General features: G+C 71.5%; 49 protein-coding genes and 5 tRNA genes (2 of these 54 running past the window's edge). 39 read left to right on the top strand and 15 right to left on the bottom strand.

The genetic code is table 11. The features are described from left to right. The 5 genes from ACGFML_RS05135 to ACGFML_RS05155 all read right to left on the bottom strand — a co-directional run. On the bottom strand, positions 1-3,000 hold the 5' portion of the coding sequence (locus ACGFML_RS05135) for a nitrate- and nitrite sensing domain-containing protein (RefSeq protein ID WP_393540089.1). Its footprint begins 123 nt before the window's first position; only the first 3,000 of its 3,123 coding nucleotides appear in the window; its start codon is at positions 2,998-3,000; its stop codon lies off the left edge, out of view. 322 nt (positions 3,001-3,322) lie between these two features. After that, positions 3,323-3,916 (bottom strand): ATP/GTP-binding protein, encoded by a 594-nt coding sequence (locus ACGFML_RS05140; protein ID WP_393540091.1) that lies wholly within the window; start codon positions 3,914-3,916, stop codon positions 3,323-3,325. Next, on the bottom strand, positions 3,897-4,307 hold the full coding sequence (locus ACGFML_RS05145) for a DUF742 domain-containing protein (protein WP_030087818.1): 411 nt from the start codon (positions 4,305-4,307) through the stop codon (positions 3,897-3,899). The genes ACGFML_RS05140 and ACGFML_RS05145 overlap by 20 nt, the downstream gene beginning before the upstream one ends. Positions 4,308-4,418: 111 nt before the next feature. After that, positions 4,419-4,832, bottom strand: a complete 414-nt coding sequence (locus ACGFML_RS05150) for a roadblock/LC7 domain-containing protein (RefSeq protein WP_039632486.1) — start codon at positions 4,830-4,832, stop codon at positions 4,419-4,421. Between the two features lie 9 nt (positions 4,833-4,841). Beyond that, complete coding sequence (locus tag ACGFML_RS05155) at positions 4,842-8,618, bottom strand: nitrate- and nitrite sensing domain-containing protein (protein WP_393540093.1); 3,777 nt, start codon at positions 8,616-8,618, stop codon at positions 4,842-4,844. A 611-nt stretch (positions 8,619-9,229) separates the two neighbouring features. On the opposite strand from ACGFML_RS05155, the gene ACGFML_RS05160 reads away from it, so the two are divergent. The 9 genes from ACGFML_RS05160 to ACGFML_RS05200 all read left to right on the top strand — a co-directional run bounded on the left by ACGFML_RS05160 (position 9,230) and on the right by ACGFML_RS05200 (position 13,201). Then, a complete protein-coding gene (locus ACGFML_RS05160) occupies positions 9,230-9,433 on the top strand; it encodes a hypothetical protein (RefSeq protein WP_393540440.1) in 204 nt (67 codons plus the stop codon). Positions 9,434-9,515: 82 nt separating this feature from the next. Further along, positions 9,516-10,277 carry a fumarylacetoacetate hydrolase family protein gene (locus tag ACGFML_RS05165; RefSeq protein ID WP_393540095.1) on the top strand — a complete coding sequence of 254 codons (762 nt, stop codon included), beginning with the start codon at positions 9,516-9,518 and terminating at the stop codon, positions 10,275-10,277. After that, complete coding sequence (gene gltX / locus ACGFML_RS05170) at positions 10,270-11,748, top strand: glutamate--tRNA ligase (protein ID WP_393540097.1); 1,479 nt, start codon at positions 10,270-10,272, stop codon at positions 11,746-11,748. The genes ACGFML_RS05165 and gltX overlap by 8 nt, the downstream gene beginning before the upstream one ends. 74 nt (positions 11,749-11,822) lie before the next feature. Beyond that, the gene (locus tag ACGFML_RS05175) at positions 11,823-12,548 is read left to right on the top strand and encodes an HAD family hydrolase (protein WP_393540099.1); all 726 of its coding nucleotides are present in this window, start codon (positions 11,823-11,825) and stop codon (positions 12,546-12,548) included. A gap of 87 nt (positions 12,549-12,635) precedes the next feature. Continuing rightward, a tRNA-Gln gene (locus tag ACGFML_RS05180) sits at positions 12,636-12,707 on the top strand. 57 nt (positions 12,708-12,764) lie between these two features. Continuing rightward, positions 12,765-12,837: transfer RNA gene (locus ACGFML_RS05185), tRNA-Glu, on the top strand. An 89-nt stretch (positions 12,838-12,926) separates the two neighbouring features. Beyond that, positions 12,927-12,999, top strand: a tRNA-Glu gene (locus ACGFML_RS05190). A gap of 16 nt (positions 13,000-13,015) precedes the next feature. Beyond that, positions 13,016-13,087: transfer RNA gene (locus ACGFML_RS05195), tRNA-Gln, on the top strand. Between the two features lie 41 nt (positions 13,088-13,128). Continuing rightward, a tRNA-Glu gene (locus ACGFML_RS05200) sits at positions 13,129-13,201 on the top strand. Positions 13,202-13,245: 44 nt separating this feature from the next. Here the strand turns inward: ACGFML_RS05200 and ACGFML_RS05205 are convergent. Continuing rightward, a complete protein-coding gene (locus tag ACGFML_RS05205; protein ID WP_393540101.1) occupies positions 13,246-13,893 on the bottom strand; it encodes a MerR family transcriptional regulator in 648 nt (215 codons plus the stop codon). A 101-nt stretch (positions 13,894-13,994) separates the two neighbouring features. Here ACGFML_RS05205 and ACGFML_RS05210 point away from each other — a divergent pair, with 101 nt between their 5' ends. Next, the gene (locus ACGFML_RS05210) at positions 13,995-14,477 is read left to right on the top strand and encodes a DUF4188 domain-containing protein (protein ID WP_393540427.1); all 483 of its coding nucleotides are present in this window, start codon (positions 13,995-13,997) and stop codon (positions 14,475-14,477) included. Positions 14,478-14,541: 64 nt separating this feature from the next. Here the strand turns inward: ACGFML_RS05210 and ndgR are convergent, their stop codons facing one another. Continuing rightward, positions 14,542-15,258 carry an IclR family transcriptional regulator NdgR gene (gene ndgR / locus ACGFML_RS05215; RefSeq protein ID WP_030982239.1) on the bottom strand — a complete coding sequence of 239 codons (717 nt, stop codon included), beginning with the start codon at positions 15,256-15,258 and terminating at the stop codon, positions 14,542-14,544. A gap of 175 nt (positions 15,259-15,433) precedes the next feature. Here ndgR and leuC point away from each other — a divergent pair, with 175 nt between their 5' ends. The 5 genes from leuC to ACGFML_RS05240 all read left to right on the top strand — a co-directional run bounded on the left by leuC (position 15,434) and on the right by ACGFML_RS05240 (position 18,939). Continuing rightward, complete coding sequence (gene leuC, locus ACGFML_RS05220) at positions 15,434-16,876, top strand: 3-isopropylmalate dehydratase large subunit (protein WP_393540103.1); 1,443 nt, start codon at positions 15,434-15,436, stop codon at positions 16,874-16,876. 3 nt (positions 16,877-16,879) lie between these two features. Further along, positions 16,880-17,473: a 3-isopropylmalate dehydratase small subunit gene (gene leuD / locus ACGFML_RS05225; RefSeq protein WP_393540105.1), complete on the top strand. Its 594-nt coding sequence runs from the start codon at positions 16,880-16,882 to the stop codon at positions 17,471-17,473. A 135-nt stretch (positions 17,474-17,608) separates the two neighbouring features. After that, positions 17,609-17,854, top strand: coding sequence for a hypothetical protein (locus tag ACGFML_RS05230; RefSeq protein ID WP_393540107.1), 246 nt, complete (start codon positions 17,609-17,611; stop codon positions 17,852-17,854). Between the two features lie 125 nt (positions 17,855-17,979). Beyond that, positions 17,980-18,642 (top strand): HU family DNA-binding protein, encoded by a 663-nt coding sequence (locus ACGFML_RS05235; RefSeq protein WP_393540109.1) that lies wholly within the window; start codon positions 17,980-17,982, stop codon positions 18,640-18,642. Between the two features lie 93 nt (positions 18,643-18,735). Continuing rightward, on the top strand, positions 18,736-18,939 hold the full coding sequence (locus ACGFML_RS05240) for a hypothetical protein (protein WP_393540111.1): 204 nt from the start codon (positions 18,736-18,738) through the stop codon (positions 18,937-18,939). On the opposite strand, the gene cofC is transcribed toward ACGFML_RS05240, so the two are convergent. Further along, positions 18,920-19,627, bottom strand: a complete 708-nt coding sequence (cofC, locus tag ACGFML_RS05245) for a 2-phospho-L-lactate guanylyltransferase (protein ID WP_393540114.1) — start codon at positions 19,625-19,627, stop codon at positions 18,920-18,922. The genes ACGFML_RS05240 and cofC overlap by 20 nt on opposite strands. A gap of 140 nt (positions 19,628-19,767) precedes the next feature. Between cofC and ACGFML_RS05250 the strand changes: the two genes are divergently transcribed. From ACGFML_RS05250 to ACGFML_RS05260, 3 genes are all read left to right on the top strand, one after another. Next, positions 19,768-20,616, top strand: a complete 849-nt coding sequence (locus tag ACGFML_RS05250) for a lysophospholipid acyltransferase family protein (RefSeq protein ID WP_393540116.1) — start codon at positions 19,768-19,770, stop codon at positions 20,614-20,616. Continuing rightward, positions 20,613-21,614, top strand: coding sequence for an NAD(P)H-dependent glycerol-3-phosphate dehydrogenase (locus ACGFML_RS05255; protein WP_393540118.1), 1,002 nt, complete (start codon positions 20,613-20,615; stop codon positions 21,612-21,614). Before ACGFML_RS05250 ends, ACGFML_RS05255 begins: the two co-directional genes overlap by 4 nt. A 77-nt stretch (positions 21,615-21,691) precedes the next feature. Beyond that, entirely contained in the window at positions 21,692-22,828 is a 1,137-nt protein-coding gene (locus tag ACGFML_RS05260; protein WP_393540120.1) for a D-alanine--D-alanine ligase family protein, read from the top strand. 6 nt (positions 22,829-22,834) lie between these two features. Here ACGFML_RS05260 and ACGFML_RS05265 read toward each other — a convergent pair whose 3' ends face one another. Beyond that, positions 22,835-23,308: a DUF3515 domain-containing protein gene (locus ACGFML_RS05265; RefSeq protein ID WP_393540121.1), complete on the bottom strand. Its 474-nt coding sequence runs from the start codon at positions 23,306-23,308 to the stop codon at positions 22,835-22,837. Positions 23,309-23,332: 24 nt separating this feature from the next. Continuing rightward, entirely contained in the window at positions 23,333-23,566 is a 234-nt protein-coding gene (locus tag ACGFML_RS05270) for an Lrp/AsnC ligand binding domain-containing protein (RefSeq protein WP_393540123.1), read from the bottom strand. 158 nt (positions 23,567-23,724) lie between these two features. On the opposite strand from ACGFML_RS05270, the gene ACGFML_RS05275 reads away from it, so the two are divergent. Next, positions 23,725-24,693 (top strand): thiamine-phosphate kinase, encoded by a 969-nt coding sequence (locus ACGFML_RS05275; protein WP_393540124.1) that lies wholly within the window; start codon positions 23,725-23,727, stop codon positions 24,691-24,693. Positions 24,694-24,703: 10 nt separating this feature from the next. After that, positions 24,704-25,504, top strand: a complete 801-nt coding sequence (gene thiD / locus ACGFML_RS05280; protein ID WP_393540126.1) for a bifunctional hydroxymethylpyrimidine kinase/phosphomethylpyrimidine kinase — start codon at positions 24,704-24,706, stop codon at positions 25,502-25,504. Positions 25,505-25,683: 179 nt separating this feature from the next. Here the strand turns inward: thiD and rpmB are convergent, their stop codons facing one another. Beyond that, positions 25,684-25,869, bottom strand: coding sequence for a 50S ribosomal protein L28 (gene rpmB, locus ACGFML_RS05285; RefSeq protein ID WP_006602870.1), 186 nt, complete (start codon positions 25,867-25,869; stop codon positions 25,684-25,686). A 232-nt stretch (positions 25,870-26,101) separates the two neighbouring features. On the opposite strand from rpmB, the gene ACGFML_RS05290 reads away from it, so the two are divergent. From ACGFML_RS05290 to mutM, 9 genes are all read left to right on the top strand, one after another. Beyond that, a complete protein-coding gene (locus tag ACGFML_RS05290; RefSeq protein ID WP_393540129.1) occupies positions 26,102-27,757 on the top strand; it encodes a DAK2 domain-containing protein in 1,656 nt (551 codons plus the stop codon). 64 nt (positions 27,758-27,821) lie between these two features. Continuing rightward, positions 27,822-30,815 (top strand): helicase-related protein, encoded by a 2,994-nt coding sequence (locus ACGFML_RS05295; protein ID WP_393540131.1) that lies wholly within the window; start codon positions 27,822-27,824, stop codon positions 30,813-30,815. 173 nt (positions 30,816-30,988) lie between these two features. After that, positions 30,989-31,588: a 16S rRNA (guanine(966)-N(2))-methyltransferase RsmD gene (gene rsmD, locus ACGFML_RS05300; RefSeq protein WP_393540133.1), complete on the top strand. Its 600-nt coding sequence runs from the start codon at positions 30,989-30,991 to the stop codon at positions 31,586-31,588. Positions 31,589-31,614: 26 nt separating this feature from the next. Next, positions 31,615-32,097, top strand: a complete 483-nt coding sequence (gene coaD, locus ACGFML_RS05305) for a pantetheine-phosphate adenylyltransferase (protein ID WP_393540429.1) — start codon at positions 31,615-31,617, stop codon at positions 32,095-32,097. 126 nt (positions 32,098-32,223) lie between these two features. Further along, on the top strand, positions 32,224-33,396 hold the full coding sequence (locus tag ACGFML_RS05310) for a cell division initiation protein (protein ID WP_393540135.1): 1,173 nt from the start codon (positions 32,224-32,226) through the stop codon (positions 33,394-33,396). A gap of 181 nt (positions 33,397-33,577) precedes the next feature. Beyond that, positions 33,578-34,171: a YceD family protein gene (locus ACGFML_RS05315; protein ID WP_393540136.1), complete on the top strand. Its 594-nt coding sequence runs from the start codon at positions 33,578-33,580 to the stop codon at positions 34,169-34,171. Positions 34,172-34,173: 2 nt separating this feature from the next. Further along, positions 34,174-34,347: a 50S ribosomal protein L32 gene (gene rpmF / locus ACGFML_RS05320; protein ID WP_003951102.1), complete on the top strand. Its 174-nt coding sequence runs from the start codon at positions 34,174-34,176 to the stop codon at positions 34,345-34,347. Between the two features lie 7 nt (positions 34,348-34,354). Next, a complete protein-coding gene (rnc, locus tag ACGFML_RS05325; protein WP_393540138.1) occupies positions 34,355-35,224 on the top strand; it encodes a ribonuclease III in 870 nt (289 codons plus the stop codon). An 88-nt stretch (positions 35,225-35,312) separates the two neighbouring features. Further along, the gene (gene mutM / locus ACGFML_RS05330) at positions 35,313-36,275 is read left to right on the top strand and encodes a bifunctional DNA-formamidopyrimidine glycosylase/DNA-(apurinic or apyrimidinic site) lyase (RefSeq protein WP_393540140.1); all 963 of its coding nucleotides are present in this window, start codon (positions 35,313-35,315) and stop codon (positions 36,273-36,275) included. Positions 36,276-36,520: 245 nt separating this feature from the next. Here the strand turns inward: mutM and ACGFML_RS05335 are convergent, their stop codons facing one another. Then, the gene (locus ACGFML_RS05335) at positions 36,521-37,441 is read right to left on the bottom strand and encodes a CAP domain-containing protein (protein ID WP_393540142.1); all 921 of its coding nucleotides are present in this window, start codon (positions 37,439-37,441) and stop codon (positions 36,521-36,523) included. A gap of 132 nt (positions 37,442-37,573) precedes the next feature. Between ACGFML_RS05335 and ACGFML_RS05340 the strand changes: the two genes are divergently transcribed. The 4 genes from ACGFML_RS05340 to ACGFML_RS05355 all read left to right on the top strand — a co-directional run bounded on the left by ACGFML_RS05340 (position 37,574) and on the right by ACGFML_RS05355 (position 44,152). After that, complete coding sequence (locus ACGFML_RS05340; protein WP_393540144.1) at positions 37,574-37,855, top strand: acylphosphatase; 282 nt, start codon at positions 37,574-37,576, stop codon at positions 37,853-37,855. Between the two features lie 381 nt (positions 37,856-38,236). Beyond that, entirely contained in the window at positions 38,237-38,440 is a 204-nt protein-coding gene (locus tag ACGFML_RS05345) for a hypothetical protein (protein WP_030084672.1), read from the top strand. 320 nt (positions 38,441-38,760) lie between these two features. Continuing rightward, a complete protein-coding gene (locus ACGFML_RS05350; RefSeq protein ID WP_393540146.1) occupies positions 38,761-42,471 on the top strand; it encodes an AAA family ATPase in 3,711 nt (1,236 codons plus the stop codon). A gap of 265 nt (positions 42,472-42,736) precedes the next feature. Then, positions 42,737-44,152: a sugar porter family MFS transporter gene (locus ACGFML_RS05355; protein ID WP_393540148.1), complete on the top strand. Its 1,416-nt coding sequence runs from the start codon at positions 42,737-42,739 to the stop codon at positions 44,150-44,152. A gap of 176 nt (positions 44,153-44,328) precedes the next feature. Here the strand turns inward: ACGFML_RS05355 and ACGFML_RS05360 are convergent, their stop codons facing one another. Further along, positions 44,329-45,315, bottom strand: a complete 987-nt coding sequence (locus tag ACGFML_RS05360; RefSeq protein ID WP_393540431.1) for an LLM class flavin-dependent oxidoreductase — start codon at positions 45,313-45,315, stop codon at positions 44,329-44,331. A 113-nt stretch (positions 45,316-45,428) separates the two neighbouring features. After that, complete coding sequence (locus ACGFML_RS05365) at positions 45,429-46,910, bottom strand: purine-cytosine permease family protein (RefSeq protein ID WP_393540150.1); 1,482 nt, start codon at positions 46,908-46,910, stop codon at positions 45,429-45,431. Between the two features lie 570 nt (positions 46,911-47,480). Here ACGFML_RS05365 and ftsY point away from each other — a divergent pair. Then, on the top strand, positions 47,481-48,710 hold the full coding sequence (ftsY, locus tag ACGFML_RS05370; protein ID WP_393540152.1) for a signal recognition particle-docking protein FtsY: 1,230 nt from the start codon (positions 47,481-47,483) through the stop codon (positions 48,708-48,710). A 191-nt stretch (positions 48,711-48,901) separates the two neighbouring features. Here ftsY and ACGFML_RS05375 read toward each other — a convergent pair whose 3' ends face one another. Continuing rightward, positions 48,902-49,570: a bifunctional DNA primase/polymerase gene (locus tag ACGFML_RS05375; RefSeq protein WP_393540154.1), complete on the bottom strand. Its 669-nt coding sequence runs from the start codon at positions 49,568-49,570 to the stop codon at positions 48,902-48,904. Positions 49,571-50,059: 489 nt separating this feature from the next. Between ACGFML_RS05375 and ACGFML_RS05380 the strand changes: the two genes are divergently transcribed. The 5 genes from ACGFML_RS05380 to ffh all read left to right on the top strand — a co-directional run. Further along, on the top strand, positions 50,060-51,553 hold the full coding sequence (locus tag ACGFML_RS05380; RefSeq protein ID WP_393540156.1) for a hypothetical protein: 1,494 nt from the start codon (positions 50,060-50,062) through the stop codon (positions 51,551-51,553). Positions 51,554-51,851: 298 nt separating this feature from the next. Then, a complete protein-coding gene (locus tag ACGFML_RS05385; RefSeq protein ID WP_393540158.1) occupies positions 51,852-53,192 on the top strand; it encodes an ammonium transporter in 1,341 nt (446 codons plus the stop codon). Continuing rightward, the gene (locus ACGFML_RS05390; RefSeq protein ID WP_393540159.1) at positions 53,189-53,527 is read left to right on the top strand and encodes a P-II family nitrogen regulator; all 339 of its coding nucleotides are present in this window, start codon (positions 53,189-53,191) and stop codon (positions 53,525-53,527) included. The genes ACGFML_RS05385 and ACGFML_RS05390 overlap by 4 nt, the downstream gene beginning before the upstream one ends. 126 nt (positions 53,528-53,653) lie before the next feature. Continuing rightward, a complete protein-coding gene (locus ACGFML_RS05395; RefSeq protein ID WP_393540162.1) occupies positions 53,654-56,146 on the top strand; it encodes a [protein-PII] uridylyltransferase in 2,493 nt (830 codons plus the stop codon). 167 nt (positions 56,147-56,313) lie between these two features. After that, positions 56,314-57,671, top strand: the 5' portion of a protein-coding gene (gene ffh, locus ACGFML_RS05400; RefSeq protein ID WP_393540164.1) for a signal recognition particle protein. It continues 193 nt past the right edge of the window; the window shows 1,358 of its 1,551 coding nt (coding positions 1-1,358); the start codon lies at positions 56,314-56,316; the stop codon falls past the right edge of the window.

The following is a 57,671-nucleotide window of genomic DNA, read 5'->3' on the forward strand; positions in this document are numbered from 1 at the left end:
CTCCGGGGCGCGGGAGACCTGGGGGCCGCCCTGCGGGGTCTGCTCCGCGGCGCCTTCGACCAGGTTGGCCTTGGGCACCCGCCGGGGGAGGCCGGAGGAGGTGACCCCGCCGGCCTTCGGCTCGCGCAGCTGCTCCGCTCGTTCCCAGCGCTCGTCGTTGGAGCTGCGCCATGTGGAACCGTCCTGGCCGTTGACCGGTGAGCTCCGCTGCTGCGGGGGCGTCACCGGCTCCGGGGGCTGCTCCTGCCACTGCTGCTGAGGCTGCGGTGACTGCTGACCACGGCCTCCGCGGCGCGGAAGGCCGGCGTCGGTCAGCGGGGAGGAGTCGCTCACGGAGTGGCCCGGACGCTCGAATGTTACGCGCTCGGACGCATCCGCGGGAGCGGCAGTTGTATTCCGGTCGGATTCCGCTTCGGTCCCGAAGTAGCCATCGAACATGGGGCGTTCGGCCCGGTTGTCCGACTGGCCCGCATCTTCCAAGACGTACGGGTGCTGGCCCGTGGTCTGGGCGGAGCCCAGGTCGCCGAACGCCAGACTGCCGTGCGAGCGGTCGTCGTAGAGCGGCTGATCGGCTTCCGCATAGGTCGGGGCCGCGAAGCCCGGGAAGGGGTCCCCGGGACCGGCCGGCGCCTCGTCGCGGAAGAGCGGGCGGTCGTCCATCGGGAAGTCGCCACCGTGCTGGCCGCCCGTCTGGGCCTCCAGTGCCGCACGGCGCTCCTCGCGCAGCAGCGAGCGGCCCACCGGGTCCATTTCGGGGGAGTCCCCCTGGCCGAAGCCGGTGTCGTCGAAGCCCAGCTCGGCGGCGGTGCGCTGGTGGTCCTCGTACGGCGTGTGCGGCTGCTCCGGGACGATCCGGGAGACGGTGAAGTCGTCCTCGTAGTGGTCCTCGCCGCCACCGCCGTGGGTGATCGCCTCCGGCAGCATGACCAGCGAGGTGGTGCCGGCCTGCTCGCCCGAGGGGCGCAGCTGGACCCGGATCCCGTGCCGGTCGGCCAGCCGGCCGACCACGAAGAGGCCCATCCGCTGGGAGACCGCGGCATCCACGCTCGGGGGATTGGCGAGCTTGTGGTTGATGTCCGCGAAGTCCTCAGGGGTCAGCCCGATGCCCTTGTCGTGGATCTCGATCATGACCCGGCCGTCGGGCAGCCGGGTCGCGGCCACCCGCACCTTCGTCTGCGGCGAGGAGAACGTCGTGGCGTTCTCCAGCAGCTCGGACAGCAGGTGCACGAGGTCGGTCACGGCGGTGCCGTGGATCTCGCTCTCGGGGACACCGGTGAGTTCTATTCGCTCGTACGACTCGACCTCACTGGTCGCCGCGCGCAGCACGTCCACCAGTGGCACCGGCTGGTTCCAGCGGCGGCCGGGCTCCTCGCCGGCGAGGATCAGGAGGTTCTCGCCGTTACGGCGCATACGCGTGGCGAGGTGGTCGAGCCGGAAGAGACTCTCCAGCTGGTCCGGGTCCGCCTCGTTGTTCTCCAGGTCCGTGATCAGCGTCAGCTGACGCTCGATGAGGCCCTGGTTACGCGTCGAGAGGTTGGTGAAGATCGCGTTGACGTTGCCCCGCAGCAGCGCCTGCTCGGCCGCCAGCCGGACGGCCTCGCGGTGCACCTGGTCGAAGGCGCGGGCGACCTCGCCGATCTCGTCCGTGGTGGAGATCGGGATCGGCTGGACGCGGGTGTCGACCCGGCCCGGGTCCGTCCGCGAGAGCTGGTCGACCAGCATCGGCAGCCGCTGCTCGGCGACGCCGAAGGCGGCGGTCCGCAGCTGGCGCATGTTGCGGCTCATCCGGCGGGCCATCAGGCCGGCCACGACGAACGCGATGATCAGCGCCGCCAGCACGATCGCGGAGTCGACGAAGGTGGACTGCCGCGCGTCCTCGGAGATCTGCGCGGCCTCGTTGACCGCCTTGTCCGAGAGGTCCTTCTCGATGGACCGGTACATGTCGAACTTGCCGGTCGCCGCCGCGAACCAGGTCTCGGAGGTGACGGCCTTGGGGGCCAGCGTCTCCGGCGCCGCGCCCGAGGCGATCATGGCCGACATCTGGTCGATGGACGGCGGCGTACGGAACGGCCGGCCGACCGCCTGGGCCTGCGCCCGGGCGCGGTCCACCTGCTGCTTGGCCGACTTCTTCAGCGCGGCGGCGTCCTTCGTCAGCCGCGTCACGTCCTCGGGCGTGCCGCCGGAGGTGTACTCGCCGATGGCGATGCCCTCCAGGTAGCGGTACGACCCGAAGGCGGTCAGCTGGAGCTTGTGCTCCTTGCCGCCCTGCGGGGACGCCGGGTCGACCAGGAGGTGGGAGCCGATCGAGCGCTCGAGCGACACGGCGGCCTTCGCCAGTGCGACGGCGTAGACCGTGCGGCCGTAGGAGGTGATGTTGCCGGTGCCCAGGCCGAGTTCGTTGGCGAACTCCATCAGCGGGTGCTGGATCTGGACGTAGCCCTCTTCGGTCTGCACGCCGTGCAGCCGGGAGGTGTAGGCGACCTTGCGCAGCTGGTCGAGCTTGGGCTCCACCTTCTCGAACGAGGTGAAGCGGCGCTTGAGGCCGGGCTTGTCCGGCATGGCCTTGGCGGCCTGGCGGAAGGCGTCCGCGGCGTCATCGGTGGCGCTGCGGGCCTCTTCGACGGCCGGGTCGTCCTTCTTGCCCTTCAGGAGCGGGGCGGCGGTGCGGTCCCGCTCGTCGATCAGGGCGTTGCTGTAGGAAAGCGCAGCGCGAACGAGCTTCGCGGTGTTCTCCGCGTCCTGCGCCTCCTGCCAGGTGGCGAACGAGCTGTTGACCCGCAGGCCGCCGAAGACCAGCGCGACGAGCACGGGGATGAGCAGGATGGCGTTCAGACGGGTGGCCACGCGCCAGTTGCGCGGGGAGTACTTACCGCCGCTGACCGGAGGCTTCGCGACGGTGTTCTCGGACGCGTCGGATGCCGGCACGCCGCCCCGCGGCGGCGGGGTGAAGTTGCCCCGCCGCGGTTCCTGCGGCTCGGGGCTCGCTTTGCTTCGCCTCACTCGACCAACAACCTCTCGGCGCCGGCACGTACTTGCAGTGCCGTTTCTTCTGGGCGTTACTACTCCGTAGTTCAGCGAATTTCAGCACGTCAGGGCAGTGCCTTCCAAACACTGGGCGAAGCCGGAGAGGGCCCGTGAGAGGGAGCGATAAAAGGGGCGTTAAGGGCGAGCCCCGCCAAATGGCGGGGCCGTTGTGCGCACAGCGAAGCCGTACATGCGCGAGGGGTGTCGAACGACAGCTGATTCACTGTCGAAACGTTATGAAGCACATTCGCCGGCGTGTCGAAGGACACAGATCCATTTGCGCATACCGGGAACCCCGTTACTGGAGCCGGGCCATCAGGGCGTGCTCGACGAGCGTGATGAGCGCGCTCTTGGCCTCGCTGCGGTGCCGGGCGTCGGTGGTGATGATCGGCGTTCCCGGCCCGATCTGGAGCGCCTCGCGCACCTCGTCCGGCGTGTGCGGCTGATGCCCCTGGAAGCCGTTGAGGGCGATGACGAACGGCAGACCGCTGTTCTCGAAGTAGTCCACGGCCGGGAAGCAGTCGGCGAGCCGCCGGGTGTCGACCAGGACGACGGCGCCGATCGCGCCGCGCACCAGGTCGTCCCACATGAACCAGAAGCGGTCCTGACCGGGCGTACCGAAGAGGTACAGGATCAGGTCCTGGTCCAGCGTGATGCGGCCGAAGTCCATCGCCACGGTCGTCGTGGTCTTGTCCTGGACGTGGCTGAGGTCGTCGATCCCCGCCGAGGCGGAGGTCATCACGGCCTCCGTGCGCAGCGGGTTGATCTCCGAGACCGCCCCGACGAACGTGGTCTTGCCCACGCCGAAGCCGCCCGCCACCACGATCTTGGCAGAGGTCGTGGTGCGGGCCGCGTTCCCGTCGAAGCCGCTGTCAGAGCTTGCGAAGTCCACTGAGCACCCTCTCGAGCAAGGTCACATCCGGCGTGCCACCGGCTTCGCCACTGCCGCCGGGCTGGTGGATCGCCACCATGCCGGCCTCCGCCAGGTCCGCGACCAGGATGCGTGCCACACCCAGCGGGATGTGCAGCAGCGCCGAGACCTCGGCGACCGACTTCACCTCACGGCACAGGTGGCAGATCCGCTGGTGCTCGGGCAACAGCCCGGGCAGCTGAGAGGGGTCGGCGGTCGTGCTGACCAGCGCCTCGATGGCGAGCTGGTAGCGCGGCCGGGTCCGGCCTCCGGTCATTGCGTACGGGCGCACCAGCGGCTGGTCACCTTCGCTCCCGTACGGCGCTTGGCTGTAGGCACCGTACGGGCCGGAAGTGGCGGGTGGCGGGGTCATGGGTCCTCCGGGCGGGACAACTGACTGTCGTCGGGTTGGGCCGGTGGGGGGTGCGGCACATGGTGGGTGGTTCGGCTGGGCCGGCGGCGCTGCGGGCGCCTCGGCTCAGCCTCAGTTCAGCAGGCTGCCCTGCAGTTCGGCGCGCAGGTCGGGCGTCAGCACCGTGCCCGCGCGGTCGACCAACAGGGCCATCTCGTAGCCGACGAGGCCGATGTCGCACTCGGGGTGCGCGAGAACGGCCAGCGACGATCCGTCCGAGACGGACATGATGAAGAGGAAGCCGCGCTCCATCTCCACCACGGTCTGGTTGACGGTCCCGCCCTCGAAGATGCGGGACGCGCCGGAGGTCAGCGAGGTCAGGCCGGAGGCCACCGCCGCCAACTGATCGGCACGGTCGCGAGGGAAGCCCTCGGACATCGCGAGGAGCAGCCCGTCCGCGGAGACCACCACCGTGTGGGACACCCCAGGGGTGTTGTCCACGAAGTTGGTGATCAACCAGTTCAGGTTCTGCGCCGCCTGGCTCATCGGACTCAACTAACGCTCCTGCTGGTGAGTGGGGTCAACAATGCCGTGGTTTCCGGTGGACGATGTCCCTCCGGCCTGGCGGCCCTGCTGGATGCCCCGGCGGAGATTGGTCAGCCGCCCGCGCACTTCACTGGGCGCACGCGACACCTGCGGACCGGTCTGGGTGGACTGCTGCTGCTGTGCGGTACCCGCGACAAGGTTCGCACGCGGGACGCGGCGGGGCAGTCCGGAGGTGGTGAGACCGCCGGCGGCCGGCTGACGGATCTGCTCCGCCTGCCGCCAGGTCTCGTCGTTGGGCGAGCTGCGCCACTGGGAGGAGGCTTCGGCGGGCGCCCCCTGCGCTCCGCCTCGCCCACTGCCCACCGGAGCGGTCCCGCCCTGGGCGGCCTCGCGGCGCGGCGCAGGCGGCGCGTCGGAGGCGTCCGGTCCACGGCCCGACTGCTGCTGCGGGACGCCGGCAGCGGCGGAGGCCGGGTGGTTGAACCAGTTCGACTCGATGGTGTCGAAGATCGGGGTACGGCCGTCGCCGGGGCCCGCGCCCGTGCCCGTGTCACCGAGCTCGTCGCGGTCCTGCGGCTGCTGCACCGGGAACTGACCGGTGTCGTACTGACCGGTGTCGTACCGGTCGGTCTCGAACCGGCCGGTGTCCTGTTGCCCGTTCGCCTGGCGGCCCTGGTCCCGCTGCCCCCGGTCCTGAGCCCGGTCCGGTCGGCCGGCGTCCTGGCCGGGCCGGCTGTCGGCCTGCTGGAAGGGGTCGGTCTCGTACTGGCCCGTCTCGTACTGGCCGGTGTCGTACCCGTCCGTCTCGTACTGACCCGTCGGGTGCCGACCCGTATCGAACGGGTCCGTCGGGTGCCGACCCGTATCGAACGGGTCCGTCTCGTACTGACCGGTGTCGTACGGGTCCGCCGCGCGCTCGGCGTCGCCGGCCGCGCCGGCACCCGGCCGCTCCCGCTCGCCACCGGGCAGCGCGAAGCCACCGGTGTCGCGGGCGTCGGGCCGTGCGAACTGCGTGGTGTCGGCCGGGCCGCGCCCGCCCTGCGAGCCGTCCGCACCGGGCGGCGGGCCGTTGAAGTCGGGGCGGGCGAACGCCGCGGTGTCCCCGGGGCCGCCGGGGGCGGTCCGCTCGGGGCGGCCCGTCGTCTCCGACTCCTCGTGACCGCGCGGGCGGTCCTGCGCCGCGCGGGGCGCCAGCGGCCAGTCGTCGTCGGCGCCGCGCTCGCGGCGCGCGCCCCAGCTGGTGCCGTGCGGCTGCTGGCTGTCCGGCGGGCCGGACTGGCCGGGGCCGCCCGGCAGTTCGGCGGCGGGACCGCGGCCCGGCAGCTGCGGCCGCTCTTCGCGCCGGGGCGCACCGGTGGGCGGTGCCACGGTGGGCTGCTGGCCACCGCCCTCGCTGCGGGTGGGCAGCGAGGGACGCGTACCGCCGGCCGGCCGGGCGTCACCGGGCGCGCTGGGAGCGTTGGGTCGACGGGCCGCCGGCGCGCCGCCGAAGGCGTTCGCCGGGCCGCCGCCGGAGCCGGCGGGGCCGCCGCGTCCGGGCAGTGCCGGGCGACCGGCCGTGGGGCCCGCGCCGACCTGACCGCGCGGCTGGAGTCCGGCGAGCCGGCTGGAGGCCGAGCCGCCGACGTCGCCGCCGCTCTTGGCGGTGCTCGGCGCCGGCTTCTTGCCGCCCTGCGCCACATCGACCGGCAGCATGACCAGTGCGGTGGTGCCGCCGGAGTCGGAGGGGCGCAGCTGGATACGGATGCCGTGTCGCAGCGACAGCCGGCCGACCACGAACAGACCCATCCGCCGCGACACCGAGACGTCCACGGTCGGCGGGCTGGCGAGGCGCTCGTTGATCGCCGAGAGGTCCTCGGGGGACAGGCCGATGCCGGTGTCGTGGATCTCGACCAGCACCCGCCCGTCGGGCAGCGCGTGACCGGTCACCTTGACCTTGGTCTGCGGCGAGGAGAACGACGTGGCGTTCTCCAGCAGCTCGGCGAGCAGGTGCACGAGGTCGTTGACGACCCGGCCCGCTACCTCGGTCTGCGGAACGGCGTTGAGCTCGATCCGCTCGTACTGCTCCACCTCGGAGGCGGCGGCACGCAGGACGTCGACGAGCGGCACCGGCCGCGTCCACCGGCGTCCCGGCTCCTCACCGGCGAGGACGAGGAGGTTCTCGCCGTTCCGGCGCATACGGGTGGCGAGGTGGTCGAGCTTGAAGAGCGAGGAGAGCTGGTCCGGGTCGGCCTCGCGGGACTCCAGCTCGGAGATCAGCGAGAGCTGGCGCTGGATCAGGCCCTGGGAACGCCGCGAGAGGTTGGTGAACATCGCGTTGACGTTGCCCCGCAGCAGCGCCTGCTCGGAGGCGAGGCGGACGGCCTCGCGGTGGACGTCGTCGAACGCCGCGGCCACCCGGCCGATCTCGTCGCGGCTGTGCACACCGACCGACTCGACGGAGGTGTCCACGTCCTGCGGGTCGGCCTCCGACAGCTGCTTGACCAGCTCGGGCAGCCGGTCCTGGGCGACCTTCTGCGCGGTGTCCTGGAGCCGGTGCAGCGAGCGGACCATGGACCGGGCCACGACGAACGCGCCGATCAGCGAGACGCCGAGAACCAGCAGGATCAGCGCACCGTTGAGGATCGCGTCCTGGGTGGCCTCGTTGCGCAGCTCCCGGGACTTCTGCTCCATCTCGGACAGCAGTGTCGTCTCGACCCGCGACATCTCGGCGATCTTGACCGAGTCGGAGTCGTACCAGTCGAGGTACTTGTACTCCTGGCTGCGGATGCCGGTGTTGCTCGCGAAGGCGCGGTGCGCGAAGGCGTACGCGGCCTTGATCTCGTCGTTGTTGCCGTCCAGGCCGCGTGTCAGGGAGCCCGCGTTGTCGCCGGAGTTGTTGGTGTAGATCTGCGCGAACCGGTCGCGGGCGGCCTTCTCGTTGTCCTCTGCGGTACGGCCGGCCAGCCGGTCGTTGGAGGAGAGCTGGGCGCCGCCCTTGTGCGCCAGACCCGCACTGACCAGGGCGCGCTGCATCGACGCGTACTCCTTGGCCGACGAGAACGCCGCCAGCGCACGGGTACTGCGGATCATCTCCGGGTTGCTGGTCGCCTGCGCCATGTCCTGGGACAGCGACAGCAGGGAGTCCACCAGCTGGTTGTACGCGCTGACCGTCCGCGCGGCGTTGCTGTCGTCCTTGTACGCGTTGGCGCGGATCTCGTTGAGGGTGGTGAGCTGGCGCCCGATCTCCAGGATCGTCGCCCGGACACCGGCCATGGTGGAGTCTTCGGGCTTGATGTCCCCGGTGGCCTGGTTGAACGACAGCCGGGCGCGGTCGGTCGCCTCGCGCGGCGCCACGACGTTCGCGTCGTCCTTGCTGTTGCCGCTGCCGGCCAGCGGGCCCGCGGACTTGTCGCGCTCGACCTGGAGCGCGTCGGCGAGCTCGGTCGCCTGCCGCGTCATCTCGGTGAGCAGCTGCATCTTGTCGAGCGCGTCGATGTTGTCCAGCTGCGTGTCGATACGCATGCCGCCGAGGGTGGTCGCCGCGACCACCGGCAGCGCGAGCAGGGAGACCAGGCGGGTGCTGATGCGCCAGTTGCGCAGCGATATTCGCGACCCGGGGCCGGGCACGGCCTTGGACGGGTTGGGCCTGCCGCTGTCCGCGGCATCACCGCCCTGCGTCCGGCCGTCCCGGTCGGACGGGGCACCGTTGCTCTGGGCAGGCCGGGGCGAGGAGGCGCGGTCGGTCCCGCCGCGCAGCTCCGGGTCCGCCGCAGCGCTGCCATCCCTCTTGAAACGTCCCTGCACTAGCGTCGCAACCTCTGGACCAGGCGTCCCTCCGCGTGAACGGCGGGACGGTGTCGAGTCGTAGGGGCCCGCAAGTCCCCCATGGCGGTCGTGAGTGACCGGCGGGCTGCCCTCTCTGGCCGAGAGAGCGGCACCGCCGCGCGGCGCTACTTTGCGCCCTGCGCACCGGCTGAAACGTGCGGCGGTCCGTGGAATTCCAGCACAGTGCCGGACCTCCAACAAGAGCGGAGCCGACGGCTGTGACATGGGTGACGCAATGTGCGGATCGCGTCACGACGTGTAGAGGATTCCGTACCCGATAACGGACTTTTGCCCGCGAGTCGTTCGCTCGATGCCGCTGTCCCAGGTGCGGTGATCGGGAGCGGAACATGCGCTTCAATCCGCCAATGTCCGATTCGCCCGCAGATGTTGATCATGGGATTTGCCGCATTTGTCGCACCCTTCGTGAGCAAACTCACAGGAAGATCGCTGACTTCTCCAGCACTTCGCAGGGAATAGCGCGCTTAGCCTGGCGCTTTACACGATTGCGCAGATCGACAACCGCGTCGGGCGCAACACCGTTTTCTCCACACGATCACCACCACGACGATCACAACGCGAGGCGTGAAGCAGTGAAGGCAGCGAAGGCAGCGAAGTCGACGATGATGTTCCGCAACATAGCCAACCCGCGGCGCACCACCCTGGCGCACCTCAAGGACGCCGAAGAGCTCGCCACCGCGGCGGCACCGGAGCACACCGCCGAACTGCCCGCCCAGACGGCCAACCCCCGTCGCACCATCCTGATGGACGCCCCCGAGCAGGACGTACCGGCGTAAGACGGTCGCGGGACGGCCGCAGCCCCGCGATAGCCTGGAGTGTCAACTCCGGCCAGTGATCAATGAGGGGCAGCGGCAACCCGTGCGCATCGCCAGATTCTCCATCGACGGCAACGTCGGCTTCGGCGTCGTCGAGGGCGACGAACTCGACGTCATCAAGGGACACCCCTTCGCCGCATTCGAGCGCTCGGGGCAGAAGGTCCCCCTGGACAAGATCCGTCTCCTGCCGCCCACCCTGCCCAACAAGATCGTCGGGATCGGCCGCAACTACGCCGAGCACGCCGCCGAGCTGGGCAACGACGTCCCGGATGTCCCGGTCACCTTCTTCAAGCCCTCCACCTCCGTGGTCGGCCCCGGCGACCCCGTCATGTACCCCTCCTTCTCGCAGGAGGTGCACCACGAGGCGGAGCTCGCCGTCGTCATCGGCCGGATGTGCCGAGAGGTGCCCCGCGAGCGCGTCAAGGACGTCATCCTCGGCTACACCTGCGCCAACGACATCACCGCGCGCGATGTCCAGAAGCGCGAGAAGCAGTGGGCACGGGCCAAGGGCTTCGACTCCTCCTGCCCGCTGGGCCCCTGGATCGAGACCGAGCTGGATCCGGGCGATCTGACCATCCAGTGCACCGTCAACGGCGAACAGCGCCAGCTCGGCCGCACCAGCGAGATGGTCCGCCCGATCGAGGACCTGATCGTCCACATCACCGAGGCGATGACGCTGCTCCCCGGCGACGTCGTCCTCACGGGCACCCCGGCCGGAGTCGGCCCGCTCAACGTCGGCGACGAGGTCGCCGTCACCATCGAAGGCATCGGCACTCTCACCAACAAGGTGATCAAGCGTGGCTAACGCGACCCCCGTCCGCGTCCGTTTCTGTCCCTCCCCGACCGGCAACCCCCACGTGGGCCTGGTCCGTACCGCCCTGTTCAACTGGGCCTACGCCCGGCACACCGGCGGCAGCCTGGTCTTCCGGATCGAGGACACCGACGCGGCCCGCGACTCCGAAGAGTCCTACCACCAGCTGCTGGACTCCTTCCACTGGCTCGGCTTCGACTGGGACGAGGGCCCCGAGGTCGGCGGCCCGCACGCGCCGTACCGGCAGTCCCAGCGGATGGACATCTACCAGGACGTCGCCGACAAGCTCCTGGCCGGCGGATACGCGTACCACTGCTACTGCACCACCGAAGAGCTGGACGCCCGCCGAGAGGCCGCCCGCGCCGCCGGCAAGCCCTCGGGCTACGACGGCACGTGCCGCGAGCTGACCGCCGAGCAGAAGGCCGCGTACGACGCCGAGGGCCGTACCTCCATCGTCCGCTTCCGGATGCCCGACGAGCCGATCACCTTCACCGACCTGGTGCGCGGCGAGCTGACCTTCACCCCGGACAACGTCCCGGACTACGGCATCGTCCGCGCCAACGGCGCGCCGCTGTACACCCTGGTCAACCCCGTCGACGACGCCCTGATGGAGATCACCCACGTCCTGCGCGGCGAGGACCTGCTCTCCTCCACCCCCCGCCAGGTCGCCCTGTACAAGGCGCTGATCGACCTGGGCGTGGCGAAGGCCGTGCCGTCCTTCGGGCACCTCCCCTACGTCATGGGCGAGGGCAACAAGAAGCTCTCCAAGCGCGACCCGCAGGCCAACCTCAACCTCTACCGCGAGCGCGGCTTCCTCCCCGAGGGCCTGCTCAACTACCTGTCCCTGCTCGGCTGGTCCTTCTCCGCCGACCAGGACATCTTCTCGATCCCCGAGCTCATCGAGAAGTTCGACATCGCGGACGTCAACGCCAACCCGGCCCGCTTCGACCTCAAGAAGGCCGAGGCGATCAACGCCGACCACATCCGGCAGCTGGATGTGAAGGCGTTCACCGAGGCGTGCGAGCCCTGGCTGCGGGCCCCGCACGCCAACTGGGCCCCCGAGGACTTCGACCGCACCGCCTGGGAAGCGATCGCCCCGTACGCCCAGACCCGCGTCACGGTCCTCTCCGACATCACCGCCAACATCGACTTCCTCTTCCGCAAGGAGCCCGTCGAGGACGAGGCGTCGTGGGCCAAGGCGATGAAGGGCGACCCGGCGGCCCTGCTCACCACGGCCCGCGCCAGGCTCCTCGACGCGGACTGGTCCGACCCCGAGTCCCTCAAGGCCGCCGTCCTGGCCGCCGGCGAGGAGCACGGCCTCAAGCTCGGCAAGGCCCAGGCCCCGGTCCGCGTGGCCGTCACCGGCCGTACGGTCGGCCTGCCGCTCTTCGAGTCCCTGCAGATCCTCGGCACGGAACGCACCGTCGCCCGCATCGACGCGGCGCTGGCGAAGCTGGCCGGCTGATCCCGCAACTGCGCCGAGGGCCCGGAAACCACGGTTTCCGGGCCCTCGGCGTTTCCACTCGCTAGATTGCAGACATGACCGTCCGCGCCGTTCTGTGGGACCTCGACGACACCCTCTTCGACTACACCGGGTCGGACCGCGCCGGCGCCCTGCGCCACCTCCGGGCCGAGGGCCTGGTGGCCGCGTACGGCGGCGAGGAGGCGGCTCTGGCACGCTGGCGCGAGGCGATGGAGACCGAGTTCGCCCGATTTCTCGCCGGTGAGGTGGGCTTCCTCGATCACCGCCGGGCCCGCGCCCGAACCTTCCTGGGGGTCGCGCTGAGCGACGAGGAGGCGGACGCCTGGTTCGGCCGGTACATCGCGCACTACGAGGCGTCCTGGGCGCTCTTCCCGGACTCCGAGCCCGCCCTGGAGGCGCTGGCACCGCTGGTACGCCAGGCGGTGCTGTCCAATTCCGGGACCGCCAACCAGGAGCGCAAGTTGACCGTCCTGGGGATCCGCGCGCACTTCGAGGCGGTGCTGTGCGCCGATGAGCTGGGATACGCCAAGCCCGACCCCGAGGCGTTCCGGGCCGCCTGCACGGCACTGGGACTTCCGCCGCACGAGGTGGTCTACATCGGCGACCGGCTCGACATCGACGCACTCGGTGCCCGGGACGCCGGGCTGACGGCCTTCTGGCTGGACCGCGCGGACACCGGAGAGGAGCCGCCACCAGGCGTCCGGCGCATCCGGGGCCTGGCCGAGCTCCCCGAGTTGTTGCGCGGAGTTATCGGTTTTGGTGCGCCGTCCACGATCAGGTAATGTTCTTCCTGCGCCGCCCGAGAGGGCCGAAAGGCCTGGCCGGGAGGCGCAAACCAAACAAACCCCCCACGGGGGGTTGAGTTTTGGTGGGCTATGGTGTAATTGGCAGCACGACGGTTTCTGGTTCCGTTAGTCTAGGTTCGAGTCCTGGTAGCCCAGCAAGAGATCTTTCGGTCCACTGTGATCGTTCTCCAGGTCTCTTGATCGCAGTACCAGGCCCCCGTTGTGTAGCGGCCTAGCACGCCGCCCTCTCAAGGCGGTAGCGCCGGTTCGAATCCGGTCGGGGGTACAGATCCTTTCTCTCCGTCTCCTTCGGGTCGCTCCCGGATGCGACGATGCAGAGCCCATGCGACTCCGGTCGTGTGGAGGATCGCTAGGGCCCCCGTTGTGTAGCGGCCTAGCACGCCGCCCTCTCAAGGCGGTAGCGCCGGTTCGAATCCGGTCGGGGGTACTGGTCTAAACCACCATGGGCTATGGTGTAATTGGCAGCACGACGGTTTCTGGTTCCGTTAGTCTAGGTTCGAGTCCTGGTAGCCCAGCGCAGCATGTCCTGGCGACAGGCTCAACTGCAAGAAAACTTGCCCCCGTTGTGTAGCGGCCTAGCACGCCGCCCTCTCAAGGCGGTAGCGCCGGTTCGAATCCGGTCGGGGGTACAGAAGAGAAGGCCCCCCGCATCATGCGGGGGGCCTTCTCGCGTTCAACGGCCGGTGCCGAAGCGCTTGTTGGACTCCTCCGCCTCGGCCAGCCGGCGCAGACTCAGCAGCACCGGCTCGTACAGCACCGTGAAGGCCACGGCCGCCTCCACCTGCTCCTCCGGCCGCTCGAACTCCTCGACCAGATCCAGGTCCACGACCGCGAGTTGTTCCGCCTGGCGCGCGTACGGCAACAGATGTGCGGTGTCGCAGGCGTAGCCGAGGCGGCGCAGGGCCGCGATGGCCGAGACGAGCATGCCGAAAGCGGGGGAGGTGGCCGCGGCGTCGGTGTTGAGGCGCCAGTCGAGGAGCCTCAGCAGCTCGGTGGCGGTGCGCCGGGCGACGGCCGTCGACGGGTCCGCCTCGTCGGGCTCCGGGCCGTACGGGAGCGCCTGGACGGCCGCGCCCAGCCGGTGATGGTGGTCCAGGGAGTCGTCCGCGATGGCGGCCAGGACCTCCCGGGCGGTGGTCACCGGGATGCGGCCGACCTGGATCAGGGCCCTCACCAGGCGCAGCCGGCGCAGGTGCTCCTCGTCGTACTCGGACTGGGTGGCGGTGACCCGTCGGCCCGGCGCCAGCAGTCCCTCGCGCAGGTAGTACTTGATCGTCGGGGTGGAGACCCCGCTGCGCTCGCTCAGCTCCGCCAGTCGCATTCCTTGCGCCCCTTCCCCTTGCGAGGGCTATTGGAAAGTGCCACTATCCAATCATGGATAGCGATGCTATCCAATGGGTCGACGTGGCGAAGGGGACGGTCATGGGTGGCAAGCCGATACAGGGGCGGACGACGGCGGACGGCACGGGTGACGTGGTCGTCTTCCTCATCGGGATGCGGGTCAACAGCTGGTGGGCGGTGCGGAGTTGGCTGCCGGTGTTCCGGGCGATGCCGCGCATGCTCAAGGAGCTGGTCCGTGACCGGGACAGCGGATTGCTGGGCTACCGCCCGCTCGCCGCGCCCCCGAGGAGCTTCGGCCTCATCCAGTACTGGGAGTCGAAGGAGAAGCTGCTGGCGTACGCCGCGGACCAGGGCGGCGAGCACCGGCCGGCCTGGGCGGCGTTCAACCGGCGGGCGCGCGAGGGGCGCGACAAGGTCGGCTTCTGGCACGAGACCTTCGTCGTCCCGGCGGGCGCGTACGAGAGCGTCTACGTCAATATGCCGTCGTTCGGGCTGGGGGAGGCCCGGGGCGTGGTGCCGGTCGGGCGCCGCGGGGAGCGGGCGGCCCAGCGGCTGGCGGTCTGAGCGCCGGAGGACGTCGAAAGGTGCGGCCCCGTACGGATCGTCCGTACGGGGCCGGGTGTCGTCGTCAGCCGGTGCGGCGCAGGCCCTCGGAGAGGCGGGCGGCCGCGTCGATGACCGCCTGGGCGTGCATCCGGCCCGGGTGGCGGGTCAGGCGCTCGATGGGACCGGAGACGGAGACGGAGGCCACCACGCGGTTGGAGGGGCCGCGTACGGGCGCGGAGACGGACGCCACGCCGGGCTCGCGCTCGCCGATCGACTGGGCCCAGCCGCGGCGCCGTACGCCGGACAGCGCGGTGGCCGTGAAGCGGGCGCCCTGCAGTCCGCGGTGCAGCCGCTCCGGCTCCTCCCAGGCCATCAGGATCTGGGCGGCCGAGCCGGCCTTCATGGGGAGCGTGGAGCCGACCGGGACGGTGTCCCGCAGTCCGGACAGCCGTTCCGCCGCCGCCACACAGATTCGCATGTCGCCCTGCCGGCGATAGAGCTGGGCGCTCTCGCCGGTCACATCGCGCAGGTGGGTGAGTACCGGCCCCGCCGTGGCCAGCAGGCGGTCCTCGCCGGCCGCCGCGGCCAGCTCGGAGAGCCTGGGGCCCAGGATGAACCGGCCCTGCATGTCCCTCGCCACCATCCGGTGGTGTTCCAGAGCCACGGCCAGCCGATGGGCCGTGGGTCGTGCGAGCCCTGTCGCCGCGACCAGCCCGGCGAGGGTGGCCGGACCGGACTCCAGAGCGCTCAGTACGAGAGCCGCCTTGTCGAGAACGCCGACGCCGCTAGAGTTGTCCATGCAACGATACTCGCGTCTCACACTGTGAAACGCAAGTTCAATTTTCCAGGGAAGTCGTCAATCTGTAGATGTGGCCCTCGACCAGGGCCCGGCGTCAGGCCCGTCAAGGGGATTTCTGCGGGCACCCGCGCACATACGAGTAAGGCCGGCACAGTGGCCGGCCGGAGGGAAAGCGATGGGACGGACACTCGCGGAGAAGGTCTGGGACGATCATGTCGTCCGGCGCGCGGAAGGCGAGCCCGACCTCCTCTTCATCGATCTGCACCTGCTGCACGAGGTCACCAGCCCGCAGGCGTTCGACGGCCTCCGCAAGGCCGGTCGCCAGGTGCGCCGCACGGACCTGACCATCGCCACCGAGGACCACAACACCCCGACCCTCGACATCGACAAGCCGATCGCCGACCCGGTCTCGCGCACGCAGCTGGAGACGCTGCGCAAGAACTGCGCCGAGTTCGGCGTCCGGCTGCACCCGCTGGGCGATGTCGAGCAGGGCGTTGTCCACGTCGTGGGACCGCAGTTGGGACTGACCCAGCCCGGCACCACGGTGGTCTGCGGTGACAGCCACACCTCCACCCACGGAGCCTTCGGCGCCCTGGCGTTCGGCATCGGCACCAGCCAGGTCGAGCACGTCCTGGCCACCCAGACGCTGCCCCTGGCCCCCTTCAGGACCATGGCGATCACCGTCGACGGCGAGCTGCCCGACGGCGTGACGGCCAAGGACCTGATCCTGGCGATCATCGCCAGGATCGGCACCGGCGGCGGCCAGGGCTACGTCCTGGAATACCGCGGCTCGGCCATCGAGAAACTGTCGATGGAAGCCCGGATGACCATCTGCAACATGTCCATCGAGGCAGGCGCGCGGGCCGGCATGATCGCCCCCGACCTGACCACCTTCGACTACCTGCAGGGCCGCGACCACGCCCCCGAGGGCGAGGACTGGGACGCCGCGGTCGAGTACTGGCGGACGCTGCGCACCGACGACGACGCCGTCTTCGACGCCGAGGTGCACATCGACGCCTCCTCGCTGGCGCCGTTCGTCACCTGGGGCACCAACCCCGGCCAGGGTGCGCCGCTTTCGTCGAGCGTCCCCGACCCCGCTTCGTACGAGGACGCCTCGGAGCGGTTCGCCGCCGAAAAGGCCCTGGAATACATGGGGTTGGCGGCCGGCCAGCCACTGCGCGAGATCACCGTGGACACCGTCTTCGTAGGTTCGTGCACCAACGGCCGGATCGAGGACCTGCGCTCCGCGGCGTCGATCCTGGAGGGCCGCAAGGTCGCCGACGGGGTGCGGATGCTGATCGTGCCCGGCTCGGTCCGGGTCTCCCTGGAGGCCGTTGCCGAGGGGCTGGACAAGGTCTTCACCGCGGCGGGCGCCGAATGGCGGCACGCGGGCTGTTCGATGTGCCTGGGCATGAACCCCGACCAGCTGGCGCCCGGTGAGCGCTCCGCGTCCACCTCCAACCGCAACTTCGAGGGTCGGCAGGGCAAGGGAGGCCGCACCCACCTGGTCTCGCCTCAGGTCGCCGCCGCAACGGCGGTTCTCGGCCATCTGGCCTCACCGGCCGATCTGTCCTCAACGGCCGGCCAGTCCGACGTCGCCACGCCCGCGGGAGTCTGAACCATGGAAGCATTCACCACCCACACCGGCCGGGCCGTCCCGCTGCGCCGCAGCAACGTCGACACCGACCAGATCATCCCGGCCCACTGGCTGAAGAAGGTCACCCGCGACGGCTTCGAGGACGGGCTGTTCGAGGCCTGGCGCAAGGACCCGGAGTTCGTGCTCAACCAGGAGGTGTACAAGGGGGCAACGGTGCTGGTCGCGGGCCCCGACTTCGGCACCGGCTCCTCCCGTGAGCACGCCGTGTGGGCCCTGCAGAACTACGGCTTCAAGGCCGTCATCTCCTCGCGGTTCGCGGACATCTTCCGCGGAAACTCCCTCAAGAACGGCCTGCTGACGGTGGTCCTGCCGCAGGAGACCGTCGACCGGCTGCAGAAGCTGGCGGAGGCCGACCCCACCGCCGAGGTGACGGTCGACCTGGTCGGCCGCCAGGTGCGGGCCGAGGGCGTCACCGCCGATTTCGAGCTGGACGAGAACGCTCGTTGGCGGCTGCTGGAGGGGCTGGACGACATCAGCCTCACCCTCCGGGAGGAGTCCTCCATCGTGACGTACGAGGCGAATCGCCCCTCCTTCAAGCCGCGTACCCTCGAGGTCTGACCTCGGATTATTGGCTCAAAGCGTTATTGCGTACGATGCGCCCCCTGTGCAGTTGGCAGGGGGCGCATCCGCTTGTTCAGGCGGCTGTTGAGGCCCCGTGAAGCGACAACTCGCCGCAGATGGCACAATTAGCGCATGGAACGCGACGACCAACTCGAGCTCTACGGTCTCGTCGCCGACCGGCTCAAGGACGCACACGCAAGAGTGCGGACACTGCAAGTCCCGGAGGGCGTACGGATGGCGCTGACCCGGAAGCTGCTCGTCATCACGGCCGCGGCTAAACACGATCTTGCGGACGCGGCAAGGCGTCTGGAGTGGTTCATGGCAGACCTCGATGAAGGTCGTTATCCCGAAGATGTGCCCCGCGACGGAAGTCCGTGAAGGTCGAGTTTGTTGCGGCACAAGGGTGATTAGCCCGTTTCGTGTTTGATTTGCGGTATGTATCTGCCTAACGTGCGAAAAAGCTTGGAAACTTTCGTTCCAGCAATGTCTCCGAAGGGGAAGACGTGAACAAGGCGCAGCTCGTAGAAGCCATTGCCGACAAGCTCGGCGGCCGTCAGAACGCCGCGGAAGCGGTGGACGCGGTACTGGACGCAATCGTCCGCGCAGTTGTCTCGGGCGACCGCGTTTCGGTCACCGGATTCGGCTCGTTCGAGAAGGTCGACCGCCCCGCCCGCTACGCCCGCAACCCGCAGACGGGTGAGCGCGTGCGGGTCAAGAAGACCTCGGTGCCGCGATTCCGCGCCGGTCAGGGCTTCAAGGACCTGGTGAGCGGCTCGAAGAAGCTCCCCAAGGGCGGCGAGGTCTCCGTCAAGAAGGCTCCCAAGGGCAGTCTCACCGGCGGTGCGGCCATCAAGAAGGCGGCCGCGAAGAAGGCCACCGCCAAGAAGGCCGCCGCCAAGAAGGCGACGACGGCGAAGAAGGCCACCGCCAAGAAGACCACCACGGCGAAGAAGGCCACCGCCAAGAAGGCGACCACGGCGAAGAAGGCCACCGCCAAGAAGGCGGCCACGGCGAAGAAGACGACGCCGGCGAAGAAGACCACCGCCAAGAAGGCCACAGCCAAGAAGACCGCCCCCGCCAAGAAGGCGACGGCGAAGAAGGCGCCGGCGAAGAAGACCACGGCGCGCAAGACCACCGCCAAGAAGGCCACCGCCCGCAAGCGGTGAAGCAGCGGCGACGTCATGCGTCGGGCCGGTCTCCCTTCGGGGAGCCCGGCCCGCGGTGCGTGCGGGCACCGGGTGCCGTCTAGGCTCTCTCCCATGCAGGCCACCGCGTACACCTACGACGACGATTCCCGCTCGGGCAGCGTGCTGCTGGACGACGGGACCCCGCTGCCCTTCGACGCGGCGGCCTTCGACGCGGGCGGGCTGCGGCTGCTGCGGCCAGGTCAGCGGGTGCGCATCGAGGTCGAGGGCGACGGCGAGGGCCGGCGCATCGTGCTCGTCACGCTCCAGACGCTCTGACCCCGGGCGGTTGCCGCCCGTCGGGCCCCGACGGGCCACCGGCGGCCAGCCGCGGCACCTGGCGGGCCGTGTACGGCCCCACGCCCAGCGCCAGCGCCGCCAGCAGATCCTCACCGGTGTCCACGTCGCGCCGTACCGACGGCACGCCCGCCGCGGTGATCTCCCGCGCCCCGGACGCCAGGTGACGCGCCCGGGAAGCGCCACCGAATGCCGGTGCCAATTCCGCCGCGGAAGTAGCGCTGAGAAGTGTTGTCCCGATATCCGCCGCATCCGCGAGAAATGCGCGCGGAAATAGCGCCGCGGAATGGAGCACCAGTTCCAGCTCGGCCGGGCGGAGAGCCGGCAGATCGGCGTTCAGTGCGGCGACCGGCGCACCGGGGTGGCGGGCCCGTACGGCTTCCGCGCCGTGTGCCAGCGCGGCGTTGAGTCCGCGGGCCGGAGCGTCGGGCACGATGCGCGCCCCCAGGGCCGCCAGACGCTCCCCGGCCAGTGGATCGTCCGTGACAACCGCCACATCGCGCACATTGGCGCAGGCCAGCGCGGCGGTCACGGTGTCGAGGGCGAACGCGAGGGCCAACTGCGGCCGGAAGTGTTCACCGGCGGCCCTGGAGAGCCTGCTTTTGGCCCGCACCAGCGGTTTCAGCGGTACCACCAGGCTCCAGCCCACATCCGCTCCGTCTCTTCGCATCGGCATCATTCTCACCCGCACTCGCAGCCGTTCGACAGCGTCGGGGTTACGGTGTTCTCGACATAGCGGGTACCTGGGGCGACACTTGTGCGGCTGCCGGCTCGCAGCAGCTTCGCAGGTCCCACAAGGAGGGTGTCCAAGTGTCCCGCCGCAGAATCGGCTTCTGGTACCGCTTGGCCGCGGTCATCTGCAAACCGCCGCTCTTGGTTCTGTTCAAGCGGGACTGGCAGGGAATGGAGCACATTCCGGCCGACGGCGGTTTTATCACCGCGGTCAACCACAACTCGTATCTCGATCCGCTCTCCTATGCGCACTATCAGTACAACACCGGGCGGGTCCCGCGATTCCTCGCCAAGTCCGGTCTCTTCAAGAGCGGCTTTGTCGGCCTGATGATGCGCGGCACCGGCCAGATCCCCGTCTACCGGGAAACCACCGACGCGGCCACCGCGTTCCGCGCCGCCGTCGCCGCGATCGACAAGGGCGAATGCGTCGCCTTCTACCCCGAGGGCACCCTCACCCGCGACCCCGCGATGTGGCCCATGCAGGGCAAGACCGGTGCCGCGCGGGTGGCGTTGCTGACCAAGGCGCCGGTCATTCCGGTCGCCCAGTGGGGCGCGAATGCCGCGATGCCGCCGTATGCCAAGGAGAACAAGCTCCAGCTGCTCCCGCGCAAGACACTGAAGGTCAAGGCGGGACCGCCGGTCGACCTGAGCGCCTTCTACGGCAAGGAGCCCACCGCAGAGGTGCTGCGCGCGGTCACCGAGACCATCATGGCCGCGATCACCGAGCAGCTGGCCGAGGTCCGCGGCGAGCCCGCGCCCGCCGAGCCGTACGACTACCGCAAGGCCATCGCCCGCGAGCGCCGCGCCGCCCGCGAGGCCGCCAAGGCCGCCGCCGACGCCCTGATCGAGCCCGCCGGCAGCGAAGCGGCCGCCGCCCCGCAGCAGGTACGAAGCCCCCAGCAGGCACAGGAGGATGAACGCAAGTGACGCGCTGCGCCGTCTACGGCACCGGCTCCTGGGGCACCGCCTTCGCGATGGTGCTCGCCGATGCGGGATGCGAGGTGACCCTGTGGGGGCGCCGCGCGGCCCTTGCCGACGCCATCAACAACGGCCGCACCAACCCCGACTACCTGCCCGGGGTCGAGCTCCCGGAGGCCGTACGGGCCACCACCGACCCGGCGGAGGCGGCACGCGGCGCGGAGTTCACCGTCCTCGCCGTCCCGTCCCAGACGCTGCGCGCCAACCTCACCGAATGGGCACCCCTGCTGCCCGTCGACACGGTCCTGGTCTCCCTGATGAAGGGCGTCGAACTGGGCACCGCCAAGCGCATGAGCGAGGTCATCGAGGAGGTCGCCAAGGTCCCCGCGGAGCGCGTCGCGGTGCTGACCGGGCCCAACCTCGCCAAGGAGATCGCCGCCCGCCAGCCGGCCGCCGCGGTCGTCGCCTGCGCCGACGAAGCGGTCGCCCGGCGGTTGCAGACGGCCTGCCACACCCCGTACTTCCGCCCGTACACCAACACCGACGTGGTCGGCTGCGAACTGGGCGGCGCGGTCAAGAACGTCATCGCCCTGGCCGTCGGCATCGCCACCGGCATGGGCCTGGGCGACAACGCCAAGGCGTCCCTGATCACCCGGGGGCTGGCCGAGACCACCCGGCTCGGCCTCGCCATGGGCGCCGACGCCCACACCTTCGCGGGCCTGGCCGGCATGGGCGACCTGGTGGCCACCTGCTCGTCGCCGCTGTCGCGCAACAACACCTTCGGCACCAACCTCGGCCGCGGCATGACGCTCCAGGAGACCATCGCGGTCACCAAGCAGACCGCCGAGGGCGTCAAGTCCTGCGAGTCCGTACGGGAACTGGCCCGCCGCCACGGCGTCGACATGCCGCTGACCGAGACGGTCGTGGAGATCGTCCACGAGGGCAAGCCGCCGATGGTCGCCCTCAAGGAACTGATGTCGCGCACCGCCAAGGCCGAACGGCACTGATCCCCGCGGGCGACGCGGCACCGCACGCCGCCGCAAGCACTGACTCCCGGTCCCCCAGCAGGTACTCTCAACGCGTTATGAGCAGCCAGACCTCCCCCCAGAAGCCCCGCGTCGCCGTCGTCTTCGGCGGTCGCAGCTCCGAGCACGCCATCTCCGTGGTCACCGCCGGAGCCGTGCTGCGCGCCATCGACCGCGAGAAGTACGACGTGCTGCCCATCGGCATCACCACCGACGGGCGCTGGGCGCTGACCGCCGACGACCCGGAGCGGATGGCCATCGCGGACCGGCAGCTGCCCAGCGTGGCCGCGCTCGCCGAGTCCACCGAGGGCGGGGTCGTGCTCCCGGTCGACCCGACCAACCGCGAGATCGTCTACACCGAGCCCGGCTCGGTGCCCAAGGCGCTCGGCGAGGTCGACGTCGTCTTCCCCGTCCTGCACGGCCCGTACGGCGAGGACGGCACCCTGCAGGGCCTGCTGGAGCTCTCCGGAGTCCCCTACGTCGGCTCGGGCGTGCTCGCCTCCGCCGTCGGCCAGGACAAGGACTACATGAAGCGGGTCTTCACCTCCTTCGGGCTGCCGGTCGGTCCGTACGAGGTCATCCGCCCCCGCGAGTGGGAAAAGGATCCTGAGGCCGCCCGCAAGAAGATCGTGGAGTTCGCCGCCGACCACGGATGGCCGCTCTTCGTGAAGCCCGCCCGCGCCGGCTCCTCCATGGGCATCACCAAGGTCGACGACCCGACCGGCCTCGACGAAGCGATCGAAGAGGCCCGGCGGCACGACCCCAAGATCCTCGTCGAGTCGCTGCTGAGCGGCCGCGAGATCGAGTGCGGGGTGCTGGAGTTCGAGGACGGCCCGCGGGCCAGCGTGCCGGCCGAGATCCCGCCGGTCACCGCCCACGACTTCTACGACTTCGAGGCCAAGTACATCGACTCGGCCGACGGGCTGGTGCCGGCCCCGCTGACGCCCGAGCAGACCGCGAAGGTCCAGGAACTGGCCGTCGCCGCCTTCGAGGCGGCGTCCTGCGAGGGCCTGGTGCGTGCGGACTTCTTCCTGCAGGACAACGGCGAGTTCGTGATCAACGAGATCAACACGCTGCCCGGCTTCACGCCCATCTCGATGTACCCGCGGATGTGGCAGGAGAGCGGCGTGAGCTACCCGGAGCTGATCGACCGGCTGTTGCAGGCGGCGCTGACCCGCTCCACGGGACTGCGCTGAGCGGCTCTACACACCCGCCGGGACGGACTTCTTGACGGCGCCCGCGAGGTCGGTGAGGGCATCGACCTCGGGGGCGTACTTCCCCGGGACGCTCACCTCGACGTACGCCTTGCGCAGCACGGTCGTGAAGCGGTAGCCGTCGTCCTGCTTCTCGAAGAGCCACTGGACACCGTCGACCTCGGCCGCGTCGGCCTTGGGGTTGTAATGTTCACTCCCGGACGTCAGGACGTCGGGCTTGGTCACGCCGCAGCGCAGTGTCACGGCAGGATCGCCCCAGACGGCGGTGAGGTCGGAGGCGGGCTCGGCGGTACCTCGCCTCAGGCCGTCCACGGTCTTCGGCAACTCCTGGTGGAGCGCCCGGCAGTGCCGTGCCGCCTCGCCCTCGGGGGAGGGCACGGCGACCTCGGACGAGGAACAGCCCACGGCCGCGAACAGCACGGTGAGCAGGGGCAGGGCGAGGTACCGGCGGCGCGCAGACATCACCCGGCCGAGGATACGGGGGAGCTAGAGATGGACCACCGGGCAGGTGAGGGTGCGGGTGATCCCCTCCACTTGCTGGACCTTGGCGACCACCATGCGGCCCAGCTCGTCCACGGTGTCGGCCTGTGCCCGCACGATCACGTCGTAGGGTCCGGTCACGTCCTCGGCCTGCAGCACGCCGTGGATCGTCGCAATCACCTCTGCCACGGCGGAGGCCTTGCCGACCTCGGTCTGGATCAGGATGTACGCCTGTACCACGGGACCTCCAGGGCGGCTACGGGGATCATGTGGGAAGAAGGGACGCCACGGTACCGCGTCACCGGGCGGTGCGGGGAGACCCGCGCGGTGAACGCGGCAGGTACGGCGCAGTCGTCAGCCAAGTACGGACGGTCCGTACGCAGGGGAAGGGCAACAGCATGAAGGGCACCGTCGGCGAGCTGGGGGAATTCGGGCTGATCAAGGAGCTCACCGCCCGGCTCACCTCCACTCCGGCCGTTCGCATCGGGCCGGGGGACGACGCCGCGGTGGTCACCGCGCCCGACCGGAGGGTCGTGGCCAGCACCGACGTCCTCCTGGAGGGCAGGCACTTCCGCCGCGACTGGTCCACCGCCTACGACGTCGGCCGCAAGGCCGCCGCACAGAACCTCGCCGACATCGCGGCCATGGGCGCGGTGCCCACCGCGATCCTGCTCGGCCTGGTCGTCCCCGCGGAACTCCCCGCGACCTGGGCGACCGAGCTGATGGACGGGCTGCGCGACGAGTGCCAGGTGGCCGGCGCCGCGGTGGTCGGCGGCGACGTCGTACGGGGCGAGATCATCACCATCGCCATCACCGCGCTCGGCGATCTGCGCAACGCCGAGCCGGTCACCCGGGGCGGCGCCCAGCCCGGCGACGTGGTCGCGGTGACCGGTTGGCTCGGCTGGTCCGCCGCCGGGCACGCCGTGCTCTCCCGCGGCTTCCGCTCGCCGCGCGCCTTCGTCGAGGCGCACCGCAGGCCCGAACCGCCCTACCACGCGGGGCCGGCGGCCGCCGGGCTCGGCGCCACCGCCATGACCGACGTCAGCGACGGACTGGTCGCCGACCTCGGGCACATCGCCGAGGCCAGCAAGGTCCGCATCGACCTCAGGTCGGCCGCCATCGACATCCCCTCGCAGATGTCCGACATCGGTACGGCCGTCGGCGTCGATCCGATGCAGTGGGTGCTCAACGGCGGTGAGGACCACGCGATCGTGGCCACCTTCCCGCCGGACGTGAAACTCCCCGCCCGCTGGAAGGTGATCGGCGAGGTGCTCAATCCCTCGGCCCTGCCCCAGGTCACGGTGGACGGCGCCCCCTGGGTGAAGGCCGGCTGGGACCACTTCGGGGACAATGGCGACGCCGAGTAGATTCGGCCGTATGCAGATACCTCCACGCGTCCTCACCGTCGCCGGGTCCGACTCCGGCGGCGGCGCGGGCATCCAGGCCGACCTCAAGACGATGCTGGCGCTCGGCACCCACGGCATGAGCGTGCTGACCGCCGTCACCGCCCAGAACTCGCTCGGCGTGCAGGGTGCGTGGGAACTGCCCGCCGAAGCCGTACGGGCGCAGTTCCGCAGCGTCGTCGACGACATCGGCGTCCAGGCCGTGAAGACCGGGATGCTCTCCTCGGCGGAGCTCGTCGAGACCGTCGCGGAACTGCTCGCCGGGCTGCGGGTGCCGGTCGTCGTCGACCCCGTGGGCGTCTCCAAGCACGGTGACGCGCTGCTGGCCGCCACCGCCCTCGACGCGGTCCGCACCGCACTGCTGCCGACCGCCACGGTCGCCACCCCCAACCTCGACGAGGTGGCCCAGCTGACCGGCGTACACGTCCGGGAGGAGGCCGACATGCGGCGGGCGGCCGCCGCGATCCTGGACTTCGGGCCACGCTGGGCGCTCATCAAGGGCGGCCACCTGGCGCCCGGTGCCGAGGACGCCGTGGACCTGCTCACCGACGGCACCGAGGAACACTGGCTGCGCGCCCCCCGTCACGACAACCGGCACACCCACGGCACCGGCTGCACCCTCGCCAGCGCGCTGGCCGCGCAGCTCGCCAAGGGCGACACCGTCCCGCAGGCCGCCGCCGCGGCGAAGGACTACGTCAACGGCGCCATCGCCGCCGGCTTCCGGCTGGGCGCGGGCATCGGCCCGGTCGACCACGGCTGGCGCCTGCGGCGCTGACACCGCCCGGGCCGGACGGACCGCGTGCCCGGCCCGGCCTCGCGAACGGCCCTGGGAAACGGCCCCGGGCACGATCCCGGTCACGGCCGGGCCGCCACCCCGGGAACGGCAAAAGCCGGCCCACCACGAAGGTGGACCGGCTTCATAGGCAACCGACCGGCTGCGCTACGGCTAAGTCGTCAGCGCGAGACCTTGCCGGCCTTGATGCACGAGGTGCAGGCGTTCAGCTTCTTCGGCGTGCGCCCGATCACTGCACGCACCGTCTGGATGTTGGGATTCCAACGACGGTTGGTACGGCGATGCGAGTGCGAGACGCTCTTGCCGAAGCCCGGCCCCTTGCCGCAGACGTCGCAGTTGGCAGCCACGGGTCACTCCAAAGACTTCAGATGCACTTACGGTGAAATCCCAACGGGCCGAGTGCATTGCCCGACCGGCACCGTCAGGAGAGGAATGGCCCGATTTTCATCGGGCAACCGGAGCAGCATACAACGGCCGCTCCCGTACAACGAAACTACCATGCGCCCCCCGGCCCCCGCCCCGGCCTCAGCCCCCGAGCGCGGCTACTGTGCGGGGCATCCCACGACCCAGGAGGACGATGTGCCGTACCCGCTCGACGCCGCCGCGGTACGCGCCTGGTGCGGGCTGGCCCTGGAGGCACTCGGCCGGGAGCGCGAGCGGATCGACGCGATCAACGTCTACCCGGTGGCCGACGGCGACACCGGCACCAACCTCTACCTGACCCTCGAGTCCGCCGCCCGCGCCGTCGAGGCCGCGTTCGACGGCCATGCCTCCTCCGGGACCGCGCCCTGCCTCGCCGACGCCATCGGGGCCATGGCCCACGGCGCCCTCATCGGGGCCCGCGGCAACTCCGGCACCATCCTGGCGCAGCTGCTGCGCGGCATGACGGAGGTACTGGCGGCCGCGGGCGAGCCGGCCGTCGGCCCCGGCGCCGCGGCCGACGCCCTGCGCCGGGCGCTGCACCGGGCCGCGGCATCGGCGTACGAGGCGGTCGCGCACCCGGTGGAGGGCACCGTCCTGACGGTGGCGACCGCCGCAGCGGCCGCCGCGGACCGCGCCACCGGGGACACCGCCCGGATCGCGCGGGCCGCCCACGACGGCGCCCGCACCGCCCTCCGGGCCACCCCCGGACAGCTCGCGGTCCTCGGCCGGGCGGGAGTCGTGGACGCCGGCGGCTGCGGACTGGTCGCCCTGCTCGGCGCGCTCGCCGACGCCCTCGGTGGCGAGGTCTCGGCGGAGCCCGTCACCGTACGGGCCGACGCACCGCTGCCCGAGGCGGGCGGACGGGCGGCGACCGTGGCCGACGGCTGCGCGACGCCCGGCGGGGACGGCCCCGCCTTCGAGGTGATCTACCTCCTGGAGGCCGACGACGGCGCCGTGGCCCGGCTGCGCACCCGCCTGGACGGGCTCGGCGACTCGCTGGTGGTGGTCGGCGGCGACGGCCTGTGGAACGTCCATGTGCACGTCGACGACGCGGGCGCCGCCGTGGAGGCCGGCATCGAGGCAGGCCGCCCGTACCGGATCCGCATCACCCACTTCGACGGCGCCGGCCGCACCAAGGAGCCCGAGCTGGCGGCGCGGGCCGTCGTGGCCGTGGTCCCGGGCCCGGGGCTGGCCGGCCTGTGCGCCGACGCCGGCGCGAGGGCGGTGTCCGTCCGCCCCGGGGAGCCGCCCGCCAGCGGCGAACTGGTCCAGGCGATCCGCCAGGCCCGCGCCCGCGAGGTGATGCTGCTGCCCAACGACCCCGAGCTGCGGCACACCGCGGCCGCCGCCGCCGAACAGGCCCGCACCGAAGGGGTACGGGTCGCCCTGATCCCCACCCGTTCCGCGGTCCAGGGCATCGCGGCACTGGCCGTGCACGAACCCGGCCGCAGCTTCGACGAGGACGTGGTCGCCATGACCGCGGCCGCGGGGGCCACCCGCTACGCCGAGCTGGCCGTCGCCGAGCGGCAGTCCTGGACGATGGCCGGCGTCTGCCAGGCCGGCGACGTCCTCGGCCTGATCGACGGCGATGTCGCCGTGATCGGCGCCGATCTGGCCGCGACCGCGACGACGGTGCTGGACCGGATGCTCTCCGCCGGCGGCGAAATGGTCACCCTCGTGCTCGGCGCCGGCGTTCCCGACTCCCTCGCGGAAAGCCTGGAGCGGCATGTCCGCGAGCGCTACCTGGCGGTGGACACCGTCGTCTACGCGGGCGGCCAGCACGCCGCGCCGCTGCTCATCGGCGTCGAATAGCGATGCCGCCCGCCGGGGTGCGTACGGCGGTGACAGTGGCCCGCTGTCAGTGGCGTGGTGTGCAATGGAACGCGTGGCAGCGCTCGACGAACCTCTCAAGAAGATCCTCGGCGGCAGCACCGCGAAGGTGCTGGCCGACCACCTCGACCTGCACACGGTCGGCGATCTGTTGCACCACTACCCCCGGCGCTACGCCGAGCGCGGGGAGCTGACCCGCCTCGCGGACCTGCCGATGGACGAACACGTCACGGTCGTCGCCCAGGTCGCGGACGCCCGGGTGCTGAAGTTCAACGGCGGCCGAGGACAGCGGCTGGAGGTCACCCTCACCGACGGCAGCGGCCGGCTGCGGCTGGTCTTCTTCGGCAAGGGAATCCACAAGCCGCACAAGGACCTGCTGCCCGGCCGCCGCGCGATGTTCGCCGGCAAGGTCTCGGTCTTCAACCACAGACTCCAGCTGGCCCACCCCGAATACGAACTGCTGGACGGGGACAGTGACTCCGGGGCCGTGGACGCCTTCGCCCAGCAGCTGATGCCGATCTACCCGGCGTGCCAGCAGATGGCCTCCTGGAAGCTCGCCAAGGCGGTGGACGCGGTGCTGCCCAGCGCCCAGGACGCCCTCGACCCGCTGCCGGAAGCGCTGCGCGCGGGCCGCGCGCTGGTCCCGCTCCCCGAGGCGCTGCTGAAGATCCACCGGCCGGGCAGCAAGGCCGACATCGCCGACGCGCGGGCCCGGCTGAAGTGGGACGAGGCCTTCGTCCTCCAGGTGGCGCTCGCCCGGCGGCGCCTCGCCGAGACCCAACTCCCGGCCGTGCCGAGGGCGTTGCGGCCCGACGGCCTGCTCGACGCCTTCGACGCCAAGCTGCCCTTCACCCTCACCGAAGGCCAGCAGAAGGTCAGCCGGGAGATCTTCGACGACCTGGCGACCAGCCATCCCATGCACCGCCTCCTCCAGGGCGAGGTCGGCTCCGGCAAGGCGCAGCCACTGGACGCGCTGGTGCTGACGCCGTCCGGCTTCCGGCCGATGGGGGAGATGGCCGTGGGCACCGAGGTCGTGGTGCCGAGCGGCGAGCTCGCCGTGGTGGACGGCGTCTTCCCGCAGGGGGAGCGGGAGGTGTGGCGGCTGGTGCTGTCCGACGGCAGCGCGGTCGAGTGCGACGACGAACATCTGTGGATCGTGGCGTCCCGCGGCACGGGCGAGCGGGTGCTGACGACCCGCGAGCTGCGGGCCGATCTGCGGCGCCCCGACGGCGGACCCAAGTGGTCCGTCGCCCCCGCCGCGCCGGTGGACCTCGACGGCGGCGAGGACCGGCCGCTCGATCCGTACCTCGTGGGGCGGCGGCTGGGTGAGGCCGGCGCCGGCCGCCCCGCCGAGCGCGTACCGGACGCCTACCGCAACGCACCGCTCAAGGACCGGCTGGCCGTGGTGCAGGGCCTGATGGACGCCGGGGGCGAGCCCGCGGGGAGCGCCGCGGTGTTCCGCGCGGCGCCCGCCCCGCTGGCCGACGACCTCGCCTGGCTGGTGCGCTCCCTGAGCGGCAGCGCCCGGCTCGTCCCCGGACGAAACGGTGCACACGACGTCCACGTGAGGCTGCCGGACGCGGCGTCCCTCGGCGGCCAGGACTTCCGGCGCGACGTCGCCGCCATCGAGCACGTCGGCCGCAAACCCGTCCAGTGCATCAGCGTCGCCCACCCCGACCACGCCTATGTCACCGACCACTTCACCGTCACCCACAACACCATGGTCGCGTTGCGCGCCATGCTCGGGGTGGTCGACAGCGGCGGGCAGGCGGCGATGCTCGCACCGACCGAGGTCCTCGCCCAGCAGCACCACCGCTCCGTCACGGAGATGATGGGCGAACTGGCCGAGGGCGGCATGCTGGGGGGCGCCGAACAGGGCACCAAGGTGGTGCTGCTGACCGGCTCCATGGGCGTCGCGGCCCGCCGCCAGGCGCTGCTCGACCTGGTCACCGGGGAGGCGGGCGTCGTCATCGGGACGCATGCGCTGATCGAGGACAAGGTGCAGTTCCACGACCTGGGCCTGGTCGTGGTCGACGAACAGCACCGCTTCGGCGTCGAACAGCGCGACGCCCTGCGGGGCAAGGGGCACTCCCAGGGGGAGAAGCGGACACCGCATCTCCTGGTGATGACCGCGACGCCCATTCCGCGCACGGTCGCGATGACCGTCTTCGGCGATCTGGAGACCTCCGTCCTGGACCAACTCCCGGCTGGACGCTCGCCGATCGCCAGCCATGTGGTCCCGGCCAAGGACAAGCCGCACTTCCTGGCCCGCGCCTGGGAGCGGGTCCGCGAAGAGGTGGCCGCCGGCCACCAGGGCTATGTGGTCTGCCCGCGCATCGGCGACGAGGAGGACGCCCCCAAGGCGGCGAAGAAGGGCGCCGGGGCGGCGGACGCGGCCGGTTCGCCCGAGGACGCCGAGGAGAAGCGCCCGCCGCTGGCGGTGCTGGACGTCGCCGAACAGCTCGCCCGGGGCCCGCTGCAGGGCCTGCGGGTGGCGGTGCTGCACGGTCGGATGGCGCCGGACGACAAGGACGACGTGATGCGGAGGTTCGCGGCCGGCGAGCTGGACGTGCTCGTCGCGACCACCGTCATCGAGGTCGGCGTGAACGTCCCGAACGCCACCGCCATGGTGATCATGGATGCCGACCGCTTCGGCGTCTCCCAGCTGCACCAGCTGCGCGGCCGGGTCGGCCGTGGCTCCGCCCCCGGACTGTGCCTGTTGGTCAGCGAGATGCCCGAGGCCAGCCCGGCACGCGCCCGGCTGGCGGCGGTGGCCGCCACCCTCGACGGCTTCGAACTCTCCCGTATCGACCTGGAGCAGCGCCGCGAGGGCGACGTCCTGGGGCAGGCGCAGTCCGGCGTCCGCTCGTCGCTGCGGATGCTCACGGTCATCGACGACGAAGAGGTCATCGCGGCCGCCCGGGAGGAGGCCACCGCGGTGGTCACCGCCGATCCCGAGCTGACGGACTACCCCGAGCTGCGGACCGCGCTGTCCGCCCTGCTGGACGACGAACGGGAGCAGTACCTCGACAAGGGCTGAGCGCGACGGGACCGCGGCGACGGAGCGGGGGAGTGAGATCGCTCACCCGCCCCGCCCGGCACCGGCGACCTCCGCCGGGCACCGCCCCCGCCCGGACGGAATATCGTGGGGAGCGGAGCCCACCGGCTCCCCGTATGCCACCGCCACCCCACGCACAACGTAAGGACGGGCCCATGACCCGCGTGATCGCCGGTACGGCCGGCGGCCGCCGCCTGGCCGTACCACCGGGAAACGGCACCCGCCCGACCTCCGACCGGGCGCGCGAGGGCCTCTTCTCCACCTGGGAGTCGCTCGACGGACCGTTGGCCGGCGCCCGGGTGCTCGATCTCTACGGGGGCTCCGGCGCGGTCGGCCTGGAGGCGCTCTCCCGCGGCGCCGCGCACGTCCTGCTCGTGGAGGCCGACACCCGCGCCGCCCGCACCATCCGGGAGAACATCCAGGCCATCGGCCTTCCGGGCGCCGAACTGCGGGCCGGCAAGGCGGAGCAGACCGCCGCGACGCCCGCCCCGGGCGAGCCCTACGACATCGTGTTCCTGGACCCGCCCTACGCCGCCACGGAGGCGGAGCTCCGCGAGATTCTGCTCACACTCCGTGGTCAGGGGTGGCTTGCCGAGGAAGCACTCGTCACCGTGGAGCGCAGTACCCGAAGCGGCACGTTCCCGTGGCCGGACGGTTTTGCAGCGATCAGGTCCCGCCGATACGGCGAGGCCACGCTTTGGTACGGTCGCGCCGCTTCGACGTCCGCCGAACCGACGTCAACAAGCGTGTCATGACCGGGCCGCAGAGCGAGGAGACGAAGTTGCGCCGCGCCGTCTGTCCGGGGTCGTTCGACCCCATCACCAACGGGCATCTGGACATCATCGCCCGTGCCTCCAGGCTGTACGACGTCGTCCACGTCGCCGTGATGATCAATCAGTCGAAGCAGGGCCTGTTCACCGTCGAGGAACGGATCGACCTGATCCGCCGGGCCACCGCCGAGTACGGCAACGTCGAGGTCGAGGCCTTCCACGGCCTGCTCGTCGACTTCTGCAAGCAGCGCGACATCCCCGCCATCGTCAAGGGCCTGCGCGCCGTCAGCGACTTCGACTACGAGCTGCAGATGGCCCAGATGAACAACGGGCTGTCCGGCGTGGAGACCCTCTTCGTCCCCACCAACCCCACCTACAGCTTCCTTTCCTCCAGCCTCGTCAAGGAGGTCGCGGCCTGGGGCGGCGATGTGGCCCACCTGGTCCCGCCGTTCGTCCTCGAGGCCTTGAGCGAACGCCTGCGCAAGAGGCAGTGACGGCCGTGCTGCGGGCCGGTCGGACGCTTTCTTGACGTCGCGTCAGCAGGTGTCGGGCCGGGGCCCCGTGGCCGTACAGTCGTCCCGTTCCCTCGTTCCATCCCTTCAGAGAGTGGCGAGTCCAAGGTGGACGTGCAGAAGAAGCTCGACGACATCGTCCAGTCCGTCGGCAGTGCCCGGTCCGTGCCCATGTCGGCCTCGTGCGTGGTCAACCGCGCCGAGCTGCTCGCGCTGCTCGAGGAGGTGCGGGCGGCCCTGCCCGGCTCCCTCGCGCAGGCGCAGGAGCTGCTCGGCGGGCGCGAGCAGATGGTCGAGCAGGCGCACGCCGAGGCGGAGCGGATCATCGAGTCCGCGCACGCCCAGCGCGGCTCACTGATCTCCGACACCGAGGTCGCCCGCCAGTCCCAGGACGAGGCCGACCGGATCCTGGCGGACGCCCGCCGGGAGGCCGAGGAGATCCGCGCCGAGGCCGACGACTACGTCGACAGCAAGCTTGCCAACTTCGAGGTCGTCCTGACCAAGACCATCGGCTCCGTCGACCGCGGCCGCGAGAAGCTGCTCGGCCGCGGCCCCGGACTCGACGAGCAGGGGTACGAGGACGCCGAGGCGCCCGAGCGCACCGCGGACCCGGACGTCCTGCGGCAGCGCGCCGACGCCTATGTGGACGCCAAGTTCGGCGCCTTCCAGGCCGTGCTGAGCAAGACCCTGGAAGCGGTGGGACGCGGCCGCGACAAGCTCCAGGGGGCCCGGGCGATCGACGAGCTCGGGGCGCATCTGGCGGCGGCGGGCGACCCGCAGAGCGGACAGCCGCAGGCGGACGCCGACTACCTCGCCGGCCTGGCGGGGATCGCCGGCGGCCAGGGACAGCAGCCCGCCCCGGTCGTGCCGCAGCCCCAGGAGCACCAGCAGCTGCCCGACCCCCAGCAGTACCCGGATCCCCAGCAGTACCCGGACCTCCAGCAGCCGCTCCAGCCCGAGCCGCAGCCGCAGCTCCACCAGGGTTATTACGACCCCGCCGCCTACCAGCAGCAGGACGTCTACGGCTACCAGCAGCCGCAGCAGGTCCCGTACCCCCAGCACCACCAGGATCCGTACGGCTACGACTGGCAGCAGCAGGCCCAGCAGCAGGGCTATGACCCGGCCGGCTATCCCGCGCAGCCGCAGCAGCTCCCGCCGCAGCCCCAGCACGCCCCCCAGGACCCGCACGCCCAGGCCGGGGCGCTGGACGAGACCAGCCTCTTCGACACCAGCATGATCAACATCGATCAGATCCGGCAGTACGAAGAGGGCCGTCAGTAGCCGGCTCCCTGGGGCCGGAAGCGGATTGGGCCTATCGGGGCCCGTCCAGTATCCTGGCTGTTCGGTCGCGTCTACGTCGCGATCACTGCTGCCCACTGATCCATCGGGTCTCGGGCGGCTCGTAGCGCAGTACAGAAAGCAGGAAGCCATCAACGCCCGCCTCGACCACCGTTCCCCGCTCGTGTTCGATACACGCGAGCTGGGTCGTCGTCCCGGCACGCTCAAGCGGCTCTCCCGCACGGCCGAGGCCCCCCGGGACCTCGGCAATGAGGTCGTCGGAGTGCCCGAGGGCGCCCCGATCGAGCTCGACCTCCGCCTGGAGTCGGTCATGGACGGGGTGCTTGTCACAGGCACCTCCCGTGCGGCCGTGAAGGGGGAGTGCGTAAGGTGTCTGGAGCCGCTGGAGCGAGAGCTCGACGCGGACTTCCAGGAGATGTTCTCCTACCCCGACGCCGATGCCCGGACCCGCCCCGCGGAATCCGGCGACGACGCCGAGGACGAGGAAGACACCTTCTTCATCGAGGACGACCTGTTCGACCTCGAACCCGTGCTGCGGGACGCGGTGGTGCTCGCACTGCCGCTGCAGCCGGTGTGCCAGGACGACTGCCCCGGCCTGTGCTCCGAATGCGGAGTGCGGCTCGCGGACGACCCGGACCACCATCATGACGCCGTCGACATGCGTTGGGCGGCACTGCAGGGACTCGTCGGGACCAACCAGGACGACGAGAAGGACAACGTTCCCCGCAACGGCGGGGATGAACCTCAGGAGAAGTAGCCGTGGCTGTTCCGAAGCGGAAGATGTCGCGCAGCAACACGCGCCACCGCCGGTCGCAGTGGAAGGCTGCGGTCCCCACCCTGGTGGCGTGCGAGCGCTGCCACGAGCCGAAGCAGCAGCACATCGCGTGCCCGAGCTGCGGCACCTACAACAAGCGCCAGGTCCTCGAGGTCTGAGCGGCTGGTGACAGGCACCGTGTCTAGCCCCAAGAAGGCGGAAGACGCCAATCCGTCTCCTCGTAAGCGCGGGGACGAGAATCCGGTGGACACAGCCTCGTCCCACACGCTTCTGGAAGGGCGGCTCGGGTACAAGCTCGAGTCCGCCCTTCTGGTGCGTGCGCTGACGCACCGCTCGTACGCATACGAGAACGGCGGTCTGCCCACCAACGAGCGGCTCGAGTTCCTCGGGGACTCGGTGCTCGGCCTGGTGGTCACCGACACGCTGTACCGCATCCACCCCGACCTGCCCGAAGGCCAGCTGGCCAAACTGCGGGCCGCGGTGGTCAACTCGCGTGCGCTTGCCGAGGTCGGCCGCGGCCTCGACCTCGGCGCCTTCATCCGCCTCGGCAGGGGCGAAGAGGGCACGGGCGGCCGGGACAAGGCCTCCATCCTCGCCGACACCCTTGAAGCGGTGATCGGCGCGGTCTATCTCGATCAGGGCCTCGACGCGGCCGGCGAGCTGGTGCACCGGCTCTTCGACCCGCTCATCGAGAAGTCCTCCAGCCTGGGCGCTGGTCTCGACTGGAAGACCAGCCTGCAGGAACTCACCGCGACCGAAGGTCTCGGCGTTCCGGAATATCTGGTCACCGAGACCGGCCCGGACCATGAGAAGACCTTCACTGCTGCCGCCCGCGTCGGTGGTGTCTCGTACGGCACCGGCACCGGCCGCAGCAAGAAGGAAGCCGAGCAGCAGGCGGCCGAGTCCGCGTGGCGTGCGATTCGCGCCGCGGCGGACGAGGCGGCCAAGGCCAAGGAGTCGGCATCCGGCGACAGCACGTCGCCGGCCGCGGACTCGGCTCCGGCTTCCGACGACGCCTCGTCGTCGGCACACTGAAAGTCCCCTCTTCTGACCCTCTCCAGGGCGGCCCGGCCGCCCCGGAGAGGGTCAGAAGTCTTTTTCCAGCGGACCATGAGGAGTCCCCGTGCCCGAGCTGCCCGAGGTCGAGGTCGTACGCCGCGGACTGGAGCGGTGGATCAGTGGCCGGACCGTCGACGCCGTCGAGGTCCGCCACCCGCGCGCGATCCGGCGGCACACGGCCGGCGCGGCCGATTTCGCCGCCCGCCTCAAGGGCCTGCGCATCGGGACGGCGTGCCGCCGCGGCAAATACCTCTGGCTCCCGGTCACCGGCGGCGGCCCGGCCGCGCAGAGCGCGGCCGAGGGCATCACCCCGGTGATCGCCCCGTCCGTCACCCACGGCCTGGCGATCCTCGCGCACCTCGGCATGAGCGGCCAGCTGCTGGTCCAGCCCGAGGACGCCCCCGACGAGAAGCACCTGCGGATCCGCATCCGCTTCGACGACACGGTGACACCGGCCCCTGCCGGGGCGGGCGGCACCGAACTCCGCTTCGTCGACCAGCGCACCTTCGGCGGCCTCTCGGTGCACGACACCGTCCCCGGCGACGCCGACCACCTGCCCGACGTCATCGCCCACATCGCCCGTGACCCGCTCGACCCGGCCTTCGACGACGCCGCCTTCCACGACGCGCTGCGCCGCCGCCGGACCACCGTCAAGCGGGCCCTGCTCGACCAGTCCCTGATCAGCGGCGTCGGCAACATCTACGCGGACGAGGCGCTGTGGCGCAGCAAGCTCCACTACGACCGCCCCACCGCGGCCTTCACCCGCCCGCGCACCGCCGAACTGCTCGGCCACGTACGGGACGTGATGAACGCGGCGCTGGCCGTCGGCGGCACCAGCTTCGACAGCCTCTACGTCAACGTCAACGGCGAATCCGGGTACTTCGACCGCTCCCTGGACGCCTACGGCCGCGAGGACGAACCCTGCCGCCGCTGCGGCACCCCCATCCGCCGCCGTGCCTGGATGAACCGTTCCAGCTACTTCTGTCCCCGGTGCCAGCGGCCGCCCCGCCCGGTGCGGGCAGGCTGAAGCGCGGCGCCGCTGCCGGGCCCGCCCGGTCCCACTGCCCACACCGTACGGAAGTGGTCCGTGCCGTAGCCGCCTCCGTACCGAAAGGGCCGGGAAGGTGTCAGCGGGAGCGGCGGGGCCTTGGGGACACCGCGCGATGAAGCCCGCCGGCGCCCGCTGCATCGAGCAGGCGCCGGCACCGGATCGCGCGGCCGAAAGAGTGAGCAGCCGGCTGCCGTCGCCCGTCGGGCCCGCCCGTCAGCGGCTCAGAAGCCGAAGTCCTGCGTCCACCACGGCCCACCCTGCCCGAAGTGGACGCCGACCCCGAGGGTCTTGTACTCGCAGTTGAGGATGTTCGCGCGGTGGCCCGGGCTGTGCATCCAGGAGTCCATCACGGACCGGGCATCGGCCTGACCGCGGGCGATGTTCTCGCCGCCGAGGTCACTGATGCCCAGGTCACTGGCGCGGTCCCAGGGCGTGTCGCCGTCCGGGTCGGTGTGGTCGAAGAAGTCACGCTCGGCCATGTCGTCGCTGAAGCTCTGGGCCAGACCGGCCAGTTGCCCATTCGCGGTCACCGGGGAGCAGCCGGCCTGGTCCCGCTCCTGGTTGACGAGGGAGAGCACCTGGTCCTCGGCGGTGGAGCCGGGGTCCGGGGTCTTCGACGGGGCCGCGGCGCTCTTGGAGGGTGCGGCGGCCGTCGGGGCGGCGGTCCTCGCGGGCCGGTGCGAACCGGTGCCTTCGGCGGGGGATTTGGTCGTGCGGCGCGGGGAGGGGGATGTCGACGGGGACGCCGCGGAGGTCGCGCGGCGGCTGTGCGGGGCGGTGGGACGCTCGCCGCCGCGGCTCGCCGGCTGGGTGGCGCGGTCGGTCGGGGCCGCGGAATTGCCACCGTCCGGTCCGGTATCCGGCAGCGAGTCGGCGCGCACCCGCTCGCCGTGGTCGCCGCCGCCCACCTCGAACTGGCCGCCGCCCGGGATCAGTCCGGACGCGACCGCCACCGCCCCCATGGCCACCGCGGCCGAGGCGCCGAGCAGGCCGGTACGGACGGGCGTCGACCGCCGGGCCCGGGCCGCGCGACGGCCGCCGTGGTGTGCGGCGCCGGGCGACGCCGCCGACGGGGAGTCAACCGGCGGTCGGCCGCCCAGAGGTTCGGGCGCCAGGGGAGCAGAGCGTCGGTGGCGGCCCATCCGCGGCTTCCTTCCGTCCTCAACGTCAACTGACACTCACCCGGTCGGGTGAGTCTCGATGTCGGGGGACTGTACGCCATGCCGTGCCGGGCCGAGATGCCCACCGGGCAATTGGCCGGTTAACGTGCGCACATGAACGAAGACGTCAGGGTGACCGCGTGGGTGCGCGGTCGCGTCCAAGGGGTCGGATTCCGCTGGTTCACCCGCGCGAACGCCCTGCGCATCGGCGAACTCGCCGGATTCGCCAGCAATCTCGGCGACGGCCGCGTCCAAGTGGTGGCCGAGGGGCCGAAGGACCGCTGCGAACAGTTGCTGGACTGGCTGCGCACCGGAGACACGCCCGGCCGGGTCGACGGAGTCACTGAGATATGGGACACGCCCCGCGGCGTTTACGACGGCTTCGAGATCCGCTGAGAGGTCCCCGCAAACCGTCCGTGCGGCCGTCAAAAATGATCTTCGGGCTATGTCTTTGTCAGCTGCTCACAGGAGATAAGCCCAGGTGGTTGCCAACTCGGCCGACCCGTGCAAGGCTGCCGCTGTACGGATGATCTCCACGCCCCGTGGGACCTTTCTGGAGAGCAGGCGCAGCGCCGAGACGGCCGCGCACTCTCAGGCGCCCAAGGATACGGGGTGTGATCGTGTTGACCCTCAAACCTTTTGGTGAGACTCTGGAATCCCCGCGCACCTTAGCTGTTTGGCATTGAAGACTCCAGTAATGACAAGCACCGCGGGTGCGAAAATCCCTCACGACCCACACCGCTTCGGTCGGTCACTCAGTGTGGAGGACCATCCATCATGGCAAAGGCGCTTCTCGGTTACGTCGGCGGCTCCGACCCCCGAGTCCTCTCCGAGATGCGACGGCTTCAGCAGCGCGTCCAAGACCTCGAATCCGAGCTTATCCGGATGCAGGCCGAAAACGACATGCTGTCCGCTGCCGCACGTCACGACGACTCGATGCTCGACCTCGACGTACCCCAGGCGGAGCCCGCGCTCACCTGACCCCAACCTCAGGGCCGGACGGGCTGCTGGCCAGTCGCTTGAGGCACCGCCGCTCTTCAAGATCTGCAAGGGACGCTTCGGCGTCCCTTCGTCGTTTCCGTGGCTTTCCGGCCGTCGTCTCCGGCTTTTGCGCCGCCCACCCGGACGCTTCGGCCCGCCTCGCCTCCCTTACCGCATGATGTGCCCTGCGCTTTACCCGGTGAAACCGAAAAAGATCGGCGCCGTATACCCGCGGGGCGTACGCGCCCGGAATCGGGGCGGCGGCCTGCGGCGGAATGTTGGGGCCGCTCCCCGAGAAACGGGCGGTAGAGTCCAAAAGCGTGCATCTCAAGAGTCTGACCCTGCGAGGCTTCAAGTCCTTCGCCTCCGCCACGACGCTGCGGTTCGAGCCCGGTATCACCTGCGTCGTGGGACCCAACGGCTCCGGCAAGTCGAATGTCGTGGACGCACTGTCCTGGGTCATGGGCGAGCAGGGCGCCAAGTCGCTGCGCGGCGGCAAGATGGAGGACGTCATCTTCGCCGGGACGACCGGCCGGCTGCCGCTCGGCCGGGCCGAGGTCTCGCTCACGATCGACAATTCCGATGGCGCGCTGCCCATCGAATACGCCGAAGTCACCATTACCCGGATCATGTTCCGCAATGGCGGCAGCGAGTACCAGATCAACGGTGACACCTGCCGCCTGCTCGATATCCAGGAGCTCCTTTCCGACTCCGGTATCGGGCGCGAGATGCACGTCATCGTCGGTCAGGGGCAGCTCGACTCCGTGCTGCACGCCGACCCGATGGGGCGCCGGGGATTCATCGAGGAGGCGGCGGGCGTTCTCAAGCACCGCAAGCGCAAGGAGAAGGCGCTGCGGAAGCTGGAGGCGATGAAGGCCAATCTCGCCCGCGTACAGGATCTGACCGACGAGCTGCGCCGCCAGCTCAAACCGCTGGGACGGCAGGCCGCGGTCGCCCGGCGGGCCGCCGTCATCCAGGCCGACCTGCGCGACACCCGGCTGCGACTGCTCGCCGACGACCTCGTCACCCTGCGCCGGGCGCTGCGCGCCGAGATCGAGGACGAGGCCGCGCTCAAGGAACGCAAGGAGGCCGCCGAGACCCGCCTGCGGACCGCGCTCCAGCAGGAGGCGGTGCTGGAGGCGGAGGTGCGCACCCTGACGCCGCGGGTGCAGCGCGCGCAGCAGACGTGGTACGAGCTCTCGCAGCTGGCGGAGCGGGTGCGGGGGACGGTGTCGCTGGCGGAGGCGCGCGTGCGGAGCGCCGCGGCGGCACCACCGGACGAGCGGCAGGGCCGCGACCCGGAGGACATGGAGCGCGAGGCGGCCCGGATCCGTGAGCAGGAGGCGGAGTTGGCGGCCGCGCTGGAGGCGGCGAGCCGGGCCCTGGAGGACACCGTCGAGCACCGCGCCGAGCTGGAGCGGCAGTTGGCGGACGAGGAGCGCCGGCTACGCGACGCCGCCCGCGCCATCGCCGACCGGCGCGAGGGGCTCGCCCGGCTCAGCGGGCAGGTCACCGCGGCCCGCGGCCGGGCGGCCTCGGCGCGGGCGGAGATCGGCCGGCTCACCGAGGCCCGGGACGGCGCGCGGGAGCGGGCGGCTGCCGCCCAGGAGGTGTACGAGCAGCTCAAGGCCGAGGTCGACGGTCTGGACGCGGACGACGACGAACTCGGGGAGCGGTACGACGCGGCCCGCCGCGAGCTGGCGGCGGCCGAGAGCGGGCTGACCACCGCGCGGGAGGCGCTGACGTCGGCCGAGCGAGCCCGCGCCGCCACCTCGGCCCGGCACGACGCGCTGGCGCTCGGCCTGCGCCGCAAGGACGGTACGGGCGCGCTGCTGGCCGCGGCCGACCGTCTCACCGGCCTCCTGGGCCCGGCGGCGGAGCTGCTGACCGTCACCCCCGGCTTCGAGGTGCCCGTCGCGGCGGCGCTCGGTGCGGCCGCGGACGCCGTCGCGGTCACCGATCCGGCCACCGCCGCCGAGGCCATCCGCCTGCTGCGGAAGCAGGACGCGGGGCGGGCGGCGATGGTGCTGGGGAACGTCGCCGGGGAGGCCGTGCAGACGATGGCGGGCGGGGCGGGTGCGGTGGCCGATACGACGGCGACCGCCCGGGTGCCGGGGCCCGCGCCGGCCGCCGACGGGACCGCCGCCGTCCCCGCGCCCGCCACCGCCGGTGGCGCCACCGGCCCGACGTCCGCCGTGCCCCGGGTGCCCGGCCCCCGATCCGAGCCCGTACGGGCCGATCAACTCGTCCGCGGGCCAGCCGAGTTGACGGCCGCAGTGGCGCGGCTGCTGCGCGACGTGGTGGTGGTCGGGACGCTGGAGGACGCCGAGGAGCTGGTGGCGGCGCGCCCCGACCTGATGGCGGTGACCGGTGAAGGGGACCTGCTGGGGGCGCACTTCGCGCACGGGGGGTCGGCGGGTGTGCCGAGCTTGCTGGAGGTACGGGCGTCCGTCGACGAGGCGGCGGCCGAGCTCGCGGAGCTGGCGGCGCGCTGTGCCGAGCTGGCCGGGGCGCAGCGGGCCGCGGGGGAGCGGCGCGAGGAGTGTGCCGCGCTGGTCGAGGAACTGGGCGAGCGGCGGCGGGCGGCGGACCGGGAGAAGTCCACGGTCGCGGGGGACCTGGGGCGGCTCGGCGGCCAGGCGCGGGCGGCCGCGGGCGAGGCGGAGCGGTCCGCGGCGGCGGCCGCCAGGGCCGAGGAGGCGTTGCGACGGGCCACCGAGGAGGCCGAGGAGCTGGCCGAGCGGCTGGCGGTGGCCCAGGAGGACGCGAGCGCCGGCGAGGAGGAACCCGACACCTCCGTACGGGACCGGCTGGCCGCCGACGGAGCCAACGCACGGCAGACGGAGATGGAGGCCAGGCTCCAGGCGCGCACCCATGAGGAACGGGTGAAGGCGCTGGCCGGGCGGGCGGATTCGCTGGACCGGGGGGCGCGCGCCGAGCGGGAGGCGCGGGCGCGGGCCGAGCGGCGGCGCGCCCGGCTGCGTCACGAGGCGGCGGTGGCCTCGGCGGTCGCCTCCGGTGCGCGGCAGCTGCTGGCCCATGTCGAGGTGTCGGTCGTACGGGCGGCGGAGGAGCGCGGTGCCGCCGAGCGGGCCAAGACGGAACGGGAGGCGGCGCTGGCGGCCGAGCGGGAGCAGGGCCGGGAGCTGAAGTCGGAGCTGGACAAGCTGACCGACTCGGTGCACCGGGGTGAGGTGCTGGGCGCGGAGAAGCGGCTGCGGATCGAGCAGCTGGAGGCGCGGTCGCTGGAGGAGCTGGGGGTGGAGCCGGCCGGGCTGGTGTCCGAGTACGGCCCCGATCAGCCCGTACCACCCTCGCCGCCGGCTCAGGGCGAGGTGCTGCCCGAGGACCCGGAGCACCCGCGCAATCAGCCGGTGCCCTATGCCCGGGCCGAGCAGGAGAAGCGGCTGCGGGCCGCCGAGCGGGCGTACCAGCAGCTCGGGAAGGTGAACCCGCTGGCCCTGGAGGAGTTCGCGGCGCTGGAGGAGCGTCACCAGTTCCTCAGCGAGCAGCTTGAAGACTTGAAGAAGACCCGGGCCGATCTGCTGCGGGTGATCAAGGAGGTCGACGAGCGGGTGCAGCAGGTCTTCACCGAGGCGTTCCACGACACGGCGCGGGAGTTCGAGGGCGTCTTCGCGCGGCTCTTCCCGGGCGGCGAGGGGCGGCTGGTGCTGACCGACCCGGGCGACATGCTGGCGACCGGGGTGGATGTGGAGGCGCGGCCGCCGGGCAAGAAGGTCAAGCGACTCTCCCTGCTGTCGGGTGGGGAGCGGTCGTTGACGGCGGTGGCGCTGCTGGTGTCGATCTTCAAGGCGCGGCCCAGTCCGTTCTATGTGATGGACGAGGTCGAGGCGGCGCTGGACGACACCAATCTCCAGCGGTTGATCCGGATCATGGAGGAGCTCCAGGAGAGCTCGCAGCTGATCGTGATCACTCACCAGAAGCGGACGATGGAGGTCGCGGACGCGCTCTACGGCGTATCCATGCAGGGGGACGGCGTCTCGAAGGTCATCAGTCAGCGCCTGCACTGATCGTTTGCGGCCGCTCGATCACCGCTCGATCACCGCTCTTCCGGCTCTCCGGTGAATCGCTTCAGAACTTGAACGAAGACGCGGGAGCGGTTACGAGAAACCTTGCGGGAAACGAATTCGTCACGGGCTATTGACTTCGAAACTTGAAGGCATAGTCTCTGCAACGTTGCTTTTACCTTCAAGTGGTGGGTACCCCCAACCTATGCGCCACTGGAAGGGCCAGCCCCCGACGCCCGGCAGCGCAGCCGGGCCACTGGAGTTCACGTTGACCAGCACCGCGCAGCCGGCGGTCCCGGAAGGCCGCAAGGCGCACCCGGACCATCTCGGCCATGTCATCTTCATCACCGCGGCTGCCGCGATGGGCGGCTTCCTCTTCGGCTACGACAGCTCCGTCATCAACGGCGCCGTCGAGGCGATCCGGAGCCGTTACGACGTCGGCTCGGCCGTCCTCGCCCAGGTGATCGCCGTCGCCCTGATCGGCTGTGCCATCGGCGCTGCCACCGCGGGCCGGATCGCGGACCGGATAGGCCGCATCCGCGTGATGCAGATCGCCGCGGTCATGTTCACCGTCAGCGCCGTCGGCTCCGCCCTGCCGTTCGCCCTCTGGGACCTCGCCTTCTGGCGGGTCGTCGGCGGCTTCGCGATCGGTATGGCCTCGGTCATCGGCCCGGCCTACATCGCCGAGGTCTCGCCGCCCGCCTACCGGGGCCGGCTCGGCTCCTTCCAGCAGGCCGCGATCGTCGTCGGCATCGCCGTCTCCCAGCTCGTCAACTGGGGCATCCTCAACCTCGCCGGCGGTGACCAGCGCGGCACCATGGCCGGCCTGGAGGCCTGGCAGTGGATGCTCGGCGTGATGGTCGTGCCGGCCATCCTCTACGGTCTGCTCTCCTTCGCGATCCCCGAGTCGCCGCGCTACCTGATCTCCGTCGGCAAGGTCTCCCGCGCCAAGGAGGTGCTCGCCGAGGTCGAGGGCCGAAGCGTCAAGCTCGACACCCGGGTCGCGGAGATCCAGGAGGCGATGCGCCGCGAGCACAAGTCGACCTTCAAGGACCTGCTCGGCCGCAGGAGCTTCCTGCCGATCGTCTGGGTGGGCATCGGCCTCTCGGTCTTCCAGCAGCTGGTCGGCATCAACGTCGCCTTCTACTACTCCTCGACGCTGTGGCAGTCCGTCGGCATCGACCCGAGCAGCTCGTTCTTCTACAGCTTCACCACGTCGATCATCAACATCATCGGCACCGTGATCGCGATGATCTTCGTCGACCGGATCGGCCGGCGCCCGCTGGCGCTGATCGGCTCGGCCGGTATGGCCGTCGCCCTGGCCCTGGAGGCCTGGGCCTTCTCCGCCAAGACCGCGGCGGGCACCCTGCCGGCCGCCGAGGGCACCGTGGCCCTGATCGCCGCGCACGTCTTCGTCCTCTTCTTCGCCCTCTCCTGGGGCGTCGTGGTCTGGGTCTTCCTGGGCGAGATGTTCCCGAACAAGATCCGCGCCGCCGCCCTGGGCGTCGCCGCCTCCGCGCAGTGGATCGCCAACTGGGCCATCACCGCCAGCTTCCCGAGCCTGTCCGACTGGAACCTCTCGGGCACCTACGTCATCTACACGGTCTTCGCCCTGCTCTCGATCCCCTTCGTGCTCAAGTTCGTGAAGGAGACCAAGGGCAAGGCGTTGGAGGAGATGGGCTAACCCCCCCCGCCAGTCCTTCTCCTCGCTCATGGGTACTGCCCCGGGTCACAAGAGACCCCGGGCAGTACCCCTTTTCACGTCCGGACGGCGCCGCCGCCCCCGGCGGGCGGCCGGGTGCCGTACGGAACGCCCCCCGGTGGCCGGCCGGTGCGGTGTGCGGGGTCCGCCGCCGGGCGTCAGTCCGTCAGGCGCGGCAGCACCCGCTCCGTGAACAGGTGCAGCGAGCGCCAGCCCTCGTCGACCGGCATCCCCCCGCACAGCGGATGGAGGATCAGCGAGCCCTGGGCGCCGGCCTCCCGGGCGAGCTCGAGGCACTCGTCGGGGGTGACGATGCGGTAGACGCCCTCCTGGCGCAGCGCCCCGGCGTCGGCCGCGGTGGAGCGCACCGCGGAGCGGATGTCCGCGGACTGCCAGGAGGCGTACATCCGGGCCTCGTGCAGCAGATGGCCGCCGTACTCGGCCCAGGCGCGGTCCGGGTCCTCGGACAGGTGCAGCAGACAGGTGCGCTCGGGCGGCTGCATCACCCACCCCTCGGTGCCGAACTCGGCACGCCGCTCGTCGTAGTAGGCCGCCAGCTCCGGGAGACGGGCACTGGGGAAGAGGGGGAGCCCGAGCCGGGCGGCGCGCCGGGCCGCCGCGCGGGAGCTGCCGCCGATCAGCAGCAGGGGGTGCGGCCGGGTGTACGGGCGCGGGGTGACCTGGACCGTCCGTCCCCGATAGGTGAACGGCTCGCCCTTCCAGGCGGCGAGCAGGGTATCCAGCACCTCGTCCTGGAGGGCGCCGCGGCGCTTCCAGTCCTTGCCGTGCGCCGCGTACTCCGCCTCCCGGTAGCCGAGTCCGGCGACGGTCATCAGGCGGCCGCCGCTGAGCAGGTCGAGTACGGCGATGTCCTCGGCCAGCCGCAGCGGGTCGTGCAGCGGGGTGATCAGGGCGGACACGGTGACGCCGATGCGGCGGGTGGCGCCGAGGACGGCGCCGGCGAAGGCGAGGGGGGAGGGCATCCAGCCGTTGGTGGTGGCGTGGTGCTCCTCGGTCTGGACCATGGTCAGGCCGCGGTCGTCGGCGAAGGCGGCCATCTCGACGGCGGCGCGGTAGCGCGCGGAGAGGGCGGCGGGGGTGGGAGACGGGTCGACGAGGTTGAAGCGCAGGACCGTGACGGGCATGGCAGACATGACGGCGTCCCCTTCGCCGGGCGGTGGGCGAAGGGGACGGTAGTTGACGTGGCGTCAGATTGCCAGGGCGCGGATCCGGCCGGCCGGCCGGGCGCCTCGGGGGCTCAGCCGACCCGGGCCGGCTGCGGGGCCTCCTCGGCCGTCCGCTCCGGCGCGGTGGCCGGGACGGTCTCCCGGGGTGCGGGCAGCGCCGCCGAGACCGCCGCGGCGATCACGATCGTGGCGGCCCAGCCCAGGCCGTTCTCGCCGATCCAGGTGGTGGCCAGCGGCCCGGCGAACCACTGCACCTTGGTGAAGCAGAGCCCCGCCGCGAGCGCGACGGCCCAGGCGGTCATGGACTGCCAGCAGTAGCCGCCGGTGTACCAGTAGCGGCTCGTGCGGCCGGTGTTCATCAGGCTGTCCGCGTCGTAGCGGACCGCCATCTTGCGGCGCCGGGCCATGTCGACGCCGTACACGCCGATCCAGGCGGAGAAGGAGACCGCGAGCAGCGTCAGGAAGGCGATGAACTGCCCGATGAAGTCCTTGGCCACCAGCATCATGAACAGGCCGCCGACCAGGCTGATGACGGCGTTGATGCTGACCGCCAGGGCGCGCGGCAGCTTGACGCCCATCGTCTGGGCGGTGAAGCCGGCGGAGTACATCGACAGGCTGTTGATCAGCACCATCCCGACCAGCGCGGTGGCCAGGTACGGGACCGCGAGCCAGGTCGGCAGGATGGTGCCGAGGAACGACATCGGGTCGGTGTTCTGGCCGGCGAGCTTCGGGCTGGAGACGGCCATCACGCCGCCCATCAGCACCATCGGGACCAGGACGAGGGCGGCGCCGGAGACGGTGGTGCCGACGATCTTCCTGCCGGACGCCGAGTGCGGGAGGTAGCGCGCGAAGTCGGGGCCGGTGGGGACCCAGCTGATGCCGCCCGCCGCGATGGTGCCGATGCCCGCGATCACCATGGCGGTGGTGCCGGCCTTCTTGGCGAAGATCGCGTCCCAGTCCATCGTGGCGATCAGATAGACCAGCACCATGATGCTGAACAGGCCGAACAGGTACGTCGAGTACTTGTTGCAGACGTTCAGCGCCTTCCGGCCCAGACCGCTGATCAGGTACGTGACGGCCACGAAGCCGAGCAGTGTGACGACGACCAGGGCGTTGTTGCTCCGTACGCCGAACATCAGGTGCAGCACGGTCAGCACGGCGTAGGCGCCGGTGACCGCGTTGATCGTCTCCCAGCCGAAGCGGGCGACCCACAGGATCGCGCCGGGGAAGTAGTTGCCGCGGACGCCGAAGGCGGCCCGGGAGAGCATCGCGCCGGGCGCGCCGCCCCACTTGCCGGAGACCGACAGCACGCCGACCATGCCGAAGGCGATGGCGGCGGCGATCGCGGCGACCAGCAGGACCTGCCAGAAGTTCAGCCCGTTGTTGACCACCAGGGAGGCGCCCATGGTCAGCAGCAGGACGCTGATGTTGGTGGCGACCCAGGTGGGGAAGAGCTCGCGGACGCGGCCGCGGCGCTCGTGATCGGGGACGGGCTCGATACCGCGGGTCTCTACGGCGCCGTTCGTCTCGGGCGAGGAAGTGGACGTGCCCATGCGTGCTCTGTCTCCGTGCGGGGGGTCTGGGGACACCCCCGGGGGAGGAGGTGCAGGCAGCGGCTGTGGTGCCTGGCCAGAATTGGTTGCCAGGACTCTACGCGCGTTGCGTGGCCGTTCACCATCGTACTTTGAACCAACTTCTACTCGTACATCCCTTTGGGGCCTCCGACAAGGACGGACCTCACACCCCCTCGTCGGAAGGATCCACTCCGCGCCGCCGATCAGGCAGAAGACGGTGCCGGCCGCCGCCGGCCCACCCGGTGGTCGGCCCGCCGCAGCAGCTCCTGCGGACCGTCGACCGGAGACGAGAACCACCCGCACCTCGTCCGCGGCGCCGTACGGAGCCGCGGTGGCGCGCAGCCGCCGACCAGCCCGGTGGCGAGCTCCAGCCCGGTGAACCCGGCGCCGACCACCACCGCGGTCCACCGCCCCGGCCTCCGTCGCCCCGGCGAAGCCGCCGCCCGAGCTCAGGACATCAATCCTCCAGAATCTCTCCCGGGGCCCGTGGATCCGGGGTTCGGCGCGTGCAGTCCCCACGGCCGGGGCGTGGCTGATACTGGAGGGGTTATGGAAACCGTCATCCTTGCTGTAGTCATCGCCGTGGTCGTGCTCGGCGCGATCAGCGGGCTCGTCGTCAGCGGCCGCAAGAAGAAGCAGCTGCCGCCGTCCCCGCCGGCTGCCCCCTCCGTCCCCGCGCCCCCCGCTGAACCGCACGTCGGTGAGGAGGCCGAAACCCCCCGCGACGAAGAACGTCGCACCATCGAAGAGGTCGGACTGCCCCCGGCCGAGGCCAAGGCGCCGACCGCCGAGCCCGAGGCGCCTGCCGCACCCCCGGCGCCCGAGGTCGAGGTCGAGGTCCCCGAGCCGACCGCGGGCCGGCTCGTGCGCCTGCGCGCCCGCCTCTCCCGCTCCCAGAACACCCTGGGCAAGGGCCTGCTCACCCTGCTCTCGCGCGAACACCTCGACGAGGAGACCTGGGAGGAGATCGAGGACACCCTGCTCGCCGCCGACGTCGGCGTCGCCCCCACCCAGGAGCTCGTGGACCGGCTGCGCGAGCGCGTCAAGGTCCTCGGCACCCGCACCCCCGAGGGCCTGCGCACGCTGCTGCGCGAGGAACTGCTCACCCTCATCGGCACCGACGCCGACCGCTCCGTGCACACCCACAACGGCATCGGCAACGGCGGCGAGGAGATTCCCGGCGTCGTCATGGTCGTCGGCGTCAACGGCACCGGCAAGACCACCACGACCGGCAAGCTCGCCCGCGTCCTGGTCGCCGACGGCAAGTCCGTCGTCCTCGGCGCGGCCGACACCTTCCGCGCCGCCGCCGCCGATCAGCTCCAGACCTGGGGCGAGCGGGTCGGTGCCCGTACGGTCCGCGGGCCCGAGGGCGGCGACCCCGCCTCCATCGCCTTCGACGCCGTGAAGGAGGGCATCGCCGAAGCCGCCGACGTCGTCCTGATCGACACCGCGGGCCGCCTGCACACCAAGACCGGCCTCATGGACGAGCTCGGCAAGGTCAAGCGGGTCGTCGAGAAGCACGGCCCGGTCGGTGAGGTGCTGCTCGTCCTGGATGCCACCACCGGCCAGAACGGCCTGGTGCAGGCGCGGGTCTTCGCCGAGGTCGTGGACATCACCGGCGTGGTGCTCACCAAGCTCGACGGCACCGCCAAGGGCGGCATCATCGTCGCCGTCCAGCGCGAGCTGGGCGTACCGGTCAAGCTGGTGGGCCTGGGCGAGGGCGCGGACGACCTCGCGCCGTTCGAGCCCGAGGCATTCGTCGACGCCCTGATCGACTGACGCCGCTCCCGGGGCCCCGCGCCCCGGCTGTCATCGGCCCCCGGACCCGCGTACCGCAGGTCACCGGGGGCCGACGTCCGTCCGGACCCACGCGCCTCGGCCGCGCCGGGTGACGCACCCGGCCCGCCCGCCCGCCGCAGCCGAGCGCCGGGGCGGTGGGGTGAAGGGGCGAAGGGCGAAGGGGTGGTGCTTCAGGCGCACACGCGGGCGCACAGATACGCCAGCGTGCCCACCACCAGCCGGGCCTGCGGCGGCCGGCCCGCCGTCTCCAGGGTCGGCGGGCGCAGCCAGCTCATCGGGCCGTGGCCGCCCAGGTCGGAAGGCGGCGCGGTGATGTGGTCGCCGTCGCCCAGCGGACGGAGGTCGAGGTCGGCGTCGTCCCAGCCGGTGCGGTAGAGCAGGCCCGGCAGGTCGGCGGCGGCTCCGGGGGCGACGAAGAACAGGGTGCGTCCGGTCGGAGTGGCGGCCACCGGGCCGAGCGGCAGCCCCATCCGCTCCAGCCGGGCCAGTGCGCCGCGCCCCGCGCTCTCGGGGACGTCGAGGACGTCGAAGGTCCGGCCCACCGGCAGGAGCACGGCCGCACCCGGCGTCTGTGCCCAGGCCCGAGCGGCCTCCTCCAGCGTCGCGCCGGCCGCCAGCTCCTTGCCGAAGTCCAGGGGGTGGGCGCCGGGGGAGGGGCAGTCGGCGGCGCCGCACGAGCAGTCCGCACGGCCGCCGCCGGACCGCAGCGCGCGGGCACCGGGGACCACGTCCCAGCCCCACAGCCCGGTGCACTCCGCCACCGCCGTGATCTCGGACGAGCGGGCGCGGCGCCGCGAGCCGGACCGAATCTCCCGGATGCCGCCGATCGTGAAGCCCATGCCCCCTCCAACGGGTGCTGCGTGCCTGTGGTTACGAGCCGCTCGACCGTCGGACGGACTCGGACGGATCCCAACTGCCGTGCTGCGCCGCGCCGTCGACGGCCGATGGTGCCGGTGGTGCAAAGCGGTGTGACGCAGCACGCCGGGTGGTGCGGTGTGGTCCGCACGCCCTGCTGCGCTCCGCTCCGCCCGGACCCGTTCGACCTGTGTCAAGTCAATCGCGAGAGCCCGCCGGGCAGTTCATTCAAAGGGGTGGCGAATGGTGGCGTTTCCCCGATCGCCCTCGCGGGGGGCGTGATCGTAGGATTACTTTCAGTGCACGAACCCCGAGAGGCATCATTCGCACGGGTATGCCGGTGGCATCGCACCGGTCGGCACGGACCGGCAGGTGTGGCCGGAAGACGTGATCGGGTAGATGTAGCACGGACAGGCGTCGCAACGGGCGGCGTCCTGTGGACGGTTCGCACCGAGCACCGGGCAACGATCGGGATGGGGGCTACCACAGTGGCCGGCAACGGCGGCACGGGCGGCACCGACGCCGTCAAACGACCCAACGCGCAACTGGGTTCGTGGTTCATGCGCAGCGGCTGGTCCAAGGGCGAGCTGGCCCGGCAGGTCAACCGCCGGGCGCGCCAGATGGGCGCCCACCACATCAGCACCGACACCTCACGGGTCCGCCGGTGGCTGGACGGCGAGCAGCCACGTGAGCCCATTCCCCGGATCCTGTCCGAACTCTTCTCGGAACGGTTCGGCTGCGTCGTCGCCGTCGAGGAACTGGGCCTGCGCACCGCCCACCAGTCCCCGTCCGTCTCCGGTGTCGACCTGCCCTGGGCAGGCCCCCAGACGGTCAGCCTCATCGGCGAGTTCTCCCGCAGCGACCTGATGCTGGCCCGCCGCGGCTTCCTGGGCACGTCCCTGTCGCTGGCCGCGGGACCCAGCCTGATCGAGCCGATGCAGCGCTGGCTGGTGCCGGTGCCCGCCGGCCAGGGCGGCTCCGACGCACCGCTCGACCGCCCCCGGCGCCCGGCCCGGCTCTCCCGCCCCGAGCTCGAACTCCTCGAAGCGACGACCGCGATGTTCCGCCAGTGGGACGCCCAGTGCGGCGGCGGACTGCGGCGCAAGGCGGTCGTCGGCCAGCTCCACGAGGTCACCGACCTCCTCCAGGAACCCCAGCCCGAGGAGGTGTCCCGGCGGCTGTTCAAGGTCGCCGCCGAACTCGCCGAACTCGCCGGCTGGATGAGCTACGACGTCGGACTCCAGCCCACCGCCCAGAAGTACTTCGTCCTCGCCCTGCACGCCTCCAAGGAGGCCGGCGACCGCCCCCTGGGCTCGTACATCCTCTCCAGCATGAGCCGCCAGATGATCCACCTCGGCCGGCCGGACGACGCGCTGGAGCTGATCCACCTCGCCCAGTACGGCAGCCGGGACACGGCCACCGCCCGCACCCAGGCGATGTTGTATGCGATGGAGGCCCGCGCCTACGCCGGGATGGGCCAGCCCGGCAAGGTCAAGCGGGCCGTCCGGATGGCCGAGGACACCTTCTCCGACGTCCTGCCCGGCGAACCCGAACCGGACTGGATCCGCTTCTTCTCCGAGGCCGAGCTGAACGGCGAGAACGCCCATTCCTACCGCGACCTCGCCTACGTCGCGGGCCGCAGCCCCACCTACGCCTCCCTCGCCGAGCCCGTCATGGAGCGTGCGGTGGAACTGTTCGGCAAGGACCCCGAGCACCAGCGTTCCTACGCGCTCAACCTGATCGGGATGGCCACCGTGCGGCTGCTCCAGAAGGAACCCGAGGCCTGCGCGGCGGTGGCGCAGCAGGCGATACCGTTCGCCCGCCAGGTCCGCTCGGAGCGGGTCAACACCCGGTTGCGCAAGACGGTGGACACCGCGGCCCGGGAGTTCTCCGGTGTCGCCGAGGTGATCCAGCTCAGCGACGAGCTCTCCCGCCAGCTGCCCGAGCACGCGGCGGAGGCCGTCTGACCTCCCACCGCCCCTCAGCCCCCGGCCGCGGCCGCCGCCCCGTACAGCCCGACTCGGCTTCCCCACGCCAGGTCATGCGGGTGCGCAGCCGCGGCCGGGTCCTTGCCGGTCGCGCTGGGCCGGACGGGTGGGCTGCGGCCGGGTCGGAGTTCACCTCGGCGTAACACGTGCGCCGTCTTCGTCACTGCCGTGAAACACCGGCAAGGTTTGGCGGAAACCACGCTGCGACAACCTCAACGCGAAGTCGGCCCACCAGAACCAAGCCCGCACGGGCCGCATCGACGACGAGGAGACGCCGATGCCCCCAGGCATCCTGACGATGGCAGCAGACAAGGCCACACTGAGCCCCGCCAACACCGGATTCATGCTGATCTGCTCGGCACTGGTGATGGTCATGACCCCCGCACTCGCCTTCTTCTACGGAGGAATGGTCCGGGTCAAGAGCGTGCTCAACATGCTGATGATGAGCTTCATCAGCCTCGGCATCGTGACCCTTCTGTGGGTCCTGTACGGCTTCGGACTCTCCTTCGGCACCGACAAGGGCGGCTTCATCGGCTGGGACGGCCACTTCGCCGGGTTCAGCGACATCGGCCTGACCGAGCTGTGGGGCACCAGCACCATCCCCGTCTACGTCTTCGCCGTCTTCCAGCTGATGTTCGCGATCATCACACCCGCGCTGATCAGCGGTGCGCTCGCGGACCGGGTGAAGTTCACCGCCTGGGCGCTGTTCATCGCCCTGTGGGTCACCGTCGTCTACTTCCCCGTCGCCCACTGGGTGTGGGGCGAGGGCGGCTGGCTGTTCGAGCTGAAGGTCATCGACTTCGCCGGCGGCACGGCCGTCCACATCAACGCCGGTGCGGCGGCGCTCGGCGTGATCCTCGTCGTCGGCAAGCGCATCGGCTTCAAGAGGGACCCGATGCGGCCCCACAGCCTGCCGCTGGTGATGCTCGGCGCCGGTCTGCTCTGGTTCGGCTGGTTCGGCTTCAACGCCGGCTCCTGGCTGGGCAACGACGACGGCATCGGCGCGGTCGCCTTCCTCAACACCCAGGTCGCCACCGCCGCCGCGATGCTCGGCTGGCTCGCCTACGAAAAGCTGCGGCACGGCTCGTTCACCACACTGGGAGCCGCCTCCGGCGCGGTCGCCGGACTCGTCGCGATCACCCCGGCCTGCGGCGCCGTCAGCCCGCTGGGCGCCATCGCGGTCGGCGTGATCGCCGGCGTGCTGTGCGCCATGGCCGTCGGCCTGAAGTACAGGTTCGGCTACGACGACTCCCTGGACGTCATCGGCGTCCACCTGGTCGGCGGTGTCACCGGCTCGCTGCTGATCGGCCTGTTCGCCACCGGCGGCGTGCAGAGCACGGCCAAGGGCCTCTTCTACGGCGGCGGCCTCGACCAGCTCGGCCGGCAGGCCGTCGGAGTGGTCTGCGTCCTGCTGTACTCGCTCGTCGTCTCCTACGTCCTTGCCAAGGCCATCGACCTGGTGATGGGCTTCCGGATCGATGCGGACGAGGAGATCTCCGGCATCGACCAGGCCGCACACGCCGAGACGGCGTACGACTTCACCGGCGCGGGCGGCGGCTCGATGGCCCGCAAGGGCCCGGCACTCGGCGAGACCCTGACGAAGAAGGTGGACGCGTGAAGCTCATCACGGCAGTAATCAAGCCGCACCGGCTGGACGAGGTGAAGGAGGCCCTGCACGCCTTCGGGGTGCACGGCCTGACCGTCACCGAGGCCAGCGGCTACGGCCGGCAGCGCGGCCACACCGAGGTGTACCGCGGCGCCGAGTACACCGTCGACCTGGTGCCCAAGATCCGCATCGAGGTCCTGGTGGAGGACGCCGATGTGCAGGAGCTGCTGGACGTCGTCGTCAAGGCGGCCCGTACCGGCAAGATCGGGGACGGCAAGGTGTGGAGCATCCCCGTCGACGACGCGGTGCGGGTGCGCACCGGGGAGCGCGGGCCCGACGCGCTGTAGCCCCCTCGGTGCCCGGCCGGCGCCGCCCCCGGGCGGCCCGCCGCGGTGCCGCTCGGCCGAAGTCCGCGGTGGGCCGGCCCGACAGCTGCCGGCCCACCCCCACCACGCGGTCCAGGAGGAACTCAGGTGACGGACAGCGCCAAGGAGAACACCGGGGCCCAGCCGCTCCCCGACGGCGGTTACGCCGCCGCCCGGCTGCGGCTCCTCCAGAGCGACACGCGCACCGGGCCCGACCGGCGCGCCGCCCTCGCCCGGCTGACCGACAACTGGCTCGCCGCCCTCCTGGACCGCGCTGCCACCGCCGCCGGCATCCCCGGCGCCGCCCTCGTCGCGGTCGGCGGCTACGGCCGCGGCGAACTCTCCCCCCGCAGCGACCTCGACCTCCTGCTGCTGCACGACGGCCGCGCCGGCACCGACGCCGTCGCCGCACTCGCCGACCACCTCTGGTACCCCGTCTGGGACCTGGGCCTCGACCTCGACCACGCCGTACGCACCCCCGCCGAGGCCCGCAAGGCCGCCCGCGAGGACCTCAAGGTGCAGCTGGGCCTGCTCGACGCCCGCCACCTGGCCGGCGACGGTGAACTCACCGCCGCCCTGCGCACCGCCGCCTACGCCGGCTGGCGCGAGACCGCCGCAAAGCGCCTCCCGGAACTCCACGAGCTGTGCCAGGAGCGCGCGGAACGCCAGGGCGAGCTCCAGTTCCTCCTCGAACCGGACCTCAAGGAGGCCAAGGGCGGTCTGCGGGACGCCACCGCGCTCCGGGCCGTCGCCGCCTCCTGGCTCGCCGACGCACCCCGCGGCGGCCTGGAAGCCGCCCGCACCCGCCTCCTCGACACCCGCGACGCGCTCCATCTGGTCACCGGACGCGCCACCGACCGGCTCTCCCTCCAGGAACAGAGCCAGGTCGCCGACACCCTCGGCGAGGCGGACGCCGACGTCCTCCTCCGCCGGACCTACGAGTCCGCCCGCACCATCTCCTACGCCGCCGACGTCACCTGGCGCGAGGTCGGCCGGGTCCTGCGCGCCCGCTCCGTCCGGCCCACGCTGCGCGGCCTGCTGCCCGGCCGGGCAGCAGGCAAAGGGGACCGGTCACCGCTGGCCGAGGGCGTCGTCGAACTCGACGGCGAGGCGGTCCTCGCCCGGACCGCCCGTCCCGAGCACGACCCGGTGCTGGTGCTGCGCGCCGCGGCCGCCGCCGCCCAGGCCGGGCTGCCGCTCGCCACCCACGCCATCCGCCGCTGCGCCGCCGCCTCGGCCGCCCGGCCGCTGCCGACACCCTGGCCCGCCGAGGCCCGCGAACAGCTGGTGACCCTCCTCGGCGCGGGCGCGCCCACCGTGCCCGTATGGGAGTCGCTGGAGGCCGAGGGCATCGTCACGCGGCTGCTGCCCGAATGGGAGCGGGTCCGCTGCCGCCCCCAGCGCAATCCCGTCCACACCTGGACCGTCGACCGTCACCTGGTCGAGACGGCCGTCCGCGCCTCCGCCCTGACCCGCCGGGTGCACCGCCCCGACCTGCTGCTGATCGCCGCCCTGCTGCACGACATCGGCAAGGGCCGGCCCGGCGACCACTCGGTGGCCGGCGCGGACATCGCCGTCGAGGTGGCCACCCGCCTCGGCCTCGACGCCCGCGACCGGTCCGTGATCGGCTCCCTCGTACGCCACCACCTCCTCCTCGTCGAGACGGCGACCCGGCGCGACCTCGACGACCCGGCCACCGTCGGCGCCGTCGCGGACGCGGTCGGCGACCCCGGCACGCTGGAGCTGCTGCACGCCCTGACCGAGGCCGACGCCCTCGCCACCGGACCCGCCGCCTGGAGCGCCTGGCGCGGCGGGCTCGTCGCCGACCTGGTCGACCGGGTCGCCGCACGACTCGCGGGGGAGAGCGAAGGGGACGACGGCGCCGCCGACGAGCCGACCGCCGAGCAGGAGCGGCTGGCCGTCGAGGCCCGGCGCACCAAAGGCCCGGTCCTGGCCCTGCACGCCCGGGCCGAGCCGCCCCCCGAGCCGCCGGCCGACACCTCCACCGGGACCCCGGCCGAGACCCCCGCCCAGCAACCCGTCGGCGTCGAACTCCTCATCGCCGTACCCGACCAGCCCGGCGTACTGCCCGCCGCGGCCGGCGTCCTGGCGCTGCACCGCCTCACCGTCCGCGCCGCCGACCTGCGCACCCTCGATCCCATAGGAGAGGGCCCGGTCCTCGTACTCAGCTGGCGGGTGGCCGCCGAATACGGCTCGCTGCCGGACGCCGACCGGCTGCGGGTGGACCTGGTCCGCACCCTGGAGGGCCACCTGGACGTCCCCGCCCGCCTCGCCGAACGCGAACGCGCCTACGCCCGCCGCTCCCGCGCCACCCTCGCCCCGCCGCCCCGGGTCGCCGTCGCCCGCGGAAGCTCCCGCACCGCGACCGTCATCGAGGTCCGCGCGCAGGACGCCCACGGGCTGCTGCACCGCATCGGGCGGGCCCTGGAGGACGCCGGCGTCTACGTCCGCAGCGCCCACATCAGCACGCTGGGAGCGAACGCCGTGGACGCCTTCTACGTGACCGGCCCGGACGGCCGGCCGCTGCCGGAGGCGGCGGCGACGGCCCTGGCCGAGACCCTGCAGAGGGCGCTGCTCTAGGGGGCGCCCGCCGGACCGCGCCCGGGGGCGGCGCCCGCCCGCCCGGCGGCGCGTCGCACCCGCCCCCGGGCGCCCGGCGGCGGAGGCCCGGCCCGCTCGGCTTGCGAAGGCGGATACCCTAGAACCCGACTGGACCCCGCCCCCGACCCCGAGGATCGACGACCGCCGTGTTCGATACGCTTTCCGACCGCTTGGCGAGTACTTTCAAAAACCTCCGGGGCAAGGGCCGCCTGAGCGAGGCGGACATCGACGCCACCGCGCGGGAGATCCGTATCGCCCTGCTCGAGGCCGATGTCGCCCTCCCCGTGGTCCGCGCCTTCATCAAGCAGGTCAAGGAGCGCGCCACCGGCAGCGAGGTCTCCCAGGCACTGAACCCCGCCCAGCAGGTCATCAAGATCGTCAACGACGAGCTGATCACCATCCTGGGCGGCGAGACCCGCCGACTGCGCTTCGCCAAGACCTCGCCGACCGTGATCATGCTCGCCGGTCTCCAGGGCGCCGGTAAGACCACCCTCGCCGGCAAGCTCGGCCGCTGGCTCAAGAGCCAGGGCCACGCCCCGCTGCTGGTCGCCTGCGACCTCCAGCGCCCCAACGCCGTCAACCAGCTCCAGGTCGTCTCCGAGCGCGCGGGCGTCGCCTTCTACGGCCCCGAGCCGGGCAACGGCGTCGGCGACCCGGTCCAGGTCGCCAAGGACTCGATCGCGCACGCACGGACCAAGCAGCACGACGTCGTCATCGTCGACACCGCCGGCCGCCTGGGCATCGACCAGGAGATGATGCAGCAGGCCGCGGACATCCGCGACGCGGTCAGCCCCGACGAGATCCTCTTCGTCGTCGACGCCATGATCGGTCAGGACGCGGTCAACACCGCGGAGGCCTTCCGCGACGGCGTCGGCTTCGACGGCGTCGTCCTGTCCAAGCTGGACGGCGACGCCCGGGGCGGTGCCGCGCTCTCCGTCGCGCACGTCACCGGCAAGCAGATCATGTTCGCCTCCAACGGCGAGAAGCTGGACGAGTTCGACGCGTTCCACCCGGACCGCATGGCGTCCCGCATCCTCGGCATGGGCGACATGCTCTCGCTGATCGAGAAGGCCGAGCAGACCTTCAGCCAGCAAGAGGCCGAGAAGATGGCGGCCAAGCTGGCGAAGGGCCCGAAGGAGTTCACCCTCGACGACTTCCTGGCCCAGATGGAACAGGTCCGCAAGATGGGCTCCATCTCCAAGCTGCTCGGCATGCTGCCCGGCATGGGCCAGATGAAGGACCAGATCAACAACCTCGACGAGCGCGAGGTCGACCGCACCGCCGCCGTCATCAAGTCGATGACCCCGGCCGAGCGCCAGGACCCCACGATCATCAACGGCTCGCGCCGCGCCCGCATCGCCAAGGGCTCCGGCGTCGACGTCAGCACCGTCAAGGGCCTCGTGGAGCGGTTCTTCGACGCCCGCAAGATGATGTCGAAGATGGCTCAGGGCGGCGGCATGCCCGGCATGCCCGGCATGCCCGGCATGGGGGGCGGCGCCGCCCG

The sequence above is a fragment of the Streptomyces sp. NPDC048650 genome, from assembly GCF_043199095.1.
GTDB lineage: Bacteria > Actinomycetota > Actinomycetes > Streptomycetales > Streptomycetaceae > Streptomyces.

Bases quoted from the DNA above. Each gene is read 5' to 3' on its own strand.
- ACGFML_RS05145 (WP_030087818.1), bottom strand. From the start codon at position 4,307: ATGACCCCGCCACCCGCCACTTCCGGCCCGTACGGTGCCTACAGCCAA.
- ACGFML_RS05150 (WP_039632486.1), bottom strand. From the start codon at position 4,832: ATGAGCCAGGCGGCGCAGAACCTGAACTGGTTGATCACCAACTTCGTG.
- ACGFML_RS05175 (WP_393540099.1), top strand. From the start codon at position 11,823: ATGACCGTCCGCGCCGTTCTGTGGGACCTCGACGACACCCTCTTCGAC.
- ACGFML_RS05205 (WP_393540101.1), bottom strand. From the start codon at position 13,893: ATGCGACTGGCGGAGCTGAGCGAGCGCAGCGGGGTCTCCACCCCGACG.
- ACGFML_RS05210 (WP_393540427.1), top strand. From the start codon at position 13,995: ATGGGTGGCAAGCCGATACAGGGGCGGACGACGGCGGACGGCACGGGT.
- ndgR (WP_030982239.1), bottom strand. From the start codon at position 15,258: ATGGACAACTCTAGCGGCGTCGGCGTTCTCGACAAGGCGGCTCTCGTA.
- leuC (WP_393540103.1), top strand. From the start codon at position 15,434: ATGGGACGGACACTCGCGGAGAAGGTCTGGGACGATCATGTCGTCCGG.
- leuD (WP_393540105.1), top strand. From the start codon at position 16,880: ATGGAAGCATTCACCACCCACACCGGCCGGGCCGTCCCGCTGCGCCGC.
- ACGFML_RS05230 (WP_393540107.1), top strand. From the start codon at position 17,609: ATGGAACGCGACGACCAACTCGAGCTCTACGGTCTCGTCGCCGACCGG.
- ACGFML_RS05240 (WP_393540111.1), top strand. From the start codon at position 18,736: ATGCAGGCCACCGCGTACACCTACGACGACGATTCCCGCTCGGGCAGC.
- cofC (WP_393540114.1), bottom strand. From the start codon at position 19,627: ATGCGAAGAGACGGAGCGGATGTGGGCTGGAGCCTGGTGGTACCGCTG.
- ACGFML_RS05260 (WP_393540120.1), top strand. From the start codon at position 21,692: ATGAGCAGCCAGACCTCCCCCCAGAAGCCCCGCGTCGCCGTCGTCTTC.
- ACGFML_RS05265 (WP_393540121.1), bottom strand. From the start codon at position 23,308: ATGTCTGCGCGCCGCCGGTACCTCGCCCTGCCCCTGCTCACCGTGCTG.
- ACGFML_RS05275 (WP_393540124.1), top strand. From the start codon at position 23,725: ATGAAGGGCACCGTCGGCGAGCTGGGGGAATTCGGGCTGATCAAGGAG.
- thiD (WP_393540126.1), top strand. From the start codon at position 24,704: ATGCAGATACCTCCACGCGTCCTCACCGTCGCCGGGTCCGACTCCGGC.
- ACGFML_RS05295 (WP_393540131.1), top strand. From the start codon at position 27,822: ATGGAACGCGTGGCAGCGCTCGACGAACCTCTCAAGAAGATCCTCGGC.
- rsmD (WP_393540133.1), top strand. From the start codon at position 30,989: ATGACCCGCGTGATCGCCGGTACGGCCGGCGGCCGCCGCCTGGCCGTA.
- ACGFML_RS05335 (WP_393540142.1), bottom strand. From the start codon at position 37,441: ATGGGCCGCCACCGACGCTCTGCTCCCCTGGCGCCCGAACCTCTGGGC.
- ACGFML_RS05340 (WP_393540144.1), top strand. From the start codon at position 37,574: ATGAACGAAGACGTCAGGGTGACCGCGTGGGTGCGCGGTCGCGTCCAA.
- ACGFML_RS05345 (WP_030084672.1), top strand. From the start codon at position 38,237: ATGGCAAAGGCGCTTCTCGGTTACGTCGGCGGCTCCGACCCCCGAGTC.
- ACGFML_RS05360 (WP_393540431.1), bottom strand. From the start codon at position 45,315: ATGCCCGTCACGGTCCTGCGCTTCAACCTCGTCGACCCGTCTCCCACC.
- ACGFML_RS05365 (WP_393540150.1), bottom strand. From the start codon at position 46,910: ATGGGCACGTCCACTTCCTCGCCCGAGACGAACGGCGCCGTAGAGACC.
- ftsY (WP_393540152.1), top strand. From the start codon at position 47,481: ATGGAAACCGTCATCCTTGCTGTAGTCATCGCCGTGGTCGTGCTCGGC.
- ACGFML_RS05375 (WP_393540154.1), bottom strand. From the start codon at position 49,570: ATGGGCTTCACGATCGGCGGCATCCGGGAGATTCGGTCCGGCTCGCGG.
- ACGFML_RS05380 (WP_393540156.1), top strand. From the start codon at position 50,060: ATGGGGGCTACCACAGTGGCCGGCAACGGCGGCACGGGCGGCACCGAC.
- ACGFML_RS05385 (WP_393540158.1), top strand. From the start codon at position 51,852: ATGCCCCCAGGCATCCTGACGATGGCAGCAGACAAGGCCACACTGAGC.